This is a genomic window from Xanthobacter wiegelii, assembly GCF_043193855.2.
Taxonomy (GTDB): domain Bacteria; phylum Pseudomonadota; class Alphaproteobacteria; order Rhizobiales; family Xanthobacteraceae; genus Xanthobacter; species Xanthobacter flavus_A.
Map to the genome: position 1 here is coordinate 4,664,260 of NZ_CM195529.1, position 53,273 is coordinate 4,717,532.

General features: G+C 69.2%; 63 protein-coding genes (2 of these 63 only partly in view). 33 read left to right on the plus strand and 30 right to left on the minus strand.

Features of this window, described 5'->3' with window-relative positions; all coding sequences use genetic code 11:
* The 8 genes from gcvT to V5F63_RS21805 all read left to right on the plus strand — a co-directional run.
* Positions 1-134 carry the 3' portion of a glycine cleavage system aminomethyltransferase GcvT gene (gcvT, locus tag V5F63_RS21770; RefSeq protein WP_394101116.1) on the plus strand. The gene continues 1,033 nt to the left of window position 1, outside the view, so only the last 134 of its 1,167 coding nucleotides appear in the window; its start codon lies off the left edge, out of view; the stop codon is at positions 132-134.
* Positions 135-136: 2 nt separating this feature from the next.
* A complete protein-coding gene (gene gcvH, locus V5F63_RS21775; RefSeq protein ID WP_209485621.1) occupies positions 137-508 on the plus strand; it encodes a glycine cleavage system protein GcvH in 372 nt (123 codons plus the stop codon).
* 21 nt (positions 509-529) lie between these two features.
* On the plus strand, positions 530-1,006 hold the full coding sequence (locus tag V5F63_RS21780) for an OsmC family protein (protein ID WP_209485623.1): 477 nt from the start codon (positions 530-532) through the stop codon (positions 1,004-1,006).
* A gap of 18 nt (positions 1,007-1,024) precedes the next feature.
* Positions 1,025-2,365, plus strand: coding sequence for an aminomethyl-transferring glycine dehydrogenase subunit GcvPA (gcvPA, locus tag V5F63_RS21785; protein ID WP_394101115.1), 1,341 nt, complete (start codon positions 1,025-1,027; stop codon positions 2,363-2,365).
* Positions 2,365-3,939 carry an aminomethyl-transferring glycine dehydrogenase subunit GcvPB gene (gene gcvPB / locus V5F63_RS21790; RefSeq protein ID WP_394101114.1) on the plus strand — a complete coding sequence of 525 codons (1,575 nt, stop codon included), beginning with the start codon at positions 2,365-2,367 and terminating at the stop codon, positions 3,937-3,939. Before gcvPA ends, gcvPB begins: the two co-directional genes overlap by 1 nt.
* Positions 3,940-4,012: 73 nt before the next feature.
* On the plus strand, positions 4,013-4,453 hold the full coding sequence (locus V5F63_RS21795) for an NUDIX domain-containing protein (RefSeq protein ID WP_209485628.1): 441 nt from the start codon (positions 4,013-4,015) through the stop codon (positions 4,451-4,453).
* 95 nt (positions 4,454-4,548) lie between these two features.
* Positions 4,549-4,767, plus strand: coding sequence for a hypothetical protein (locus V5F63_RS21800; protein WP_394028822.1), 219 nt, complete (start codon positions 4,549-4,551; stop codon positions 4,765-4,767).
* 33 nt (positions 4,768-4,800) lie between these two features.
* Positions 4,801-5,397 (plus strand): SCO family protein, encoded by a 597-nt coding sequence (locus tag V5F63_RS21805; protein ID WP_394101113.1) that lies wholly within the window; start codon positions 4,801-4,803, stop codon positions 5,395-5,397.
* On the opposite strand, the gene V5F63_RS21810 is transcribed toward V5F63_RS21805, so the two are convergent.
* Complete coding sequence (locus V5F63_RS21810; RefSeq protein WP_394101112.1) at positions 5,342-7,318, minus strand: glycosyltransferase; 1,977 nt, start codon at positions 7,316-7,318, stop codon at positions 5,342-5,344. The genes V5F63_RS21805 and V5F63_RS21810 overlap by 56 nt on opposite strands.
* Before the next feature lie 127 nt (positions 7,319-7,445).
* Here V5F63_RS21810 and V5F63_RS21815 point away from each other — a divergent pair, with 127 nt between their 5' ends.
* The gene (locus V5F63_RS21815) at positions 7,446-8,330 is read left to right on the plus strand and encodes a transporter substrate-binding domain-containing protein (protein WP_394101111.1); all 885 of its coding nucleotides are present in this window, start codon (positions 7,446-7,448) and stop codon (positions 8,328-8,330) included.
* Between the two features lie 102 nt (positions 8,331-8,432).
* Here V5F63_RS21815 and V5F63_RS21820 read toward each other — a convergent pair whose 3' ends face one another.
* The 6 genes from V5F63_RS21820 to rph form a co-directional block, all read right to left on the minus strand.
* On the minus strand, positions 8,433-8,753 hold the full coding sequence (locus V5F63_RS21820; protein ID WP_394101110.1) for a LapA family protein: 321 nt from the start codon (positions 8,751-8,753) through the stop codon (positions 8,433-8,435).
* A 6-nt stretch (positions 8,754-8,759) separates the two neighbouring features.
* Entirely contained in the window at positions 8,760-9,044 is a 285-nt protein-coding gene (ihfB, locus tag V5F63_RS21825) for an integration host factor subunit beta (RefSeq protein WP_024277130.1), read from the minus strand.
* A 132-nt stretch (positions 9,045-9,176) separates the two neighbouring features.
* Positions 9,177-10,148, minus strand: a complete 972-nt coding sequence (gene sppA, locus V5F63_RS21830; RefSeq protein WP_394101109.1) for a signal peptide peptidase SppA — start codon at positions 10,146-10,148, stop codon at positions 9,177-9,179.
* 108 nt (positions 10,149-10,256) lie between these two features.
* Positions 10,257-11,429, minus strand: a complete 1,173-nt coding sequence (gene hemW, locus V5F63_RS21835; protein WP_394028927.1) for a radical SAM family heme chaperone HemW — start codon at positions 11,427-11,429, stop codon at positions 10,257-10,259.
* Positions 11,430-11,482: 53 nt separating this feature from the next.
* Complete coding sequence (gene rdgB, locus V5F63_RS21840) at positions 11,483-12,115, minus strand: RdgB/HAM1 family non-canonical purine NTP pyrophosphatase (RefSeq protein ID WP_394101108.1); 633 nt, start codon at positions 12,113-12,115, stop codon at positions 11,483-11,485.
* Positions 12,115-12,828, minus strand: coding sequence for a ribonuclease PH (rph, locus tag V5F63_RS21845; RefSeq protein ID WP_209489976.1), 714 nt, complete (start codon positions 12,826-12,828; stop codon positions 12,115-12,117). The genes rdgB and rph overlap by 1 nt, the downstream gene beginning before the upstream one ends.
* 157 nt (positions 12,829-12,985) lie before the next feature.
* Between rph and hrcA the strand changes: the two genes are divergently transcribed.
* Together hrcA and grpE are read left to right on the plus strand one after the other, a co-directional pair.
* The gene (gene hrcA, locus V5F63_RS21850) at positions 12,986-14,086 is read left to right on the plus strand and encodes a heat-inducible transcriptional repressor HrcA (RefSeq protein ID WP_209489978.1); all 1,101 of its coding nucleotides are present in this window, start codon (positions 12,986-12,988) and stop codon (positions 14,084-14,086) included.
* Between the two features lie 119 nt (positions 14,087-14,205).
* Positions 14,206-14,853 (plus strand): nucleotide exchange factor GrpE, encoded by a 648-nt coding sequence (gene grpE / locus V5F63_RS21855; protein ID WP_394101107.1) that lies wholly within the window; start codon positions 14,206-14,208, stop codon positions 14,851-14,853.
* A 30-nt stretch (positions 14,854-14,883) separates the two neighbouring features.
* Here grpE and V5F63_RS21860 read toward each other — a convergent pair whose 3' ends face one another.
* The gene (locus V5F63_RS21860) at positions 14,884-15,306 is read right to left on the minus strand and encodes a response regulator (protein WP_209485644.1); all 423 of its coding nucleotides are present in this window, start codon (positions 15,304-15,306) and stop codon (positions 14,884-14,886) included.
* 144 nt (positions 15,307-15,450) lie between these two features.
* Complete coding sequence (gene efp, locus V5F63_RS21865) at positions 15,451-16,020, minus strand: elongation factor P (protein ID WP_209485646.1); 570 nt, start codon at positions 16,018-16,020, stop codon at positions 15,451-15,453.
* Positions 16,021-16,208: 188 nt separating this feature from the next.
* On the opposite strand from efp, the gene epmA reads away from it, so the two are divergent.
* Together epmA and V5F63_RS21875 are read left to right on the plus strand one after the other, a co-directional pair.
* Complete coding sequence (epmA, locus tag V5F63_RS21870; RefSeq protein ID WP_394101106.1) at positions 16,209-17,282, plus strand: EF-P lysine aminoacylase EpmA; 1,074 nt, start codon at positions 16,209-16,211, stop codon at positions 17,280-17,282.
* A gap of 39 nt (positions 17,283-17,321) precedes the next feature.
* The gene (locus tag V5F63_RS21875) at positions 17,322-17,495 is read left to right on the plus strand and encodes a hypothetical protein (protein ID WP_394101105.1); all 174 of its coding nucleotides are present in this window, start codon (positions 17,322-17,324) and stop codon (positions 17,493-17,495) included.
* Here V5F63_RS21875 and V5F63_RS21880 read toward each other — a convergent pair.
* The 8 genes from V5F63_RS21880 to V5F63_RS21915 all read right to left on the minus strand — a co-directional run bounded on the left by V5F63_RS21880 (position 17,488) and on the right by V5F63_RS21915 (position 24,848).
* Entirely contained in the window at positions 17,488-17,790 is a 303-nt protein-coding gene (locus tag V5F63_RS21880) for an STAS domain-containing protein (RefSeq protein WP_024277119.1), read from the minus strand. The two genes, V5F63_RS21875 and V5F63_RS21880, sit on opposite strands and share 8 nt — an antisense overlap.
* Complete coding sequence (locus V5F63_RS21885; protein WP_394101104.1) at positions 17,774-19,423, minus strand: Na/Pi symporter; 1,650 nt, start codon at positions 19,421-19,423, stop codon at positions 17,774-17,776. The genes V5F63_RS21880 and V5F63_RS21885 overlap by 17 nt, the downstream gene beginning before the upstream one ends.
* A 118-nt stretch (positions 19,424-19,541) precedes the next feature.
* On the minus strand, positions 19,542-19,985 hold the full coding sequence (locus tag V5F63_RS21890; protein ID WP_394101103.1) for an ATP-binding protein: 444 nt from the start codon (positions 19,983-19,985) through the stop codon (positions 19,542-19,544).
* An 11-nt stretch (positions 19,986-19,996) separates the two neighbouring features.
* The gene (locus tag V5F63_RS21895; RefSeq protein ID WP_209485656.1) at positions 19,997-20,347 is read right to left on the minus strand and encodes an STAS domain-containing protein; all 351 of its coding nucleotides are present in this window, start codon (positions 20,345-20,347) and stop codon (positions 19,997-19,999) included.
* Positions 20,348-20,450: 103 nt separating this feature from the next.
* The gene (locus V5F63_RS21900) at positions 20,451-21,128 is read right to left on the minus strand and encodes a GNAT family N-acetyltransferase (protein WP_509210811.1); all 678 of its coding nucleotides are present in this window, start codon (positions 21,126-21,128) and stop codon (positions 20,451-20,453) included.
* Positions 21,125-22,198 (minus strand): ABC transporter substrate-binding protein, encoded by a 1,074-nt coding sequence (locus V5F63_RS21905; protein ID WP_209485659.1) that lies wholly within the window; start codon positions 22,196-22,198, stop codon positions 21,125-21,127. The genes V5F63_RS21900 and V5F63_RS21905 overlap by 4 nt, the downstream gene beginning before the upstream one ends.
* Positions 22,198-24,183: an MFS transporter gene (locus tag V5F63_RS21910; protein ID WP_394101102.1), complete on the minus strand. Its 1,986-nt coding sequence runs from the start codon at positions 24,181-24,183 to the stop codon at positions 22,198-22,200. The genes V5F63_RS21905 and V5F63_RS21910 overlap by 1 nt, the downstream gene beginning before the upstream one ends.
* A complete protein-coding gene (locus V5F63_RS21915) occupies positions 24,180-24,848 on the minus strand; it encodes a hypothetical protein (protein ID WP_209485663.1) in 669 nt (222 codons plus the stop codon). Before V5F63_RS21915 ends, V5F63_RS21910 begins: the two co-directional genes overlap by 4 nt.
* A gap of 243 nt (positions 24,849-25,091) precedes the next feature.
* Here V5F63_RS21915 and V5F63_RS21920 point away from each other — a divergent pair, with 243 nt between their 5' ends.
* The 4 genes from V5F63_RS21920 (at position 25,092) to V5F63_RS21935 (ending at position 30,162) form a co-directional block, all read left to right on the plus strand.
* Positions 25,092-25,838, plus strand: coding sequence for a hypothetical protein (locus V5F63_RS21920; protein ID WP_209485665.1), 747 nt, complete (start codon positions 25,092-25,094; stop codon positions 25,836-25,838).
* Positions 25,828-26,661, plus strand: coding sequence for a hypothetical protein (locus V5F63_RS21925; protein WP_394101101.1), 834 nt, complete (start codon positions 25,828-25,830; stop codon positions 26,659-26,661). The genes V5F63_RS21920 and V5F63_RS21925 overlap by 11 nt, the downstream gene beginning before the upstream one ends.
* On the plus strand, positions 26,661-28,712 hold the full coding sequence (locus V5F63_RS21930; RefSeq protein ID WP_394028832.1) for a SpoIIE family protein phosphatase: 2,052 nt from the start codon (positions 26,661-26,663) through the stop codon (positions 28,710-28,712). Before V5F63_RS21925 ends, V5F63_RS21930 begins: the two co-directional genes overlap by 1 nt.
* A 241-nt stretch (positions 28,713-28,953) precedes the next feature.
* A complete protein-coding gene (locus V5F63_RS21935) occupies positions 28,954-30,162 on the plus strand; it encodes an MFS transporter (protein WP_394101100.1) in 1,209 nt (402 codons plus the stop codon).
* Positions 30,163-30,274: 112 nt separating this feature from the next.
* Here the strand turns inward: V5F63_RS21935 and V5F63_RS21940 are convergent, their stop codons facing one another.
* Positions 30,275-31,723 (minus strand): FAD-binding oxidoreductase, encoded by a 1,449-nt coding sequence (locus V5F63_RS21940; protein ID WP_394101099.1) that lies wholly within the window; start codon positions 31,721-31,723, stop codon positions 30,275-30,277.
* A 172-nt stretch (positions 31,724-31,895) separates the two neighbouring features.
* On the opposite strand from V5F63_RS21940, the gene rimM reads away from it, so the two are divergent.
* The 3 genes from rimM to rplS all read left to right on the plus strand — a co-directional run bounded on the left by rimM (position 31,896) and on the right by rplS (position 33,734).
* Positions 31,896-32,450, plus strand: a complete 555-nt coding sequence (rimM, locus tag V5F63_RS21945; protein ID WP_394101098.1) for a ribosome maturation factor RimM — start codon at positions 31,896-31,898, stop codon at positions 32,448-32,450.
* A gap of 46 nt (positions 32,451-32,496) precedes the next feature.
* Positions 32,497-33,210 (plus strand): tRNA (guanosine(37)-N1)-methyltransferase TrmD, encoded by a 714-nt coding sequence (gene trmD / locus V5F63_RS21950; RefSeq protein ID WP_394101097.1) that lies wholly within the window; start codon positions 32,497-32,499, stop codon positions 33,208-33,210.
* 104 nt (positions 33,211-33,314) lie between these two features.
* Complete coding sequence (gene rplS, locus V5F63_RS21955) at positions 33,315-33,734, plus strand: 50S ribosomal protein L19 (RefSeq protein ID WP_209485679.1); 420 nt, start codon at positions 33,315-33,317, stop codon at positions 33,732-33,734.
* Between the two features lie 55 nt (positions 33,735-33,789).
* Here the strand turns inward: rplS and V5F63_RS21960 are convergent, their stop codons facing one another.
* Entirely contained in the window at positions 33,790-34,704 is a 915-nt protein-coding gene (locus V5F63_RS21960; protein WP_394101096.1) for a protein-tyrosine phosphatase family protein, read from the minus strand.
* Positions 34,705-34,952: 248 nt separating this feature from the next.
* On the opposite strand from V5F63_RS21960, the gene V5F63_RS21965 reads away from it, so the two are divergent.
* The gene (locus V5F63_RS21965; RefSeq protein WP_024277102.1) at positions 34,953-35,543 is read left to right on the plus strand and encodes an ANTAR domain-containing response regulator; all 591 of its coding nucleotides are present in this window, start codon (positions 34,953-34,955) and stop codon (positions 35,541-35,543) included.
* Positions 35,540-36,667: a CmpA/NrtA family ABC transporter substrate-binding protein gene (locus V5F63_RS21970; protein WP_209485683.1), complete on the plus strand. Its 1,128-nt coding sequence runs from the start codon at positions 35,540-35,542 to the stop codon at positions 36,665-36,667. The genes V5F63_RS21965 and V5F63_RS21970 overlap by 4 nt, the downstream gene beginning before the upstream one ends.
* Before the next feature lie 82 nt (positions 36,668-36,749).
* On the opposite strand, the gene der is transcribed toward V5F63_RS21970, so the two are convergent.
* From der to V5F63_RS21985, 3 genes are read right to left on the minus strand one after another with little or no spacing between them, the layout of a single operon-like run.
* Positions 36,750-38,138 (minus strand): ribosome biogenesis GTPase Der, encoded by a 1,389-nt coding sequence (gene der, locus V5F63_RS21975; RefSeq protein WP_394101095.1) that lies wholly within the window; start codon positions 38,136-38,138, stop codon positions 36,750-36,752.
* A 41-nt stretch (positions 38,139-38,179) separates the two neighbouring features.
* Complete coding sequence (locus V5F63_RS21980) at positions 38,180-38,440, minus strand: hypothetical protein (protein ID WP_394028839.1); 261 nt, start codon at positions 38,438-38,440, stop codon at positions 38,180-38,182.
* A 50-nt stretch (positions 38,441-38,490) separates the two neighbouring features.
* Positions 38,491-39,180, minus strand: coding sequence for a tetratricopeptide repeat protein (locus V5F63_RS21985; protein ID WP_394101094.1), 690 nt, complete (start codon positions 39,178-39,180; stop codon positions 38,491-38,493).
* Positions 39,181-39,435: 255 nt separating this feature from the next.
* Here V5F63_RS21985 and V5F63_RS21990 point away from each other — a divergent pair, with 255 nt between their 5' ends.
* Together V5F63_RS21990 and cowN are read left to right on the plus strand one after the other, a co-directional pair.
* Positions 39,436-40,197 carry a LytTR family transcriptional regulator gene (locus tag V5F63_RS21990; protein ID WP_394101093.1) on the plus strand — a complete coding sequence of 254 codons (762 nt, stop codon included), beginning with the start codon at positions 39,436-39,438 and terminating at the stop codon, positions 40,195-40,197.
* 143 nt (positions 40,198-40,340) lie between these two features.
* Entirely contained in the window at positions 40,341-40,670 is a 330-nt protein-coding gene (gene cowN / locus V5F63_RS21995; protein WP_394101092.1) for a N(2)-fixation sustaining protein CowN, read from the plus strand.
* Between the two features lie 3 nt (positions 40,671-40,673).
* Here cowN and V5F63_RS22000 read toward each other — a convergent pair whose 3' ends face one another.
* The 6 genes from V5F63_RS22000 to V5F63_RS22025 all read right to left on the minus strand — a co-directional run bounded on the left by V5F63_RS22000 (position 40,674) and on the right by V5F63_RS22025 (position 44,705).
* Positions 40,674-41,174, minus strand: a complete 501-nt coding sequence (locus tag V5F63_RS22000; protein WP_209485696.1) for a YaiI/YqxD family protein — start codon at positions 41,172-41,174, stop codon at positions 40,674-40,676.
* A 50-nt stretch (positions 41,175-41,224) separates the two neighbouring features.
* Positions 41,225-41,890: a TetR/AcrR family transcriptional regulator gene (locus V5F63_RS22005; protein WP_245327254.1), complete on the minus strand. Its 666-nt coding sequence runs from the start codon at positions 41,888-41,890 to the stop codon at positions 41,225-41,227.
* Positions 41,891-41,919: 29 nt separating this feature from the next.
* Complete coding sequence (gene proC, locus V5F63_RS22010) at positions 41,920-42,756, minus strand: pyrroline-5-carboxylate reductase (protein ID WP_209485698.1); 837 nt, start codon at positions 42,754-42,756, stop codon at positions 41,920-41,922.
* 179 nt (positions 42,757-42,935) lie between these two features.
* On the minus strand, positions 42,936-43,436 hold the full coding sequence (locus tag V5F63_RS22015; protein ID WP_209485700.1) for a type III secretion system chaperone family protein: 501 nt from the start codon (positions 43,434-43,436) through the stop codon (positions 42,936-42,938).
* A 342-nt stretch (positions 43,437-43,778) separates the two neighbouring features.
* Complete coding sequence (locus tag V5F63_RS22020) at positions 43,779-44,090, minus strand: accessory factor UbiK family protein (protein WP_209485702.1); 312 nt, start codon at positions 44,088-44,090, stop codon at positions 43,779-43,781.
* Positions 44,091-44,225: 135 nt separating this feature from the next.
* A complete protein-coding gene (locus tag V5F63_RS22025) occupies positions 44,226-44,705 on the minus strand; it encodes a DUF1579 domain-containing protein (protein WP_209485704.1) in 480 nt (159 codons plus the stop codon).
* A 153-nt stretch (positions 44,706-44,858) separates the two neighbouring features.
* On the opposite strand from V5F63_RS22025, the gene lgt reads away from it, so the two are divergent.
* From lgt to V5F63_RS22060, 7 genes are all read left to right on the plus strand, one after another.
* Positions 44,859-45,677, plus strand: coding sequence for a prolipoprotein diacylglyceryl transferase (gene lgt, locus V5F63_RS22030; protein WP_394101091.1), 819 nt, complete (start codon positions 44,859-44,861; stop codon positions 45,675-45,677).
* Positions 45,674-46,792: a class I SAM-dependent methyltransferase gene (locus V5F63_RS22035; RefSeq protein WP_394101090.1), complete on the plus strand. Its 1,119-nt coding sequence runs from the start codon at positions 45,674-45,676 to the stop codon at positions 46,790-46,792. The genes lgt and V5F63_RS22035 overlap by 4 nt, the downstream gene beginning before the upstream one ends.
* Positions 46,789-47,556: a peptidoglycan editing factor PgeF gene (pgeF, locus tag V5F63_RS22040; protein WP_394028846.1), complete on the plus strand. Its 768-nt coding sequence runs from the start codon at positions 46,789-46,791 to the stop codon at positions 47,554-47,556. Before V5F63_RS22035 ends, pgeF begins: the two co-directional genes overlap by 4 nt.
* 16 nt (positions 47,557-47,572) lie before the next feature.
* Complete coding sequence (locus V5F63_RS22045) at positions 47,573-48,124, plus strand: RBBP9/YdeN family alpha/beta hydrolase (RefSeq protein WP_209485710.1); 552 nt, start codon at positions 47,573-47,575, stop codon at positions 48,122-48,124.
* Between the two features lie 159 nt (positions 48,125-48,283).
* Positions 48,284-48,976 carry a hypothetical protein gene (locus V5F63_RS22050; RefSeq protein ID WP_209485712.1) on the plus strand — a complete coding sequence of 231 codons (693 nt, stop codon included), beginning with the start codon at positions 48,284-48,286 and terminating at the stop codon, positions 48,974-48,976.
* Positions 48,977-49,138: 162 nt separating this feature from the next.
* The gene (locus V5F63_RS22055; protein WP_168457536.1) at positions 49,139-50,092 is read left to right on the plus strand and encodes a ribose-phosphate pyrophosphokinase; all 954 of its coding nucleotides are present in this window, start codon (positions 49,139-49,141) and stop codon (positions 50,090-50,092) included.
* A gap of 63 nt (positions 50,093-50,155) precedes the next feature.
* Positions 50,156-50,587 (plus strand): hypothetical protein, encoded by a 432-nt coding sequence (locus V5F63_RS22060; RefSeq protein ID WP_394101089.1) that lies wholly within the window; start codon positions 50,156-50,158, stop codon positions 50,585-50,587.
* A 13-nt stretch (positions 50,588-50,600) separates the two neighbouring features.
* Here V5F63_RS22060 and V5F63_RS22065 read toward each other — a convergent pair whose 3' ends face one another.
* Both V5F63_RS22065 and V5F63_RS22070 read right to left on the minus strand, forming a co-directional pair.
* On the minus strand, positions 50,601-51,383 hold the full coding sequence (locus tag V5F63_RS22065) for a phosphatase PAP2 family protein (protein ID WP_348634264.1): 783 nt from the start codon (positions 51,381-51,383) through the stop codon (positions 50,601-50,603).
* A 106-nt stretch (positions 51,384-51,489) separates the two neighbouring features.
* The gene (locus V5F63_RS22070) at positions 51,490-52,383 is read right to left on the minus strand and encodes a branched-chain amino acid aminotransferase (protein WP_394101088.1); all 894 of its coding nucleotides are present in this window, start codon (positions 52,381-52,383) and stop codon (positions 51,490-51,492) included.
* A gap of 208 nt (positions 52,384-52,591) precedes the next feature.
* On the opposite strand from V5F63_RS22070, the gene V5F63_RS22075 reads away from it, so the two are divergent.
* Entirely contained in the window at positions 52,592-53,152 is a 561-nt protein-coding gene (locus V5F63_RS22075) for a MarR family winged helix-turn-helix transcriptional regulator (protein ID WP_394101087.1), read from the plus strand.
* A 90-nt stretch (positions 53,153-53,242) separates the two neighbouring features.
* A protein-coding gene (locus V5F63_RS22080; protein ID WP_209485719.1) for a response regulator crosses the window boundary here: on the plus strand, positions 53,243-53,273 show its beginning. It continues 683 nt past the right edge of the window; 31 of the gene's 714 nt are visible here — the first part of the coding sequence; it begins with the start codon at positions 53,243-53,245; the stop codon falls past the right edge of the window.

Consider the following 53,273-nt stretch of genomic DNA (forward strand, 5'->3'; position numbering starts at 1 on the left):
ATGTGCCGCCGGCGCTGTCCGCGCCCGGCACAAGCCTCGACATAATGGTGCGCGGCAAGGCCCTGCCGGCCGCCGTCACCGCCCTTCCCTTCGTACCCACGCGCTACGCGCGCAAGCAGAAAACCGGGGGCTGACCATGAGTGTGCGCTACACCAAGGACCACGAATACGTCCGCATCGACGGCGACGTGGCGGTGGTCGGCATCTCCGACTACGCCCAGGGCCAGCTCGGCGACGTGGTGTTCGTGGAACTGCCCGAGATCGGCAAGGCCGTGGAGAAGGGCAAGGAAGCCGCCGTCGTCGAGAGCGTGAAGGCCGCGAGCGAGGTCTATGCCCCCATCTCCGGCGAGGTGGTGGAAGTGAACTCGGAACTCGAAGGCGCGCCCGGCCTCGTCAACGAGGATGCCGAGGGCAAGGGCTGGTTCCTGAAGCTGAAGCTCTCCAACCCCGCCGAGTTCGACGAGCTCATGAACGAGCACGCCTACAAGGACTATCTGGATACCCTGTGAGCGGACCGGGAGGCGGACACCATGAGCGACGACACCCCCATTGCCACCGTCCGCTGGGAACGCGGCGACGCCGTCTTCACGGACGGCCGCTATCCCCGCGCGCATCAATGGATGTTCGACGGGCTGACCGTGCCCGGCTCGTCCTCCCCCGCGGTGGTCCGCCTGCCCTTGTCGAAGGCCGATGCGGTGGACCCGGAGGAGGCGCTCGCCGCCTCCCTCTCCGCCTGCCACATGCTGTTCGTGCTGGATTTCGCCCGCCGGGGCGGCTTCTGCATCGACGTCTATGAGGACAAGGTCATGGCCGCTTTCGGCAAGACCGAGCGGGGCAAGACCTGGATTTCCCGCATCGCGCTCAACCCCGCCATCGTCTTCTCAGGCGAGAAGACGCCGACGGCCGAAGACGTGGCGGCATTGCACGACAAGGCCCACGACGAATGCTTCGTGGCCAATTCCCTGCGCTCGGAGGTGGTCATCACCCCGAGCTTCACCATCGCCTGAAACGGGATCAGCGGCATCATGCGCTATCTTCCCCTCACCCCCGATGACCGCGCCGAGATGCTGGCGCGCATCGGCGTGCCCTCGGTGGACAACCTGTTCGCCGACATTCCCGCCGCCCAACGCGAGCATGAGCTGCCGCGCCTGCCGCTCCACAAGAGCGAGCTGGAGGTGGAGCGCGCGCTCTCCCGCCTCGCCGCGAAGAACGTGCCGGCGGGCGCGGTGCCCTTCTTCGTCGGCGCCGGCGCCTATCGCCACCATGTGCCGGCGAGCGTGGACCACCTGATCCAGCGCTCGGAATTCCTCACCTCCTACACGCCGTACCAGCCGGAGATCGCGCAGGGCACCCTGCAATATCTCTTCGAGTTCCAGACGCAGGTGGCCGAGCTGACCGGCATGGAGGTGGCCAACGCCTCCATGTATGACGGCTCCACCGCCGCCGCCGAGGCGGTGCTGATGGCCCACCGCGTCACCCGGCGCCGCAAGGCGCTGCTGGCCGGCAATCTCCACCCGCACTATCGCGCGACCATCGAGACCGTCTCGCGCTATGCCGCCGACGAGGTGGTGGCGCTGGCCCCCGTGCCCACGGGCGGGGAGGACATCATCGCCGCCATCGATGCCGGCTGCTCGTGCGTCGTCGTGCAGTCGCCGGACGTGTTCGGCAACATCGTGGATCTGAAGCCCATCGCCGAGGCGGCCCACAAGGCCGGCGCGCTGCTGATCGCCGTGTTCACCGAGGCGGTCAGCCTCGGCCTCATCGAGCCGCCGGGGGCGCAGGGCGCCGACATCGTGGCGGGCGAGGGCCAGTCCATCGGCAATGCGCTGAATTTCGGCGGCCCCTATGTGGGCCTGTTCGCCACCCGGCAGAAATTCGTGCGGCAGATGCCCGGCCGCCTTGCCGGCGAGACGGTGGATGCGGAAGGCCGACGCGGCTTCGTGCTCACCCTCTCCACCCGCGAGCAGCACATCCGCCGGGAGAAGGCGACCTCCAACATCTGCACCAATTCGGGCCTGTGCGCGCTGGCCTTCACCATCCATATGAGCCTGCTCGGCCAGACCGGGCTCACACGGCTGGCGCGCGCCAACCACGCGGCCGCCTGCGACCTCGCGGACCGGCTCGCCGCCGTGCCGGGAGCGAGCGTGCTCAACGACACCTTCTTCAACGAATTCACCCTGTGCGTGCCGGGCAAGGCTTCGGACGTGGTGGAGAAGCTGGCGGCCAGGGGCATCCTCGGCGGCGTCCCCTATTCCCGCCTCGCCCCGAAATCCGGCCTCGACGACCTCATCCTCGTCGCCGCCACCGAGACGACCACCGAGGACGACCGCGCCGCCTATGCCGCGGCCCTCAAGGAGGTGCTGTGATGAACCGCGAAGGCCGTGGCGCGACGACGCCGCACATCGTCGGGGGCGTCAGCGCGGGCCCCGTCACCTTCACCGGCAACCGGGGCCTCGACCTTGAGGAAGGCCTGATCTTCGAGATCGGCCGCACCGAGGTGACGGGCGTGGACATTGCCGAGCCCGCCCCCTTCAAGGACCGCCTCGGCAGCCACGTGCGCACCGCGCCGCTGGAGCTGCCCGGCCTCTCCGAGCCCGAGGCCATGCGCCATTACGTGCGCCTCTCGCGCATGAATTATGGCATCGACAGCGGGCTGTTCCCGCTCGGCTCCTGCACCATGAAGCACAACCCGCGCCTCAACGAGAAGATGGCGCGGCTGCCCGGCTTTGCCGACATCCACCCGCTCCAGCCCCTCTCCACCGTGAAGGGCGCGCTGGAGCTGATGGCGGAGCTGTCGCGCTATCTGCTGGAGCTGACCGGCATGCAGGCCGTGGCCCTCACCCCCAAGGCCGGCGCCCATGGCGAACTCTGCGGGATGATGGCCATCAAGGCCGCCCACGAGGCGCAGGGCAATGGCGATCGCCATGTGGTGCTGGTGCCGGAGAGCGCCCACGGCACCAATCCCGCCACCGCCGCCCTCATCGGCTATGAGGTGCGCTCCATCCCCGCCCGCGCCGATGGCACGGTGGACCCGGAGGCGGTGAAGGCCGCACTGGGGCCGGAGGTGGCCGCCCTCATGCTCACCAATCCCAACACCTGCGGCCTGTTCGAGCGGGACGTGGTGGCGATTGCCGAGGCGGTGCACGGGGCCGGCGCCTATTTCTATTCGGACGGCGCCAATTTCAACGCCATCCTCGGCAAGGTGCGCATCGCCGACCTCGGGGTCGATGCCATGCACATCAACCTCCACAAGACCTTCTCCACCCCCCATGGCGGCGGCGGTCCCGGCGCCGGGCCGGTGGTGCTCTCTCAGGCGTTGGCGCCGTTCGCCCCGGTGCCGGCGCTGGTCGCCACCGCGGACGGGCTGGTGCTGGTGGAGGACGAAGGGTCGGCCGGCGCCGAACAGGCGCTCGGCCGCATGAGCGCCTTCCACGGCCAGATGGGCATGTTCGTCCGGGCGCTGTCGTGGATGCTCTCCCATGGGGCCGACGGCATGCGGCAGGCCTCCGAGGACGCCGTCCTCTCCGCCAATTACGTCCGCGCCTGCCTGATGGACGTGATGAGCGCCCCCTTCGCCGAGCGCCCGGCCATGCACGAGGCCCTGTTCGACGACACCTGGCTGGCGGGTACCGGCCTCTCCACCCTCGACGTGGCGAAGGCGCTGATCGACGAGGGCTACCACCCCATGACGGTCTACTTCCCGCTGGTGGTCCACGGGGCGATGCTGATCGAGCCGACGGAGAGCGAATCGAAGGCCTCCCTCGACCTCTTCCTCGGCGCCCTGCGCGACCTCGCCATGGCCGCCAAGGCGGGGGACAAGGAGCGCTTCCTCGGCGCCCCCCATTACGCTCCCCGCCGCCGTCTGGACGAGACCCGCGCCGCCCGCGCGCCGGTATTGCGGTGGGTTCGGCCCGAACCGCTCCCGAACGCCGCCGAATAGGTGGTGTGAACGCACCTGACAGGGGGGTGTGAACCACCCTTTCCCCCCTGTCAGGAGGGGCTATGCTCGGCCCATGTTGTCCGCCCTCTCCCTCCTGCGCCGGGTCCGCCACGGCATGACCTTAGGTGTCCGGATACTGGCCACCGACGAGGCCGGCCGGCTTCTTCTGGTCCGCCACACCTATGTCTCCGGCTGGCATTTCCCCGGCGGCGGCGTGGATCTGGGCGAGACGGCGGAGGAGGCCGCGCGGCGGGAACTGCGCGAGGAGGCCAACGTGGAGGCGGCGGGGCCGCTGACGCTTTCCGGCTTTTATTTCAATCCCTTGGTCGGCGGGCGAGACCATGTGGCGCTCTACCGCGCCACCCGCCTCGTCATCGGCCCAAGGCCGGAGAAGACCCTCGAAATCGTCGCCGCCGACTTCTTCCCGCCCGACGCCCTGCCCGAAGGAACCACCCCCGCCACCCTGCGCCGCATCGCCGAATGGCAGGGCGCGCCGCCCTCCGACCGCTGGTGAGGCGCCCTGTCACGGGCGATTGACCGGCGCGGATTGGATAAATACCGCCGCCCGCGCTATCCTGCGGCTTGCAGCTCCCCTCCAGCCGGCGCGCCATGTCTGTCACCCTGTCCCAGAAAACCGAGGTCCAGCAACGGCTTGCGACGCATGCCGACGGACCGGGCGCGGCCGGGCGGGGCATCGGGCTGGCGGGGGTCTTGGGCCTTGCGGCGGCCCTCGCCGCGCTCTGCGCCGGCGGGCTGGCCCTGTGGGCCCGCTATGGCGCCGACGTGTTCTTCGATCTCCTGAGCGCCGGCTTCTCCGCCTGCCTGTGAGACCTCTCCGATCGCCCCCAAGGCCTTGAAATAATGTCGCAACGCACGAAGATCATTGCCCTTTTTTCGGCCTTCGCCGCGGGCGCCCTCATCCTCGTCACCGCCGTCACCCTGCTCATGCCCGCGCCCCCACAGCAGAAAGTGACGGGACAGGCGGCGGTCGGCGGGCCGTTCAGCCTGACCGACCAGAACGGCCGGACGGTCACGGAAGCCGCCCTCAAGGGCAAGCCGACACTCATCTTTTTCGGCTTCACCCATTGCCCGGACGTGTGCCCGACGGCGCTGTTCGAGATGTCGGAAATCTTCGCCGCGCTGGGTCCGGATGCGGGCAAGGCGCAGGCCTTCTTCGTGTCCGTGGACCCCGAGCGCGACACGCCGGCGGTGCTCAAGTCCTACGTGTCCAGCTTCTCGCCGCAGATCCTCGGCCTGTCCGGAACCCCGGAGGCGACGGAGCAGATCAAGAAGGAATACCGCGTCTATTCCCGCAAAGTCCCGCTCAAGGATGGCGACTACACCATGGATCACACCGCCGTGGTCTATCTCATGGACAAGACTGGGACTTTCGTCGCGCCGTTCAACTCCAAGCGGCCTCCGGCCGAGGCTGCAGCGGAGCTGAAGCGCTACTTCTGAGCCCGCCGCCGGCGCCCCGCCGGGCGACGCCGTGCTCCGTCTTCTGCCAGTGGTACGGCCGCCGGACCAGCTCGATCACCGCCCGCCATGCCGCCACCGACAGCAGCAGCCAGTAGATCGGCGTGCCCGCGATGGTGCGCCAGCCCGGCCGCATCCCGCGCCGGCCGAGCCCCACCACCATGGTCACGGCCGCCCCGCCATAGCCGGCGACGAGAGTTGTGTAGGTAAGCGCGCTGGTGGCCACTTCCAAGATGGTGGTGCATGGCAGCCCGGCGACGCCCCGCACGATGTCGGCGAGGAACAGGCCGAGGCAGAGCGGATGCACCAGCGCCGCCGCATAAGGCCCTGCGGTGAGCAGCGTCAGCGCGAGCGTGCCGCCGGGGCCAATATCCCGCACCAGCGCCCCGGGCCGGCGCCCATGGACCAGAAGGGTCTGCGCCCAGCCCTTCAGCCAGCGGGTGCGCTGGCCGATCCAGGCGCGCCGGGTCACCGGCGCCTCCTCGTAAGTGCTTGAGGAGATGACGCGGGTCTGCCATCCGGCGCGGGCGAGGCGGATGCCGAGGTCGGCATCCTCGGTGACGTTGTAGGGGTCCCATCCCCCCACCTGATCCAGCACGCGGCGGCGGAAGTGGTTGGAGGTGCCGCCGAGTGGAATGGGCAGGCCAAGGGCGCTCAGCACCGGCAGCAGGACATCGAACTGGCCGGCATATTCGGCGGCGAACTGGGCCGAGATCCAGCTGTCCCCGCCATTGTCGATGCACAGCCGCGCCTGCACGCATCCCACCTTCGGCCCGCCCGCGCCAAAGGCCGCGACGGCGCGGCGCAGTTGATCCGGCTCCGGAAGGTCCTCCGCGTCATAGACGGCGACGAAGCTGCCGCGAACGAAGGGCAGCGCCGCTTCCAGCGCCTTGGGCTTGGTCCGTGGCCCCACCGGCGCCACGGCCACTTCCGCCATGTGCGACGGCAACGCGAGAGCTGCGATGGCGGCCCGGGTGGCCTGATCGTCGGCCTCCACCACCAGCTTGATTTCGAGCTTCTCCGGCGGATAGTCGAGCGCCTGCAGCGCCGCCACCAGCCGGGGAACGCTCGCCGCCTCCCGATAGAGCGGCACCAGCAGCGAATAGACCGGCAGCGCCCGGTCATCGAACCGGGGCGCGGGCTCCTCCGGCGGCACATAGAGGCAGCCTGCGAGGCGCAGGGCGATCCAGGCGAGGAAGACGAGCGAGAGAACCGCCTGCACCGCGAGGATGCCCGCCCCCGGCGCCAGCGCCAGCAGCAGCGCGAGCGGCAGGCCCACGGCTGCGGCGCCAAGCCCGACGATACGGCCTGGGCGCAGCGTCGCCGCCGACTTGAGCGGATCGGCGCGCAGAAGCCGCCCGGCCGCGGCAAGGGCGAGACGCGGGCCACAGGCGTCGCCGATGCGCCGGGCCAGCTCCGAAGGCGCGATCAATCCCACCCGCGCCGCCAGATCCGCATCTCGCCGCAGCGCCCGGCGCAGGCGCCGCACGATGCGGCCGCGCGCCGCCATGACGAAGCGCGGGCGCCCGCCCTCATTTGGGATCACCAACGTGCCGGTGCGTAGCACGGCTTCCGCGACGGCCGGATCGTCCGGCAGGTCGCGCAGGCCGTGCGTGGCCGAAGGCAGGCCAAGATCGCGAGCGAGGATCTCCGTTGCGGTTTGGTCGTCCAGCGCGCCCGAGGCGACGAGCACTTCGTCGATGCCGACACCCACCAGCCGGGCACGCGCGTCTGCGGCGAGAAGCGCCGCCATATCGACATGACCGAGGTAACACAAAAGCTCGGGCGCCACCGAGACAGCGGGCGTAGCGGCCGCCCCCTGCGTGCCGCCGCGCTGGTGCCGGTGCCCATCCTCGCTTACATGGCTCCGCCCCTTGCGGGCGGCACCGGCATCCCCCACCATGCCCCGACCCTCATGCAACCCTAGGGTAAGCTTTTCCCCGATGCTCCCACCAGCCTCTTTCGTGAGCAGCCGTGCTTTCAGACGCCTCCTTGTCCGGCGGTCGGGCCTCAGCGCTGTCGTGCTATGCGTGGCTCTGGTGGCGGCGGGCGGTGCGACGGCTCAGCAGCCGCCGGCGGCACAGGGGCGGCCAGCACCGGGCTCGCCCCCGCCACTGGTCGAGCGCGCGGACACCATCGCCGTCACGCCAGTGGTGGTACCCAACTTCTGGAATGTGGAGCGGCGGCTGGAGCGCCCCGACGCCGCGAAGCTCCCGAAGGAACTGCGGTTCGTGACCACGGATGATTATCCGCCGTTCAATTTCATCAACTCCACGGGCGCCCTCTCCGGCTTCAACATCGATCTGGCGCGGGCGATCTGCGCCGAGCTCAGCGTGACGTGCAGCTTCCAGACGGCATCTTTCGCCGACGTGGCCGACGTGGTGGACCAGGGCCGCGCAGAGGCCGCCATCGCCGGCCTTGTCGCGACGCCCGCAGCGCGGGCAACGCTGGATTTCTCGGAACGCTACCTCGGCACGCCCGCGCGGTTTGTCGGCCGCCGGCAGGAGACGCTGGCGAAGGCGACGCCCGAGGAGGTGGCCTCCAAGAAGGTGGCCGTGGTCAGCCGCACGGCGCACGAGGCTTATCTGCGCTCCTTCTTCAACGAGGCCGCCATCCGACCTTATCCGGATCTCAAGGCGGCGCAGGAGGCGGTGAAGGCGGGGCAGGTGGACCTTCTGTTCGGTGACGGCATCACCCTCGCGCTCTGGCTGAACGGCACCGACAGCGGGAATTGCTGCCGTTTCGTCGGCGGCCCCTTCACCGAGAGCCGCTTCTTCGGCGACGGCTTCTCAGTCGCCGTGAAGGAGGGCAACGACACCTTGCGCCACGCGATGGACTTCGCCCTCCAGCGCATCTGGGAGAAAGGCGTGTATACCGATCTCTACCTGCGCTGGTTCCCGGTCGGCTTCTATTGAGGCGCGGCGCGTATCGGCCGGCCGCCGGGCTCGCAAACGAAAGAGCCGCCCCGCTTGCACGGGACGGCTCCGGAAAAACGCGAAGGGGACGGGGCGCGCCCCTCAGTTCCGGGGAGCCGGCAGACCCAGCTGGGAGGACGGAGCCGGCCGCGCGGCCTCGGCCCGCCTCTGCTCCTGGCGCGCCGCACGTGCTTCCTTGCGGTAGCGGCCCTGGCGCGCCCAGGTCACGATCCCGCCGGCGATCACGCCGACGATCACCGCAGCGAAGATGATCGCGAACAGCGGCAGCGTCACCGACACGGCCGGATGGTCCGGCGCGAACGGATCGAGGGACAGCGTGACCGGCTTGCGGTTCGCAACCGCCAGCGCCACCGCGAGGATCGCGAGGGGCAGGCCGACGAGGATGGAGAGGAAGCGGCTCACGGGCGCCTACTTTCCGGTGTTGAGACGCTCGCGCATCTCCTTGCCGGTCTTGAAATAGGGGACGGTCTTCTCGCTCACGTCCACCTGCTTGCCGGTGCGCGGGTTGCGGCCGACGCGGGCGTCGCGCTTCTTCACCGAGAAGGCGCCGAAGCCGCGCAACTCCACGCGATCGCCCCGCTCCAGCGCGGAGGCGATCTGCTCCAGGATGGCGTTGACGATGTTCTCCACGTCCCTCTGGTAGAGGTGCGGGTTGGCCTCGGCGATCTTTTGGACGAGCTCGGACTTGATCATTGTGGCCCCAGTTCCTCGAAATCGTCCGCCGCCAGCGCGCCGTTGCACCGCGAGAGGGACGGTGGACGGCCGGGTGGTCCGGCGGTGTTATCGGTGTTGTCGGATGGCCGCCAAGCGCTTGTGAAAGCTATCCTAACCCTCGGTGCGAGGGTGCCAGAGGGCCAACAGACCGTCAAGCTGACTGCGCTCCAGCGCGCCTTTCGCCGCATCGGTCAGCAGCGCCGCCGCCTGCGGGAAGCCGAGCGCGCTGACGACGCCGCGCGCCGCGCCGAGCAACCAGCCGAACTCGTCGCCAACCTCCTTGGTGCGCCAGGTGCGGACCTTGAGAGCCTCGCTCACGCCCTTCTCGCGGGCGAGCCAGGCGCGGGCGGTGCGCTCGTCGCCGAGTTCGTCCACCAGCTGGAGTTCGAGCCCCTGATGACCGGTGAAGACGCGCCCGTCCGAGACGTTGGCGAGCTTGGCATCCGAGAGCTTGCGGCGATCGCCCACGAGGTCCTTGAACCAGGCGTAGCTGTCCTTCACCAGCGAATCCACGGCGGCGCGCGCCTCCGGCGTCACCGGCGTATACGGATTGGGGGAGGCCTTGAGCGGGGAGGACTTGATGTCCTCCATGGTCACGCCCACGGTCTTCAGCAACTCGGTGAAGTTGGGAAACTGGTAGAGGACGCCAACGGAGCCCACCAGCGCATTGCGGCGGGCCACGATGTGGTCGGCACCCAGCGCCGCTATATAGGCGCCTGAGGCAGCGACGCCTTCCACGACGGCCACCACCGGCTTCTTCTCGGCAAGGCGACGGAGCGCATCGAACAATTGCTCGGAGCCGGTCACCGTGCCGCCGGGGCTGTCGATGGAGAGGATGACGGCGCTGGCACGGGAGCGGCCGATCTCTTCCAGCAGTTCAACCCGCTCGCGATCGTTGCGGATGATGCCGCCGATCATGATCCGGGCCACATGGGGAGACGAGGTGGGAATGTCCCGGCCGACCAGGGCCGACACGCCCACCGCCACGGCGGCGATCACGCCGAGCACCCCGAGCACACGCCAGAATGTGACCTTCCGCCGGAGGCGACGGCGTTCGACGATCTGGTCGGCATCCAGCGACATGGTGCGCGTTCCTCGGCAGGCGGTCTCAAGCCCCACGCGGACTTAAGCAGGCCGCGCGGCGTTGGCAAGCGCTCCCGCGCGTTCAGCGCGGATACGAGCCGGCGACGCCTAGCCCGCCAGCGCGGCGATGACGGCGTTGAGCACCGGGAAGCCGGCGGGGGTGACGCGCAGCCGATCCCCCTCGCGGGCCACCAATCTCTCGGCTTCCAGCATCGCGAGACGACCCCGGTCGATCCGTCCGCCCAGGCGGGCGTGCCGCGCGAGATCGACGCCTTCCCGGAGGCGGAGCCCCATGAGCAGCATCTCGTCGGCCTGCTCGGCCGGCGTCAGCGTCTCGTCGGAGACGATGCCGTGCCCGTCCGCCTCCACGCGCGCCAGCCACGCTTCGGGCGCGCGCTCGGTGAAGGTGGCCCGGCGGGTGCCGCCCACCTGCAGCCGGCCATGGGCCCCGGCGCCGATGCCGGCATAGGTGCCGTAACGCCAGTACACGAGATTGTGCCGTGCCTCGGCGCCGGGCCGGGCGTGGTTCGAGACCTCATAGGCCGGCAGGCCGGCTTGCGCCGTCACCTCCTGCGTCACATCCCATAGCGCGCGGGAGAGATCATCGTCGGGCAGAATGAGCTTGCCCGCGCCGTACAACCGCTCGAACGGCGTGCCGGGCTCGATGGTGAGCTGGTAGAGGGACAGGTGCTCGCAGCCTTCGGCGAGCGCGCGCCGCAGTTCCGCCGACCAGGCTTCGGGCGTCTGGCGCGGTCGGGCGTAGATGAGGTCAAAGGACACGCGATCGAAGGCGCGGCGGGCGATGGCCACGGCGGCCAGCGCCTCCGCCACCGAATGCATCCGCCCGAGGCCCTGAAGGTCTGCGTCGTCCAGCGCCTGAACGCCGAGCGAGACGCGATTGACGCCCGCCGCCCGGTAGCCCTGGAACCGCTCGGCCTCCACGGAGGTCGGGTTCGCCTCCAGCGTCACCTCCGCATCGGCGGTGAGCGGCCAAGCGTCGTCGATCGCCTCCAGAATGGCGGCGACCGTCGACGGCGCCATGAGCGAGGGCGTGCCACCGCCGAAGAAGACCGTCTCTGCCCTTCGCGGCCCCGACAAAGCCCGCATATGGGCGATCTCACGGCGGAAGGCCGCGATGTAGCGGGCCTCGTCCGGCGGCACGAGGCGGACATGGCTGTTGAAGTCGCAATAGGGACACTTGGCCTTACAGAAGGGCCAATGGATATAGACGCCGAAGCCGCCCGCCGTGTCCTCAATGCCGTCGACCCCCTGCCCCGCGATGGGGAGAGGGTGCGCAGGTGCGGGCACGGAGGGGGCCTGATCCAAGATCGCGCTCACCCCTTCAGGCACGCCTGCGAGAGCTTCAGGAAGGCGCGCGCGCGGTGGGAGAGGCCGAAGCCCTTGGGGGGCATGCCGTGCTTCTCGTCCGCCGTCATCTCGGCGAAGGTCTTCACATGGCCCTCGGGGAGGAACATGGGATCATAGCCGAAGCCCTTGGCTCCGCGCGGTGGCCACACGAGGGTGCCGTCCACGGTGCCCTCGAACTCCTCCAGATGCCCGTCCGGCCAGGCGATGCACAGCGCGGAAACGAAGCGAGCGTGGCGCTGCGCCGGCTCGGTGGCGCCGATCTTCTGCAGTTCGGCCTCCACCTTCTCCATCGCCATCTCGAAATCGCGCTCCGGACCGGCCCAGCGGGCGGTATGGATGCCCGGCGCGCCGCCGAGCGCGTCGATGACGAGGCCACTGTCGTCCGCGAAGGCCGGAAGCTGCGCCGCATTGGCCGCCGCAACCGCCTTGAGGCGGGCGTTGCCCTCGAAGGTGGTTTCGGTCTCCTCCGGCTCGGGCAGGCCGAGCTCGCCGGCGGAGACCGCCTCCACCCCGTGGGGCTCGAGCAGCATCTTCATCTCGATGAGCTTGCCGGGATTGTGGGTGGCCACCACCAGCCGGCCGGTGAGCTGGCGCGCCATCACCCGATCGCCAGCTTCTGGAGTGACACCAGCTGATCTACGCCGGATCGGGCCAGCGAGAGCAGCGAGAGCAGTTCCTCCTGGGTGAACGGCGTCTTTTCCGCCGTGCCCTGGATCTCCACGATGCCGCCGGTGCCGGTCATGACGAAATTGGCGTCGGTTTCAGCCACCGAATCCTCGGCATAGTCGAGGTCGAGCACGGGCGTGCCCTCATATATGCCGCAGGAGACCGCCGCCACATGCTGCTTGAGCGGCATTTCCTTGATCATGGAGCGGGATTTCATCCAGCTCAGGCAGTCGTGAAGCGCGATCCAGGCGCCGGTGATGGAGGCGGTGCGGGTGCCGCCATCGGCCTGGAGCACGTCGCAATCGATGGTGATCTGCTTCTCGCCCATCGCCACGAGGTCCGTCACCGAACGGAGCGAACGCCCGATCAGGCGCTGGATCTCCTGGGTGCGGCCGGACTGCTTGCCGGTGGTGGATTCGCGCCGGGTGCGGTCGTGGGTGGCGCGGGGCAGCATGGAATATTCCGCCGTCACCCAGCCGCGTCCCTGGCCTTTGAGCCACGGTGGCAGGCGCTCTTCCAGCGTCGCGGAGACGAGGACGTGGGTGTCGCCGAACTTCACGAGGCAGGAGCCTTCCGCGTGGCGCATCACGCCCCGTTCAAAGGACACCGCGCGCATCTCGTCCGGGGCGCGCTTGCTGGGGCGCATGATGGATACCTCTTTGTGCGTCATGGGCGCTCCTTTTAGAGCGCCGCGCGCCGGGAGGAAAGCAAGGGCCGCCACAGCCCATGCGCGGCGCTTGAACCCGACCCCGGCGAGGGACACATTAGAGCCAGAGAAATCCTTGGCTCCGAAGGCTGAACCCGTGGCGCTCGATCCGTTCCTGCCCCTCTCCACCGGCGGCCTCGCGCAGATCGACCAGCGTTCGCGCGAGATTTTCCGCCAGATCGTCGAGAGTTACCTCGCCACCGGCGAGCCGGTGGGCTCGCGCAACATCGCCCGCCTCATTCCCATGACGCTCTCGCCCGCCTCGGTCCGCAACGTGATGGCGGACCTGGAAGCGGCCGGGCTCATCTATGCCCCCCACACCAGCGCCGGGCGCCTGCCGACTGAACGCGGCCTGCGCTTCTTCGTGGATGCGCTGATGGAGGTGGGCGACGTCAACGAGCGCGACCGGGCCAATATCGAATCGCAGGTGCTGGCGGCCGCCCGCACCACCACGGTGGAAGGCGTGCTGCAGGAAGCGTCCGGATTGCTCTCCGGCCTCGCCCGTGGCGCTGGCGTCGTGACCGCCACGAAGACCGATCCGCGCCTGAAGCATGTGGAGTTCGTGCCGCTGGAGCCGGGGCGCGCCCTCGTGATCCTCGTTTCCGAGGATGGGCAGGTGGAGAACCGGGCGCTGGCGCTGCCGCCGGGCCTGCCCGTCTCCGCCCTCACCGAGGCGACCAATTTTCTCAACGCCCGCATCCGCGGCCGCACCCTTTCCGACGCCCGGCAGGAGATGGACAGCCTCCTGTCCGAGCTGAACCGCGACCTCGACGCCCTCACCGCCCGCGTGGTGGAGGCCGGGCTCGCCTCCTGGTCGGGCGACGAGCCGGGCGGACGCACCCTCATCGTGCGCGGGCAGGCGAAACTGTTGGAAGACCTGCGCGCGCTGGAGGATCTGGAGCGCATCCGCCTGCTGTTCGACGACCTCGAGACCAAGCGCGAAGTCTCAGAGCTGCTCGGCCGGGCGGAGGAGGCGCAGGCGCTGCGCATCTTCATCGGCTCGGAGAACCGGCTGTTCTCCCTCTCCGGCTCCTCCACCATCGTCGCCCCCTATCGCGACGGGCAGGGCCGGGTGGTGGGCGTTCTGGGCGTGATCGGCCCAACGCGGCTCAATTACGGCCGCATCGTTCCCATGGTGGACTTCACCGCCCGCCTCGTCAGCCGCGTATTGGGCGCGCCGGGGGCCGACGCGGCTTAGGGACAAGGATCACTACGACTTGATTTTTCCCCCCATCGCCCCGATATGCGCCGGGACAATTGGCCTTTGCCCGACGGTGTTGTGACCCGGGCAAATCTCAAGGCAGGGGAAGTGACCGGATGAGCGAGCAGAAGCGCACGCCCGAGACCGGCGGCGACGCAAGCGAAAACGGCGCCGCGCGGGGGACTGCACAGGTGAATGAGGCGACCGCCGAGGCGGAAGCGGGCGCCATGGCGGATGCCGCCCTGGGCGATCCGGCGGGCGACAAGGCGCGCCTGGAAGCGGAGATCGCGAGCCTCAAGGACAAGTTCCTGCGCGCCTTCGCCGAGGCGGAGAACGTGCGCCGCCGCGCCGACAAGGAAATCCAGGACGCCAAGACCTACGGCATCGCCTCCTTTGCCCGCGACGTGCTGAACGTGGCGGACGACCTCGCCCGGGCCCTTGGCTCGGTGGAGGCGGAGGCCAAGGCGACCGCCGAAGGCAATTTCAAGGCGCTGCTGGATGGGCTGGAGCTGACCGAACGCGGCCTCGTGAAGGCGCTGGAGAAGCACGGCATCCGCAAGATCGAGCCCAAGGGGGAGAAGTTCGACCCCAACCTGCATCAGGCCATGTTCGAGGTGCCCGACCCGAGCGTCCCGACCGGTACCGTGGTGCAGGTGGTGCAGGCCGGCTACGTCATCGGGGAGCGGGTGCTGCGTCCTGCCATGGTCGGTGTTGCACGCGGCGGACCGAAGGCCGAGCCCACGAAGGCCACAGGTGCGGCCTGAGGCCCTCGCCGGAATTCAGAGAGCTTCAGATCACATGTCGTTGGAGGCGGACACGTTCCGCCTCTCGCGCTGCCCGCCGCCGGGACCGCCGCCCGCCCCGATGAGGTCGGCGAGCGCGTCCGCAATCACGCGGCTGGTGTAGGGCTTGGCCACGCGCGGCGCATCGGCGAATTCCGCCGGCATGCGCACGCTGCCGGTATAGCCCGAGCAGAAAATGAAGGGGATGCCGCGTTCGGCGAGGATCGCCGCAGCCGGATAGACCGGCTCTCCGGCGAGGTTCACGTCGAGAATGGCGGCGTCGATCCGCTCGGACGTCGCGGCCGCAACGGCGGCGGAAAGGCTCGCAATCGGCCCGACCACGTTGTAGCCCAGCGACCGCAGATTGTCTTCGAGCCCCAGTGCCACGAGATACTCGTCCTCGACGACAAGTACCCGCCTTCCCGACAAGATCATTCTTCAACGCCCTGCTGACTGCATGTCCCAACAGGGACATGTTCGGGCTCAACAAACGGCCGGTGGAAAAGTTCCCAACGCTCGCGTTGAAGCTTGCCGAAAGGGAGGCGGGGCCCCCTTCCGGTCGAATTGCGGGTGCGAGGCTCAGTCCTTCGCGCGTTCGACGTAGGAAGCGTCGGCGGTCATGACGACGACGCGAGTTCCGGACGCGATGTGCGGCGGCACCATGGTGCGCACACCGTTGGAAAGCATGGCGGGCTTGTAGGACGAAGAGGCCGTCTGGCCCTTCACGGTCGGCTCGGTGTCCACGATCTCCAGCACCACGCGGGCCGGAAGCTCGATGGCGATCGGCACGCCATTATGGGTGGAGAGCATGCACTCCATGCCTTCCTGCAGATAAACCGCGGAATCGCCCATCACGTCCTTCGTCACCGTCACCTGATCGTAGGTTTCCGGGTTCATGAAGGTGTAGCCGTCGGAATCCTCGTAGAGGAAGGTATGCGGGCGGTCTTCCACGAAGGCGCGCTCCACCTGCTCGGTGGTGCGGTAGCGCTCGGAGATCTTCACGCCGTCGGAGATGCGGCGCATGTCGAGCTGCGTCACCGGCGTGCCCTTGCCGGGATGAATGTTCTCGGCGGTGAGCACCACATACAGCTTGTCGTCGATGTCGACCACGTTGCCCTTGCGCAGGGTGCTGGCAATAACCTTGACCACGTCGGCTCTTCCTTGACCTGATGCGCGGCACCCGCGCCGATTGGAAAATGGGGGACGGCGGCACCGTCTGGCTGGTTCGGCGCGCACCATAGCGATAATGGCGCGCAACGCCAGTCTTCACCCGCCTTTCCGGCCCCAGGGCCGGCGACGGGGCGCGTGCCGCCAGCGGCAGCGAGGATCCAAGCAGCATGACGGTACCCAGCGCCTCGCCCCCTCCGCCCTCGCCCGCCTGGTGGCGGCCCGACATCCACGCCGACCGCCGCCCCTTCCTCCTCGCGCGCGCCCGCGTCGCCTCCGCCGTGCGGGCCTTCTTCGCCGAGGACGGCTTCGTCGAGGTGGAGACACCCGTGCTGCAGGTCTCACCCGGCAACGAGACCCACCTCCACGCCTTTGGCACCGACCTCGTCGGCCCGGACGGAACGACGCGCCGGCTCTACCTGCGCACCTCGCCCGAGTTCGCCGCCAAGAAGCTGCTCGCCGCCGGCGAGCCGAGGATCTTCGAGTTCGCCCGTGTGTTCCGCAATCGCGAGCGGGGCATGGCGCACCATCCCGAATTCACCATGCTGGAGTGGTATCGCGCTGGCGCGCCCTATACGGCGATGATGGCGGATTGCGCGTCCCTCCTCGCCGGCGCCGCGCAGGCGGGCGGATTTGCGACCTTCCAGTATCGCGGCAAGTCCTGTGATCCGTTCGCCGCGCCGGAGCGCCTGACCCTGGTCGCGGCCTTTGATCGCCATGCTTCGATGGATCTTGAAGCCCTTTTGCCCGCCGCGGGCGAAGCGCCAGATGCCGCCCACTTCGCCCGTGCCGCGTCCGAGGCCGGCATCCGAACCGCGCCCGACGACACCTGGGCCGACGTGTTCGCGCGCGTGCTGGTGGAGAAGATCGAGCCGAACCTGGGCGTCGGTCGGCCCACCATCCTTACCGACTATCCGGTGAGCGAGGCGGCGCTGGCCCGGCCGAAGCCGGAGGACCCGCGCTTTGCCGAGCGGTTCGAGCTTTATTGCTGCGGGCTGGAACTGGCCAACGCCTTCGGCGAGCTGACGGACGCGGAGGAACAGCGCCGGCGCTTCGAGGCGGACATGGACGAGAAAGAGCGGCTCTATGGCGAACGCTATCCCCTCGACGAGGACTTCCTCGCGGCGCTGGCCCTGATGCCCCCGGCGAGCGGCTGCGCCCTCGGCTTCGACCGGCTCGCTTTGTTGGCGAGCGGGGCGCGGCGCATCGAGGACGTGCTGTGGGCCCCGGTGGCTCCCGCCTGACGGGAGGCGCTGCCCTGCCGTTCACCTTTCGGAATAAGCGTGCCAAAGCACCAGAACGATGACGGCGAACAGCGCAACCACGAAGATTACGGCAGCGACCAGTTCTCCGAGACTTGCGTGCTGGAGGCCAGCCAGATCAGCGAGGAAGCGCAGGAGGCCCAAAACGCCCTGCACCCCTCCCGCCCCCGCCATCGGGACCGTCCGCTCAGTTGATCTCGAACAGGGTCGAGAAACCGGAGATGTCGAACACCTCGCGGATCTGCGGCTGGAGCGAGGACAGCGCAAGCTTGCGCTTCGCCCCGCGCATGGCCTTGCCGGCGACGAGAAGCGCGCGCAGGCCGGAGGAGGACACGTAGTCCACGCCGGCAAGGTTCACGACGATTCCCCCATCGGTCATGGAGACGACCTCCATGAGGCTCGCCTCGAACGGCTTGGCATTGGGCGTGTCGAGGCGCCCCGCCACCTTCAGCACCACGTCGCTTCCGACCTGCTCACGCTCGATGTGCATCGGCCTCTACTCGCTTGATGTCCGCCCCGGAGGCGGCCGGACGATCCCGATTATCCTCATTCTCGGGCGCACGCAACGCAATCGCGCTGCGGCGCACCAGCCAGATCGCCCGCTCGAACAGGCTGGTCGCCAGCAGCAGCTGCCGCGCGTCCGAGCCGGCGTCGAGTGCCGTTGCGGCAAGCTGCCGGCGGATGCGATTGAGCATCTCCGATCGATCGCCCGCGAGCGCGATGATCAGGTCGAGGTCTTCCCCGGGCCCGTCGGTGGCGTCGGCGAGGGAGAGCGTGATGGCGCGCAGCGATTCGGACAGGGCGAAAGCGAGCGGCGGCACCTCGTCGAAGCCCTCCACCACTTCGGTGAAATCGTGCAGCGTGTCCTGCAGGATGCGCACGTTCTCCACCAGCGACTGATGATGCAGCGCCACCTCCAGGCTGTCCCGGGCGAGGCCGGCCGCGATCAGCTCGGCCACGAACTGGTCCACCGCCAGTCCCACGGAGGCCGCACCGCGCCACAGGGCCAAGCGTTCGCCGGCAGCGTCGGTTTCTGTCTGGTCGAGGTCCGGCAGCAGCGTCGGCAACAGCTTCACCAGGCGCAGGGTCTCGCTGATCGCAAGGTCGAGCGCGGTGATAGGGTCGGCCAGCGCCTCGTCGTGGATGAAGCGTGGCCGCGCTGCGCCATCCTCCACCGTGGGCGGGCTAAGCGCCGCGACGATCCGCTCCGTGAGGCCCCGGGCGAAGGCGACCGGTAGCGCGCCTGCCACCTGCAGGGTCAGAAACAGGAGCGAAAGCGAAAGCGACGCCTCGCCCCGGCCCAATTGGTCGAGAGCCGCAAGCGCGTCGCGGCCGAACAGGGGCGCAAGCAGCACGGCCCCGCCCACGACCGCGCAGCCCACCATCTTCACCAGCACATGCACGTAGCACAGCTGGCGGCCGGTGCCCCTCAATGCTCCGGCGGAGATGACCGCCGCGAAACCGGAGCCGAGATTGGCGCCCAGAACGATGCACAGCGCGTCGTCGAGCCCCAGCAGTCCGGTCTGCATCAGCGCGAGCACAAGGATGGTCGGCGTCGAGGAGGACTGGCTGATGGTGGACGCCACCAGGCCCAGGATGAACCCAACGAGCGGCGTGACCCCTGAATCGAGATTGAGCGCCAGAGCGGCGACGTCGAGCGCCCGCGGCGCCTGCTTGATGAAATCCAGCCCCAGCAGGACGAGGACGAGGCCCAGGGCGACGCCCATCCATTCGCCCATGCCCTGGCGGCGATCGAGGCGGAAATGGAACCCGATACCGACGACGCCGACGAGATAGAGCACCAGCAGGCGGAAATCGATCGCCGCCACGAACACCAAAGCCGACGTGCCGATGTTGCCGCCCGCCACGATGGGGATGGCATCGCGCGTGGTGAAGGCATTGCCCCGCACCAGATTGCCGCTGATGACGGCAACGGCGTTGGACGATTGGGTCGCTGCTCCCGCCAGCGTGCCGCACAGAAGGCCCGTGACAGGCGAGCGCGTGGCCCGGCGTAACAGCCCGCGCACCTTGCGGCCGGTCGCCTGCTGAAGGTGGGTCGACATGGCCTTGAGGCCAACAAAAAGAAGGCCAAGACCGGCCATCAGCTCGGCAATGACGAGCATCGAAGGAAAAATCTCCGCGGTACCTGGGAACGCCGCGGGCACGCTCAAGGTTCCCGGCTCCGGCTCTCTCATCCCAGCCGGCTACCATACTCCCGGACTACGACACTCTCGTGAGGGGTCACACGGCCGCGTTGGCGACCAGCGTCAGCTGGTTTTCCTCGCCCTCGCGGCTGTAGTCGAGGGCTTCCAGGAAATGGCGCATCAGCTGCACCCCGTGGCCGCCGATCTTGGCATCCTCGATGCTGTCGGGCACCTCCGGCTCGGCGATGCGGGTGGGATCGAAGGGCACGCCATTGTCGATCAGACGCACAGCGACCCGCCCTTCGGGCAGCCGCCAGCACTCGATGCGGATGTGCGGCGGCCGTTCGCTGCCCACGAAGCCATAGGACACGACATTGGTGAGCGCCTCCTCGAGGCTTAGCTCCAGCGCGAAGCGCGTCGCGTCCGGCCAGCCGTGTTCCTCGGCCAGCGCGCCGAGCCACCCGGTGGCTTCGGTGATGTCGTCGATGCGCGCGCCCACATCGATGGTCGAGACGAGGGTTCCGGCCGCGGGCGTCGCCATGGGATCCGCCGTCAGGTTGCCGGGGAGACGCCCGCCGCCGCGAGCGCCTCGTCCCGCGTGGCGTGGATGCCGACCAGTTGGTCGACGCCGGTGGCCCGAAGCACCTTCTCCACCTGGGGATCGCAGGCGAACAGCCCCATGGTGCCGCCCTTGCGATGCAGTCCCTTGGCGCCCGCCAGCAGAAGGCGGATGCCGATGGAGGCCATGAACGGCGTGCCGGAGAGGTCGACCACAAGTACGCGGGCGGCCTGGCAGGACGACTTGAATTCCGGCTCAACCGCCGCTGCCCCGGCAATGTCGAGGCGGCCCTCGAGGCGCACGAGGATGATGTCGGGGCCGAGCGGGGTCCTCTCGATCTTCATGGGCCAGTTTCTCTCTGGATCGGGACGCCCGCGCGATGCGGGCACAGATTCAGCAAACCATACGACAGTTTCGTGACGCGGAGCAGAGGCCGAAAGTGCCCTCTCAGGCGCTGCGGGGACGGGCGTAAAGCACGCCGGCAGCGCCGGAATCGGTGCGGCAACGGGCGTAGCCGTGCCAGCCCTCGGCAAACAGCTCCTTCTGACGCGGCGTGTCCAGAGGATCGACCAGCAGCGTCTCCTGCGGATCGAAGGTGGTGAAGTCGCGCACCATCACATAACGCGCATAGCCGCCGAAGAAGAGCTGGATGTCATAGATGGGAAAGCCTTCGGCAAGCAGGCTCGCCCAGCTCGGCGTGTTCACCGGCGCGGCGGTGGAGAACAGCACCATGTCGGACGGCGCGGCCATGACGCGAGCGGCGATCAGCACCCGCTGCAGCCCGCGCCCGCGATAGGCCGGATGCACCGAGGCGCCCGCGAGACGTCCCACCGCCCGGGCGGGATCGAGCCCAAGCAGCCGGTGCGGCCCGTCCTTGGGCGAATGGTCGTGCTGAAGGATGCCGTAGGCGACCAGCAGCGCGTCGTCATACAGCCCGATGATGTGGCCGCGGCCGCCGAGGATGCTTTCGAAATAGGACCGGTTCTCCGGCTTCACCACTTCGGGCCGCACCAGGGGGCCGATGGCAAGATGATGAAGGGTGTCGATCGCGTCGAGATCGTCTGGCCCGAGCATGCGCTGCGTCAGCGTAGAGGTCGGTACGGCCTCGCGCAGGGCGTTCATCACGTGATTACTTCCGCATAATTGAGCATGGCGATGGGCGGATAGACACCGAGCTGCTTGGCCACGTTCATGTTGATGATGAGCGCGAAGCGCTTGAGCGTCTCGATGGGGATGTCTCGTGGCGGCACGTGCTGGACGAGGATCTCAACCGCCTTGGAGGCGGCGAGCTGGCCCACGGAATAATAGCGGCTGACAAGCCCGACAAGCCCCAGCCCCTCGCGCAGGAAGAACTCCGTAGCCCCGAACGTGGGCAGCCCCGCGGCGAGCGCGGCCGGGCCGACCCGATCGAAGATCGTGGCGAGGAAGGTATCTGCGGGCAGGTAGAGCCATTCGGCGCCCTGCGCCTTCAGGTTCCTCACGAATTCCTCCACCCCGTCGCCGGTCGGCTTGTTGCCGACCATGGTGAGGGGCTGCGTCAGCACCTCGGCGCCGATGGTGGCGGAGAAGGCCTTCATCTCGTTGATGATCGCGACGGAGTTGCTCTCGTTCGGCGAATAGATGACGCCGACCTTCCTGAACGCCTTGTAGCTCTGCATGGCGCGCATCTGCACGTCGGTCGGCACCACATGCACCGCGCCGGTCACATTGCGCCCCGAGGAGGCGAGAGAAGGGGCGATCTTCACCTGCACCGGCGCCGCGACCAGCGCGAAGACCACCGGAATGTCCCGCACGAAGCCGGCGGTTGGCGGTGCGTCATACGGACCGGCGACGCCCAGCGTCAGCGGCGTGCCGTAGGTATAGATGAGGTTGGGCCGGAAGCTGGGCAGCACCTCCGCGAGGATGGGCTTCACGCGGCTCGCGTCCCGCTCCACGTCGCGGGTCATGAACTCGACCTTGACGTCATTGGCGGCGAAATAATCCCGGAAGCCGCGCTCCACGTCGGTATCGCCGCGGAAGGTCAGCATCAGCACGCGGAACGGTTCGCCATTGGCCGCGGCAACGGGCGCAGGCGCCCCGGCGGGACGGGGCTGGCCATTGCCGCCATTGGTCTGCGCGAAGGCGCCGGGGACGGTACCCACCAGCCCCGCGGCACCCGCGCCGAGGCCGAGTGCGAGGAGGGAACGGCGATCCATCAGGCGGAACTCCCTTCCGAGGCGGCCGCGGAGGACGCGCGCCGCGAATGATGGACGAAGATTCTGCGTCCGGATAGCGCAAATAGCATAGCCCCGGCTACCGCCACAGCACCGAGAAAACCCGTAGCCGACGCAAAGCCGAGGGTCGAAAGCAGGAAGCCGGCGCTCGCCGGACCGGCGGCGTTTCCGGAGCGCTCCACCAGCCGGAAAAGGCCGAGAACGCCGGCCGCGCGGCCGGCGCCCATGCTGGTCGCGGTATCGGCCACCAGCGCCGACTGGGAGGCGATGGACATGGCTTGCCCCCACCCCAGCGCGACCAGAGCCACCACGATCAGCGCCACGGAGGGGTGGAGCAGCACCGCCATGGCGCCGATGCCCGATACCAGCCCGCCCGCCACCACGAAGCCCGCGCGGGCGCTGAAGCGGTCCGCAAGGGCTGCGAAGAAGGGCACGCCGATCACCATCAGCACCGGATAGATCATCTGGAAGCGGCCGATGGCCGCAGAGGAAAAGCCCTCGCGCTGCAGTTCCAGCGGCACGAGCAGGAAGCACAGGGCGGCGAACAGGAACTTGGCCGGGAAGGCGCAGCCGAGCAGCAGGGACATCAGCCCCGGTGCGCGGGCGGCCGCCTTGAGATCGGCCAGTCCCACGTTGGCGACTGCGCGATGACGCGCCGCGGCGGGGAGCGTCAGGCGGGCCACGAGAAGCGCCACGAGGGCTAGGCCGGCGGAGGTGCCGAAGGCGACGCCCGGCCCCAGCCGGTCGGCGATGACGCCGCCGATCGGCGGGCCGCACAGGCTCGCCACCATGATGGCGCGCACGAACACGGCCAGCGCCGCACTGCGGGCGGCGCCGGAGGAGAGGTCCACCACATGTCCCTGCGCGGACACGAACACCAGCGCATAGCCGACCGCCGTGGTGACGCGGGCGGCGAGGAAAACGTCGTAATGCGGGCTGATCGCCGAGACCACGTAGCCCGCCGCCGCCAGCGCCGCGCCCGCGATGAAGCCGGGGCGGCGGCCGAGCCGCTCGGACAGGGAGGCGAAAGGTACCTGGCACAGCGCGACGACCGCCATGAAGGCGACGATGGGCAGGCTCGCCGCCATGTCGGGACCGTAGCCCGCCGGAACGCCCAGCGCCTGGGCCGCGCGCGGCAGGAAGGGCCGGGTCAGTTCCTCCGCCAGCATGAAGAGGAACAGCGCCGGGCGCACCGCTATGGCGGCTTCGCTCTCGGCCGCCTGGACCCGGCCGAGCCCGGTGCGGACCTCGATTTCATCCAGCCGCGCGATCGCCTCGGCATCGCCTCGGTGCTCCGCCTCGGCGCGCAACGCGAGATGGCGCTCCGCGAGGGTTTCCACGTGGCGGTCGATGGGCAGGATCAGGTCGCCGGCCGCGCCGCCGCCGCCATCTTGCCGGGAGAGCACGCCGCGCTTCAGCGCCTTCAGCCGCCGCTCCACCGCCACCAGCGATTCGAGACCGCGGGTGCCGACGACCAGGGCGACGAGCTCCAGCGCCACCAGCAGCGCGACGATGCCGATAAAGGCCACGTCCACCAGCACGGCGCCGACCTGCTGGGAGACGACGCCGGGATCGACCACGATCATCACGTCGCCGAGGCGGCGGCCCTCGGAATCCTGAACAGGGACCATCACCCGGGGGGCATCGCCGCCGGCCGGCGCGTCGCCCGACCGCGCCAGTTCCTTGCCGCCGGCCGCGTTGAGGCTGATCTGGGTGAACTCGACGTTGGCGGCGCGCAGCTCATCGAAATAGCGGTTCACCCCCACCAGGCGGTCGAACGGCACCCCCACGGAGGCGGCGCGCTGCACCAGGTCGGCGGCGGCGCGACCCACGGAATTGGCTTTGGCGACGATCTCCGGCGCGATGGTGCGCTGGGCCGCCTGCTCGGAGCCCCAGCCGATCACCGCCAGCGCCGAGCACAGGATGATGACGATGGCGATGGAGATGCCGCCGCGCAGGCCGATCATGCGGCGCCCCCATCCGGAAGGCCCGCGCCAGGCGACCGCGTGTTCCGGTGCGCTTCCTCCACGGAGGCGAGCGCGGCGCGGGCGGCCGGCGGCCACAGGCGCGGCTCGGCGGCCCGGCGCACGGCCCGCTGCAGCAGCGCGGCGAGGAGCAGGCCGATGACGAGGGTTGCCGCGCCGGCCCACAGCAGGGTCGGAAGCGCGATGCGCCGGAGGTCCGCCGCGAGCGCCGCCGAACCGTTGGTCAGGATCGCGCTGTCATAGCGCACCACCACGCGGCCGAGGCTCTGGCCGATGTCGTTGCGCACCGGACGTGACAGGCCGCGCTCGTGGTCCCGGGCCGTATCGAGGCCGACGCGCCCGGGCTCGCTGGAGAACAACACGATGCCTTGCTCGTCCGTCAGGTCCATGGAGCGAATCGCATCCTCGACGCGGGATTCGCGCTCCAGCACAGCCGTCAGTGTCTGCTGCGCAGGAAGAGCGATGCCCAGCGAGGCCGCCTTTTCCACCACGTCCACCACCCGCTGCGCGGCGATGCCGCATCGGGCCTCGATGACACTGCGATGGGCGTTGATGAGGGTGACATAGGAGAAATAGGCGCCGAAGGCGACGCACGCGGCCGCGATCAGCGCGAACACGATGATGAGCCCCAGTGTGGTCCGCCTCATGACCCTTCGCGCTCGACCTTTCGCGCCGCCCCTCGCGCCGGCAGCCGCGCCCCCGGCGCACGGTCCGATCCAGCGCTGGAAATCTGCGCCTTAACCTTGGGGCGTGCCCCGACCGCCCGACCTTCATGCCACGAAAACAAAGCTGACAATGCAGGTTTTTTTGGTCGCAGTGGAGTTTTTTGTCTGGTTTGGCCGCGAGCGCGCGGTTAACGTCCGGCCGTCCACGCCACCGAAGTTCCCCGCATGACTTTCGTAAGCCGGCTCATCCTGGTCGCCGTCGTGTCCGTGACCGCTGCGGTGGTGGCGGTCGCGGGGATCGCGTTCTCGGCGAGCGACCGGGTGGGCGAGGAGATCGAGCGCGCGCGCGTCGCCAACCTGCTCGGAACGCTGCGCGCCTCCACCGAGGCGAACCTCTCCATCGGCCTGCAGCTCGACCAGGTTTCCCTGCTGCAACCGCGCATCGAGCGCGAGAAGGCGGGCGACCCCTCCATCCTCGCCATCGACATCTTCAATTCCGCCGGCCGCGCCATCTATTCGACCGACCGCAGCGTGATCGGCGAGGAGGTCAGCCCGGACTGGGTGAAGCGGCTGGGCGACGACAACCAGTGGGCGACGGCAGAGCGCGGCGACACGGTATTCGGCACGCGATTCGAGAACGATCTCGGGGTGGCGGGCGGCATCTCCGTTACCGTGTCGGACGAAGCGCGCAGCGCCCGCGCCGACCGGCTGGGCCTTGATCTCCTGATCCGCACCGGAGTTCTTTCGCTTGCCGCCTCCATCGCCGCGATCATCGCCGCATTTGCGTTCGTCCACATGCTGACCCGCCCATTCGACCGGGTGACGCGGGTGCTGCGCGGCGAGGGCGGGCCTCCCGCCGACGACGGCGGCCTCACCCCCCTCGCCGAGGCTACCGTGAAGAGCTGGCGGGAGGCCGAGGCGCGGGTGGATCGCGGCCTCGGCCAGTTGGGAGCACTCGACGATGCGGCCTGAGATCGCCGAGAGCGGCCGCGCCCGCCTCATGACGGGTCTGTTCGCGCTCATCCTCACCCTCGTCCTCGGCGGCATCGCCGCCGCCGTGCTCATCAACGGGTACCGCGCCCGCGTCGAGGAGAGCGCCCGCCGCGACGCGCTGGTGATCGGCACGTCGGTGGCCCGCACCCTCGCCCAGCAGTTCGAGAAGGCGGCCCGCTTCGGCATTCCCCTGAAGCTCCTGCCGGGCGTGGAGCAGCATCTCTCCGAGACTCTGACGCGCACCCCCGGCCTCACCCAGATCGTGCTGCGTGGATCGGACGGGCGCGAGATCCGCAGCGCCATCGGCGAGCATTCCGGCGCTGATTCGGTGAGCGCGCCGGTGGTGGTGGACAACAACACGGTGGCCTCGGTGGAAGTCACCACCAATCCCGCCGCCCTCGCCGCCTCCTTCGCCGATATCGGCCTCAAGGCGGCGGTGGTGGTCACGGTTTGCGCCGCTCTGGCGGCCCTGGTCGCCGGCCTTCTGGTGGGCAACGCGCTGGAGGGCGCCCGCGCCCGCCTCGCCAAGGGCCTCGCCGAGGCGGTGAACGGCCATTTCGGCGAGCGCGATGCGATGCACCCGCACGGCCGTCGCCAGGGCACCCGCGGCGCGGTGGGCCGGGCCTTCCGGGAGCTTGAGCACGGCAACCGCAGGGTCGCCGAGCGTCGCTCCGTCTTCGAGGCCTATGTGGAGGAACTGCTGGCGGTGGATTTCGACGGCGGGCTCAGACCCGATGTGGAACGCGTCCGGCGCGAGGTGCTGGCGCCGCCCGGCCGCGCCGACAAGGTGCGGGGGTCGTGATGCTGCTGCGCACCCGCATCACCCTCATCGTCGCCACCGGCTTCACCTTGCTCATGCTGGGCATCTGGGGCGCTACGGTGCTGCGCGACCGCGTCGCCCAGGCCCGCGAGGGCGAGCTGGCCATTGAGGGACAGACCGTCCTCTGGCGGGAGATCGTCGCCTTCCAGACCGCCAATCTCGCCCGCATCCTGGAGCGCATCGACAGTTCCTCTCCGTTCCGGATCGCGCTGGGCTTCTCGGATCGGTCGGGCATCGCCGCGGCCATCCGCGAGGTGGGCATCGATATCGACGATCCCGCCACCTATTTCGAGGTTGTGGCGGCCGACCGCGAGGTGGTGTTCAGCGACAGCTCCACCAACGCCCGCTACATCCTGGACGCGGGCAGCCTCGACCGCGCCCTCAAGGGCGAGATTCTCTCCGGACTGCGCCAGATCAGCGGCTCGCAGGTGATCGTCATCACCACCCGCACCGTCGATCTGCCCGGTCTCGGACGGGCGGTGCTCGTGCTCGGCCGCGATGCGGCGCTCGGGATGGACCGCTTCGCGCGCGGCATCAGTGCCGCCACCACCCTCATCACCCTGCGCGGGCGGGTGGTCGCCAGCAGCGATTTCCGCCTGTGGGAACGGGCGAAGGTGTCCATCACACCGCGCCGGCCCACCGCCGAGCAGCTGATGCTGGACGGGCGCAACTACAACGTGACCTCCATCCCCATCGCCGACGTGAGCGGCAGCGCCGTGGGCGCGCTGGTGAGCCTCGAGGACACGACGCAGACGGTGCAGGCCACCGCCCTCATTCGCCAGTCCGCGGTCGCAGGCGCGATCGTCCTCGTCCTGCTCGGCGTCGTCGGCCTCAATGTCTTCCTCTGGTACAGCTTCCGGCCGCTGGAATCGGCTATCGACGTGCTGCAGGCTCTCTCCCGCGGCGACACCTCGGTGACGGTGGGTCATGCCGGCAATGACGAGATCGGCCGCATCGCCGCGGCCGTCGTCGCGCTGCGCGGCAATGTGCAGGCCCTCGCCGAGAGCCGGCGCCAGCGCGAGCGCGTGCGGCGGCGGCAGGAGGTGGTGATCTCCGGCGAGTTGCAGGCGCTGGCCGACGCCATCGATCCGACCGACCGCGAGGAGGTTCTGGCCCTGCTCGCCAAGGGTGAGGAGAGCGAGAACGACGACGAGCTGAAGCGCGTCGCCCGCGTGCTCCACGATCTGTCGCGGCGGATCGTCGAACAGCACACCCGCCTCTCGTCCATGGTGGTGGAGCTGCGCGAGGCCCTCATCACCAAGACCAAGCTCGCCGGTCTCCAGCAGGAACTGGAGATCGCCCGGCAGGTGCAGCTCGCCATCCTGCCCAAGGAATTTCCGCCGGATGCGCGCGTCGCCGTGCACGGCCAGATGACCCCCGCGCGCGAGGTGGGCGGCGACTTCTACGATTACTTCATGATCGACGACACCACGCTCGGCTTCGTGGTGGCGGACGTCTCCGGCAAGGGCGTGCCGGCGGCTCTGTTCATGGCGATTTCCCGCACCCTGCTGCGCTCCACCGCGCTGTTCGAGCGCTCACCGGCGGGCTGCATCCGCCGCCTCAACGACCTGCTCGCGGTGGAAAACGAGCAGATGCTGTTCGTCACCGTGCTCTATGGCGTGGTCGACCTCTCCTCGGGGAAGGTCACCTATGTGAATGCCGGCCACAATCTGCCCTACCGCATCGCCCGCTCCGGCGAGGTGACGACCGTTCCCTCCACCGGCGGCATGGCGGTGGCCGTGCTGGAAGGCTTCGTCTACCAGCAGCACGAATTGCACCTCGCGCCCGGCGACGCGCTCTTCCTCTATACGGACGGCGTGACGGAAGCCTTCGACATCGACGAGCAGCCCTACGGCGAGGAGCGCGTGGAGGAGCTGCTGCGCAGCGGCGCCGCCGACTGGTCGGTGGAGGAGCTGAACGAGCGGGTGCTGGCAGCGGTGCATGTCTTCGAGCGCGGCGCGCCCCAGGCCGACGATATCACCTGCCTGACCCTGCGCTATTTCGGCGGCCACGGCCCCCGCCGGACACGCTGACGGCCGCGTGCGCCCAAGCTGGCGAGAATAAGCGTGCGTCCCTCGCGGGGAAACGGTAAGCGTGCCCTGCACGGTCCTGGACAATCGAGGGAGCCAACCCTCGCCCGAAGCGTGAGCCGGCGCGTGGGGCGCGCGGGCGGGGCGGCATCGAGCCGGCCGAAGAGGGGGAGACGCAGCATCCGGAACGGCGCAGCCGGACCGGCCTGATCCCGGTGCCCCGCCGGGGACGGAGTGGCAAGTCATGTCCATAGACGCACGCGCGGCCGGCTGGCCCGCGGCCGAGGTTTCCTCCATCGGCGCCGTCTGTAGCGCCCACTTTTGCAGCCATTTCCTCCAGCTCGCCCTCGCCCCGCTGTTCATCATGATGCGGGCCGACCTCCAGGTCTCCTTCATCGAGCTGGGGCTGTTGCTCTCCGTCTTCTATCTGTTCTCGGGCGCCGGGCAGGTGGCCGCCGGCGTGCTGGTGGACCGCTTCGGCGCTGACCGCCTGCTGCTCGCCGGCATCCTCACCCAGGGCGCCGCGACGGCGGCCATGGGCATCGCGCCGAGCTATGTGCTGCTGCTGCCCCTCGCCGCGCTCGCGGGCCTCGGCAATTCGGTCTACCACCCGGCCGACCTCTCCATCCTCAGCCACAAGGTGGCGGCGCCCCGGCTCGGGCGGGCCTTCGCCGCCCATGTGATTGCCGGAAGCATCGGCTTCGGCCTGTCGCCGATCGTGTCGGGCGCCATCGGCGCGCATTTCGGCTGGCGCACGGCGCTCATCGCCATGGGGCTGCTGGTGGTGCTGATCGGGCTTCTGCTCGCGGTCTTCCGGGGCCCCTTGCGCGCGCCAGCTGGACGCGCGGCCCATGCGGCGGCGGGGGGCACACCGCACTCCTTCCTCGATGTGCTGGCCATGCCCGTGGTGCTGATGGCCTTTCTCTATTTCACCCTCACCGCGGTCGCCCTCTCGGGCATCCAGAGCTTCTCCATCGTCGCTCTGCAGGAAGGCTTTGGCGCGGCGGTGGCGCTGGCGACGCTGGCGGTGGCGCTGTTCCAGGTGGGCAACACGGCGGGCGTCGCCATCGGCGGGCATGTGGCGGACCGCTCCACCCAGCACCACCAGATCGCCATGAGCGGCCTTGCTGCCGCTGCCGCCTTCGGTTTTCTCGCCGCCTGGCTTCAGGCGGCACCTGAAGTGACGGTTGGTCTCATCGCCTTGGTGGGTTTTTGCATGGGCCTCACCACCCCCTCGCGCGACGTGCTGGTGCGCAGCGCGGCGCCGGCGGGCGCCACCGGCAAGGTCTTCGGCATCGTCTATTCGGGCTACGACATCGGCTCGCTGGTGGGACCGCTGATGTTCGGCCTGATGCTCGACCATCACCACCCGCGCATGGTGTTCGTGGGCGCCGCCGCCGCATTGGCCCTCGCGGTCGGAACCGCCTTCGCGGTGCGCCGCCGGCCAACCTAGCGCCTGCGCCGCGCATAAGTCCGCGCGGCGTTTGAGCGAAGGCCCCCATTAAGCCCGCGCGGCGCCTGAGCGAAGACCGCGCGGCTCCAGAAGCCGCGCGGTTTGGTCTACCTCAGTCCATCAGCACCTTGCCGGGATTGGCGAGGCCGCGCGGATCGATGGCGCGCTTGATGGCGGCCATCACGTCCAGCGCCACCTTGTCCTTGTACATGGGCAGTTCCTCGCGCTTGAGGATGCCGATGCCATGCTCCGCCGAGATGGAACCGCCCAGCGAGGCCACGAGATCGTGGACGATGCGGTTGAACTCCTCCCAGGTGGCAAGGTAGGCGGCCTTGTCCATGCCCTCGGGCTGGCTGAGGTTGTAATGGATGTTGCCGTCGCCCATGTGGCCGAAGGCGCAGATGCGGATGCCCGGCATGTGCGCCTCGCACAGCCGGTTCGCCTCTGCGATGAAATAGGGCACCTTGGACACCGGCACGGACACGTCGTGCTTGATGGAGCCGCCTTCGAACTTCTGCGCGTCGGACATGTCCTCGCGCAGCTTCCACAGGGCGTCGCACTGGGCTTCCGAGGAGCCCACCACCGCATCCTCGATCTCGCCCGCCTCGAACGCTGCCTCGAACGTGTCGAGGGCGAGCTGGGAGAGGTCGTCGTTGGGGCGGGTGGAGGTGAGCTCCGCGAGCACGTACCAGGGATGCCGCTCCGCCAGCGGGCGCACCGAGCCGGGCATGTGCTTGAGCACGATCTCCAGGCCGAAGTCCGGCATGATCTCGAAGCCGGTCAGGCTGTCGCCGGCGGCGTTGCGCAGGCGGCGGAACAGGGAGAGCGCGGTCTCGGGATCGGCAATGCCGAGCAGCGCCGTCGCCCGGGCGCGGGGCGCCGGGAACAGGCGCAACACGGCGGCGGTGATGATGCCGAGCGTGCCCTCCGCGCCGATGAAGAGGTCCTTCAGCGCGTAGCCCGTATTATCCTTGCGCAGGCGCGACAGACCGTTCCAGATTCGGCCGTCCGGCAGCACGACTTCCAGGCCGAAGGCGAGTTCGCGCATGTTGCCATAGCGCAGCACGGCGGTCCCGCCGGCATTGGTGGAGAGATTGCCGCCGATCTGGCAGGAGCCTTCCGAGCCGATGGAGAGCGGGAACAGGCAGCCCGCCGCCTCCGCCGCCTGCTGCACCTGGTGCAGCGTGCAGCCGGCCTCGGCGATGACGGTGAGGTCCACCGGATCGAGGTCGCGGATGCGGTTCAGCCGGCGCAGCGAAAGCAGCAGCGCGCCGAACGGCACCTGACCGCCCACGAGGCCGGTATTGCCGCCCTGCGGCACCACCGGCACGCCGGCCTCGGCGCAGGCGGCGACCACGAAGGCGACTTCCTCCGTGTTGGCGGGCTCGACCAGCGCCGGGGTCGTACCCTGGTAGAGGCCCCGCCCCTCCACCAGATGGGGGGCGAGGTCGTGAGCGTCGGTGCGCACGTAGGACGCACCAATGCGGGCGGCGATGCGGTCCAGAAGCCCGGAGAGGCGGACGGCATCGAGAAGGATGGGTTGGGGGGCATGGCTCGACATGGGGGCGCAAGGTGCATCAGCCGCCGCCGCCGGGCAAGCATCCGATGAGCCGCACGGGAGCGCGAAAGCGCCGCGCGGCGGAGGACGGCGCGGCCTTCCGCTTGGCAAAGGCAGACATAAGGTCTAGAGCCGCCGCCGCGCCCCATTGAAGGCGCCCAGCACCGGAGTTGAGATGACCGACCGCGTCCTCGTCGCCCGTATCGGCGCCCCCCATGGCGTGAAGGGCGAGGTGCGGCTGTTCGTCTTCACCGAGGATCCGGCCGCGATCCTCGACTACGACCCGCTTACCGATGCCTCGGGGCGCACCCGCTACCGCATCACGGCGCTGCGCGCGGCCAAGGACCATTTCGTCGCGCGCCTCGCCAACGTCGCCGACCGCACAGCCGCCGAGGCGCTGACCAACGTGGACCTCTATGTCCCCCGCGAAGCTCTGCCGCCGCCGGAGGACGAAGATACCTTCTATCATGCGGACCTGATCGGCCTTGCCGTGGAGGACGAGGCCGGCGCGCGCATCGGCACCGTCACCGCCCTGCACGATTTCGGCGCCGGCGACATCCTAGAATATGCCCCCGCCCTCCCCGGCATCCGGGCGAAGACGCTCATGGTGCCCTTCACCCGTGTCGCCGTGCCGGTGGTGGAGGTGAAGGCCGGCCGGGTGGTCATCGCCGAGGCCTTCGTCGAGCGCCGTGACCCCGAGCCCGAGGCGGGCGAGGACAAGGAGGGCTGAGGCGCGCGGATTTGACACCGCCCCCGCCCCGCGCCCATCTCTCCCCATGACCTTCCGTGCCAGCGTCCTCACCCTCTACCCGGAGATGTTTCCGGGTCCCCTTGGCCATGCCCTCGCCGGCCGCGCGCTGGCGAACGGGCTGTGGGGGCTGGAGGCCGTGCAGATCCGCGACCACGCCCTCGACCGCCATCGCTCGGTGGACGACACCCCGGCCGGCGGCGGGCCGGGCATGGTGATGCGGGCCGACGTGCTCGCCCGCGCCATCGACGCCGTTTCCCCGGCGGACGATCCCCGCCCCCGCCTGCTGATGACCCCACGCGGCCGCCCGCTGACGCAGGCGCGCGTGCGAGAACTGGCGGCGGGGCCGGGCGCGGTCATCCTCTGCGGGCGGTTCGAGGGCGTGGACGAGCGCATTGTCGCGGCCCGCGGCCTCGAGGAGGTCTGCGTGGGCGACGTGGTACTCTCCGGCGGCGAGGCGGCGGCGTTGCTGCTGCTCGACGCGTGCGTCCGGCTCATTCCCGGCGTCATGGGCAAGGCGGAGAGCGGCACGGACGAGAGCTTCTCCCACGGCCTGCTCGAATACCCGCAATTCACGCGGCCGCAGCTGTTCGAGGGTGAGGGCATCCCCGAGGTGCTGACCTCCGGCGATCACGCCCGCATCGCCCGCTGGCGGCAGGCGGAGGCGGAGGCGGTCACACGCGCGCGGCGGCCGGACCTTCTTTCCCCCGCGCGTGACGGATCCAAGACGGAAAGGGAATGACAGCGCCCCTTTTCTCCTGTATGGAGCCGCGTCTCTTAACTTAAAACGACACGACGTGGCGCCGGGGCGACATGCTCCGAAGCGGCACCAAGAGGTTGGCGACAATGAACATTATCCAGACGCTCGAAGCCGAGCAGGCGACGAAGCTCGCCGAGAAGCGGGCCATTCCCGAGTTCCAGCCCGGCGATACCGTGACTGTGAACGTGAAGGTGGTCGAAGGCGAGCGCACCCGCGTGCAGGCCTACGAGGGCGTGGTGATCGCCCGTTCCGGCGGTGGCCTGAACGAGAGCTTCACCGTCCGCAAGATTTCCTACGGCGAAGGCGTGGAGCGCGTGTTCCCGGTCTATTCGCCGCTGATCGATTCCATCAAGGTGGTTCGTCGCGGCAAGGTGCGTCGCGCCAAGCTCTATTACCTGCGCGACCGCCGCGGCAAGTCCGCCCGTATCGCCGAGCGTCAGGACCGCACGGCCGACGGCAAGGTCAAGAAGGCCAAGGGCGCCAAGGCTCCTGCCGCCGCCGAGTGAGGCGCGACCTTCTTCCTGAGTGACACGCGCCGTCGGCCCAGCCGGCGGCGCTTTTTTATGGGCTGAGCCGCTCCGGGCTTGCCCTGAGGCGCGCGATCAGCCCAACCGGATCTGCCTCATAGGCCCGCCGCACCCGCTCGAGAGCGCCCGCGCCACCGCCGCGATGGCCAGCGCCCCCCACATGCAGCCAGCCGTCCGCCAGCAGGAATGGCTCCATCTCCCCGGTTTCGGGATCGGCGAGATGCACCCGCCGCCGGCTGGACATGCGGAGCGCCGCAAGGTCAAGGTGACGGTAGAGCACGCCCCAGTTCTGCCCGCCGGTGTCGAGGGTGAGCGGCGTGTCGGTGCCGAAATCGAGCGGCAACGCCTTCACCGCCGCGAAATCGAACACGCAATAGCCCGGCCACAGGTACCAGGCGCCGTTGCCCTCGCCATGCCGCACCATGCCGTAGCAGGGCTGTCCCGCGAGCCGCGCAGCGAGGTCGATCGGCTCCAGCGGGATCAGATCGTGGTCCAGCAACGCAAAGGCGCGCGGCGCGGCAGGGCGGATGAGGTTGGCGTAGATCCAGTTCAGCGCCACGCCATGGGAGCGCGAGCCGTTGCGCGCGCCCCGATAGGGCGTCGGCGGCAGAGGGCAATAGGTGAGACCGCGCAGCACGCACAGCGCCGCGATGGCCGTGCGGGCGGCGGGATCCGTGGAATTGTCGCACACCACCAGCGGCGTCCCCGGCAGGAATCGCGCCATGGCATCGGCCAAGAAATCCACCGCCTGCGGCAGGTTGAAGGCCACCGTGAAGGCGACGACCGGCGCCCTCTCGGCGGCGATCCGCGCCACAACCTCGGCCTGCTCCCGCGTCCGGCGGCGGGCGTAGATGCGATCCACCACCACATTGCGGGCGCGCCGCAGCCGCTGGGCGAGCGGGGTCAGCGCGAGCCATTCGGCGGGAGCGTAATCGGCAAGGTCGCGCATGGACGCCTTCGATGAACCCGGCAGAGTGCCGGGCCGGGACAGAAACGAACTGGCGCGGATCGCCGCAGGCCGGCCTGGCGCCGCGCTCCGCCGCGGGCGTTCTAGAAGGACTTGGCGGGAAGGTCCATGCCGCCGGCCTGCTTCACGCCAAGGCGTGGCGCGCCGGGAGACTTGACCGCACCGGCTCCGGAAGGTGAGGTATCATCCGAGTCCGCCAGCCCCAGCGGACAGCCCCACCCCGGACCCCCATGGCGAACGACCTTACCCTCAGGATCGTGATCGTCGACGAGAGCGACGTGCGCGCCGCCATCCTGGAGGAGGGCCTCAAGGAGGCGGGCTTCGAAACGGTGCTGCGCATCACCGGCCGCAACAACCTGCTGGAGCGCATTTACGCCATCGACCCCGATGTGATCCTCATCGACCTCGAAGATCCCTCGCGCGACACCATCGAGCAGATGTTCCAGGTGAGCCGCGAGGTCAAGCGGCCGGTGGCCATGTTCGTGGACCAGACCGATTCGAAGACCATCGAGGACGCCATCGAAGCCGGCGTCGCCTCCTATGTGGTGGACGGGCTTCGGAAGGAGCGGGTGAAGCCGATCCTCGAGACCACCATCTCCCGCTTCCGCGCCTTCGCGCGCCTCAAGGCGGAGCTGGAGGAGGCAAAAACCCAGCTCGAAGAGCGCAAAGCCATCGACCGGGCCAAGATGCTGCTCATGAAGATGAAGGGCATCGACGAGGAGGCCGCCTACCACCTCCTGCGCCGCACCGCCATGAACGAGAAGAAGCGCATCGTCGACATCGCCCAGTCCATCATCACCGCCGCGGAGCTTCTGCGATGAGACGCCTCGCCATCGGCTTCATTCCCCTGACGGACGCCGCCGTGCTGATCGCCGCGGCGGAGCGCGGCTTCGCCATGGCCGAGGGCATCGAGATCGACCTGCACAAGGAGGTCTCGTGGGCCAACATCCGTGACAAGGTGAACATCGGGCTTCTGGATGGCGCCCACATGCTGGGGCCGCTCGCCATCGCCTCCTCCCTCGGCCTCGGCCATGTGCGGGTGCCGCTGGTGGTGCCGTTCGCGCTCAATCTCAACGGCAGCGCGATCACCATCGACAAGCATGTCTACGCGGCCATGGGCGAGGTGGGGGAGGATCTCTCCACCGCGCCCGGCGCGGCGCTGGCACTGGGCAAGGTGGTGCGGCAGCGGAAGGCCGAGGGGCGTGACCCGCTGGTGTTCGCCGCGGTCTATTCCTTCTCCACCCACACCTATCTGATCCGCCATTTCCTGAAGGCGGGCGGCGTGGACCCGGACCGCGACGTGCGGCTCGTGGTGGTGCCGCCGCCCTTCATGGCGGAGAGCCTGCGGGGCGGGCTGATCCACGGCTTCTCGGTGGGCTCGCCCTGGAATTCGGTGGCGGTGGATGCGGACGTGGGGCGCATCGCGGTGCTCGGGGCTGAGCTGTTCGGCTGGGTGCCGGAGAAGGTGCTGGGCGTCCATGCCCGCTTCGCCAATGCCGAGCCGGAGGTGCTGCACCGCCTCGTTCGTGCGCTCTATGCCGCCGCCCGCTGGTGCGAGGACCCAGCCAATCACGAAGACCTCGCCAAGCTGCTGGGCGAGCCGCGCCACCTCAATCTGCCCGCCGACATCCTGCGCCGCACGCTGGACGGGCGGCTGCACACCGCGCCGGGCGGGGCGCTGAGATCGCATCCCGACTATCTGATCCTGAACCGCGACGGCGCCAACCGGCCATCACCCGACCATGCGCTCTGGATGTACGCCCAGATCGTCGCCGCCGGCCAGGGCGAATTCGCCCCCGACGCCGCGCGCGAGGCCATGGGGGTCTACCGGCCAGACATCTTCGATGCGGCGGTCGGACCGGTGCCGGTGATGCATCCCGAGCCGGATTGCGTCGGCACCCAGTTCGGCGAGATCTTCGATCAGGCCGCCTTTCTGAGGGGCTGAGGGCTCGGCACGATATCTAGCCGGCCTAACAACGTCCTGGCCATAAATTTAGCCGCCTTCAACACCTTTGGACCGCGGCCACTTAGTCCGCGTAGGGGTTGTCCTTCTCGCGCAGCGTCAGCCGGATCGGCACGCCGGGCAGGTCGAACGTCTCGCGGATGCCGTTCACCAGATAGCGGATGTAGCTCTCCGGCACCGCATCGGTGCGCGAGCAGAACAGCACGAAGGACGGCGGGCGCGCCTTGGGCTGCGTCATGTAGCGCAGCTTGATGCGCCGCCCCGACACCGCCGGCGGCGGGTGGTTTTCCGTCACCTGCTGGAGGAAGCGGTTGAGCGGGTTGGTGGCGACACGCTTGTTCCACACCTTGTGGGCGCTCACGATGGCCGCGACCAGCTTGTCGAGCCCGTGGCCCATGAGGCCCGAGACGGGGACGATGGGCACACCCTTCACCTGCGGCAGGAGATGGTCGATCTCCTCGCGCAGCCGGGTGGCGAGGCCACCGCGCGCCACGAGGTCCGCCTTGTTGTAGCCGATGACCAGCGCCCGGCCCTCGCGCGCCACGAGGTCCGCGATGCGCAGGTCCTGTTCCTCGAACGGGCGGGTGGCGTCGATGAGGATCACCACCACCTCGGCGAACTTCATGGCGCGCAGCCCATCTGCGGCGGAGAGCTTCTCCAGCTTGTCGTCGATGCGCGAGCGCTTGCGCAGCCCGGCGGTGTCGAACACCTCCAGCGGGATGCCGGCATAGGTGACGTTCACGGAGATCGAATCGCGTGTGATGCCGGCTTCAGGGCCGGTCAGCAGGCGATCCTCGCCCAGCAGCTTGTTGATGAGGGTGGACTTGCCGGCATTGGGCCGTCCGAGCACCGCCACCTTGATGGGCCGGCGTGGCTTCTCGGGCGCGGCCTCGCCCTCGACGGGAGCTTCGTCCTCGGCGTCCTCGTCGTCCTCGTCTTCCTCTTCGAGCCGCGTCTGCTCCGGCAGGGCATCGCAGATGGCGTCGTAGAGCTCGGAGAGGCCCTCGCCATGCTCGGCGGAGAGCGGCACGGGATCGCCGAGGCCGAGGCCGAAGGCTTCCAGCGTCCCGGCCTCGCCGCCCCGCCCCTCGCTCTTGTTGGCAACGAGGATGACAGGCTTGCCGGCCTTGCGCACGAGATCAGCAAATGCGCGGTCGGTCGGGGTAAGCCCGATGCGCGCGTCGATCATGAACAGGATGGCGTCGCAATCGCCGATGGCCGCCTCGGTCTGGGCGCGCATGCGCCCCTCCAGGCTCGCAGGGGTCGCCTCCTCGAGGCCGGCGGTGTCGACGATGCGGAAAGTGAGGTCGCCGAGGCGTCCCTCCCCTTCGCGCCGGTCGCGGGTGACGCCGGGGCGGTCGTCCACCAGCGCGAGCTTCTTGCCCACGAGGCGGTTGAACAAAGTGGACTTGCCGACGTTCGGGCGCCCGACGATGGCCAGGGAAAAGGTCATGAAATGGGCTCGCAGCCGGCGGTCGGCTTCAGTCTGAGGAATTATTGCTGCGGCTGGCCGCGCGGGGGCGTGGCCGGCAGGTTGTCGATGGGGGCGTTGGCGTTGCTCGGCTGGCCGAGGCCGGTCGAATAGTCGACCCCCGGCACGCCGTTCGGGAACACGGGGGTGCGGGTGCCCGGCACCGGCGGCTTCTTCTGGTCGAACGGGTTCAGATTCTCCAACGTCTCGCAGCCGGCCGCCGTCAAGGCGAGACCGAGCACGAGCGCGAGGCGCAGGCTGCGGGTGACAGGGCGTGCCATCATCAAGCTTGTCCTCCTCATGCGCGTCGCGGTCATGCGGATCCTCTCGCGGTTCACTGGGTCGGCGCGGTACCGGCGGGCACCTCGCCCGCCGGGGCGGTGGCCGAGGCGGTGAGCCGGCGGATGAGCTCGGCCCGCGAGCGCACGCCGGGCGGGGTTTCGCTGTCGTTGGTGATGTCGGTGGCGGTCTTGTTGGCGGCCGCGAGATCGCCGGCCTTCAGCTCGGCCAGCGCGAGCGTCTCCCGCGCGGAGTGGCGCAGGGGGCCGGTGCCGTTGGCGATGCCGCCGATGCGCTGCTTCACTTCCGGCAGGCCCGCCGTATCCACCACGAGCAAGGCCGCGCGCACAAGGGCGAGGTCGCGGGCGAGCGGCGGCACGGAATTGTTGGCGGCGATGGCATCGAAGGCGGCGATGCCTGCCGCCTTGTCGCGCGCCGTGGTAGCGGCGGCCGCGCGGAAGAGGGCGAGGGTCCGGTAGCCGGACGGGCCGCTCTTGGCGATGGCGTCGAAGGCGGCCTCGGCCTCCTGCATCTTGCCGGCATCGAACAAAGCGACGGCGCTCTCATAGGCCTCGCTGGCCTTCACCGCCTGCTGGTGACGCCAATACTGGTATCCGCTCCATCCCGCGGCGGCCAGGATCACCAGCACGCAGGCGGCGATGATCACGCCGCCGAAACGGTCCCAGATCTTGCGCAGGCGATCGCGCCGGAGGTCTTCCTCGATCTCGTGGAAAATGTCGGTCATGAGTTGAGAGCTTCGGGATCCAGGACTTGGGGATGGCCCGCCGAGGCAGGGCCGTGCCGACGCCGCCGCGCCGGGATGAGGGCGCGTAAAGTATCCATGCGGCCTCTTCGTGGCAAACGGGCGTTTTTGAGGCGGCTCAGCCTTGGCTTCGCGCCCGTCCGGCGTAGGATACCGGCGCCCCACGGGGCATCGGGCACGGAAGCCAGATCGGGAGTTATGGCCGTCACATCCCCTGAAAGGACGGCTTTCGCCGCCATGCAATCATTTGAATACCGCCTTCAGCGCACGCCGGTGGGGGTAGTGCTGCTCGATGCGGAGCTGCGCATCCGCTCCGTCAATCCCGTGGCCATGCGGCTGCTGGCGCCGCCGGGCCAGCGCCTCGCGGGTGTGGATATCCTCTCGCTCCATCCGGGAGAGGCGCGGGACAAGGTGGCTTTCCTCATCGAGCGCGCCCGCGCGTCCGAAGATGGCACCGCCTCGCTGGTGGTCACCACCGCCATGGGCACGCTGATCGCCAAGGTCAGCCGGCTCGAAACGACACCAGAACGCCCGCCCGATGGTTTCGTGATGATGATCCACGCCTTGGTGGAGGCGCCGGTGATGGGCCGCACCGGCGGGGCGGATGTGGAGGTGGACGGGCTGGCGGTTGCGGGCACCAAGGCCGTGGCCGCGCTGTGTCCCCTCATGAAACTGCCGCTGGTGCGGGGCAAGGGAGACCTCATCAGCCTCATCGACGTCACCGAGGTCGCCTTTCTGGTGGCGCAGGGCCATTACGCGGAGGCCCGCACCGCCACCTTCTCCGCCTTCTGCCCGCGGCCGCTGGCCGATCTGGAGCGCCGGCTCGATCCGGTGCAGTTCGTGCGCGTGCACCGGCGCTACCTCGTCAACATGCGCCACGTCCGCGCCGCCGCCCGCGAGGACGGCGGCTGGCACCTCGTGATGGCCGATGCCGGCGAGACGCGGGTGCCGGTGAGCCGGAGCAAGGTGGAGGATATTCGCCGGCGCCTCGCCGTCTGAGGCACCGCGCCCGACTACCGTTCGTGCAGCCCTGATGCCATTGGTGCAGGACGCGCGTGGATCGCGCCTTCTGCTTTGAAGCCGGCTCCCTGCCCGGCCCATGGTCCGTCCGACACGCCACACGCGCCGTTGGAGACCCCGAGATGACGCAAGCTGCCGCCGGCTTCCCCCCTCTGCCCTTCGCGCTCGAAACGCCGGACCGCTACCTGACCTTTCAGGGCATCGATTTCGAGGGAAACATGAAGACGGTGCTTCAGCACCTGTCCCGCTATATCGACGACCCCGCCCACGACAATGCCTTCTGGGACCGTTTCAAGGCTCGGCTCGCCGCTTCCGAGGCGGACAGCGCCACCATCTGCGACAAGCTGCTGCTGCTCCATTCCCATGTCTATTACATGGTCGAACTGTTCGAGGAGCATGACGACGAGGCTGCGCTGGCCGACCTGAAGCGGCTGGAAGAAGAGTGCTTCTGACGCCTATCTGGCTTCCGGAGGCACAGCGTGAAACCCGGCGCGCTTCAACCGCACGATCGCGAGATCGAGGGCGGAGAGGAATTCCGAGCGGGCGCGCGGCGAGAACGGCTTCGGCCCGCCGGTGACGGCGCCGGCCGAGCGCAGCTCTTCCATCAAATTGCGGGTGGCGAGTTGCATGCCGATGGAATTGGCGGTGAAGGGTCGCCCGTCCGGCGCGATCACGGCAGCACCGGCAGCCACGCAGCGGGAGGCGAGCGGCACATCGGCGGTCACCACCACGTCGCCGCGCGAGACACGGGCGGCGATGAAATCATCTGCCACATCCGGGCCGGCGGGCACGATCACCCGCTCCACCAGCGGATGGCGCGGCACCATGAGCGGCGCGTTGGCGACGACCAGCACGCGGATGGCGTGGCGGAAGGCGACCTTGTAGGCCTCCTCCTTCACCGGGCAGGCATCGGCGTCGATATAAAGGGCGATGGGCTCTTCGCGGGGGGCGGTCATGGCGGACCCATGGCAGGCCGGCGGCCCGGGAGCAAGCCGATGCGCCGGCCTCAGGCGGCGGGCACCGTCTCTTCCGCCGGCACTTCAGCGCTTTGGGCCGAGGCGCGGCGCTTGCGCCAGGGCATGGCGATGTAGGCGAGATCATCCAGCATCCCGAGCAGCTTGCCGCCCTGCTCCAGCTCGCGATCCAGCGCGGCCATGGTGGGCGCGAGGCCGGGATCCTCGTCCTTCAGCCACGTGTCGAGCACGCGGGCGAACAGGACCGCCAGCCCCTTGGCCCTGACGCTGCCAGACAGCCCGGCGCAATCGAGGCCCGCCGCCGCCAGCATCCACCGCTGGGAGCCTTCCGAGAGACGCAGCAGCGTGAGCGCGAGCGCCGGGTCGCGGCGGGCGGAGCGGGTGAGGCCGCGCACTGCCTCCCGGTGGGGCTCCAGCGCATCGAGGCGCCGCATCAGCACCTCGAACAGGCGCTCGCGCGGCCCCTCCCCCGCCAGATCGTCACTGTCCGGGCCGCCTTCGGCCAGCACCTGCCGGTCGGTGGCGCGGAAAAAGGCGGCGAGGAGGTCGTCGGTGGAGGCGAAGGAGGCGCGCATCTGCGCCAGCGGCACGCCGCAATGCTCCGCCACCTCGGACAGGGAGATGGCCCGAAACGGCTTTTCGGCCAGGAGGGCGAGGAAGCTGCGCAGGCAGGCCTCGCGCGTGGTCTCCGCAGTCATCGCCCGTCTCCTCGTTAAAGCCTGGATCCTCAGCCGGCGAGTTCCTTGCCGCGCCGCGTGGCGGCGGCGACCGCCTCCACCATCAATAGCGGAAAGCCGCGGCCCTCATCCATGAGAACGGCCAGCGCCGCCGCCGTGGTGCCGCCCGGCGAGGTCACGTTCTGGCGAAGGGTGGCGGCGGGAAGGTCGGATTGATCCATCAATGCCCCCGCCCCAGCTACAGTGGCGCGGGCGATGCGGGCGGAGAGGTCCGCCGGGAGGCCGGCGGCCGCGCCAGCCTGCGCCATCACCTCAGCCAGGAGAAAGGCATAGGCGGGACCGGAGCCGGAAACGGCGGTCGCCGCGTCCATCAGCGCCTCGTCCTCGATCCATTCGACGATGCCGATGGCCCCGAGCAGCGCGGCGGTCAGATCCCGCTGCGCCGTCGTCACGGCCGGCGAGGCCACGGCGACGCTCACGCCGCGGCCGATGGCGGCCGGAGTATTGGGAATGGAGCGCACGATCGCGGCATCCGGGCCGAAGATGTCGCCCATGAACGCGATGGTCCGCCCAGCCATCACGGAGACAACAAGCGTGCCCGCCTTCACCAGCGGGGCGACCGCAGGCAGCGCCTCCGGAGCCACCTGAGGCTTCACGGCGAGCAGCAGGACGGAGGGCGCGGCGATGGCGTCCTTTGCGGGATTGACCGAGACGCCCTTGGCCGCGAACGCTGCTGCCGCTTCGGCGGGCAGGTTGGGATCGAGCACGACGGCCTTGTCCGCCGGCAGGCCAAGCTTGAGCCAGCCTTCCAGCATGGCCGAACCCATTTTGCCGCAACCGAGCAGCACCACCGGACCAGACAGGGAATTCAGAACGCTCTCGCTCATGACCGCCTCTTGAACCGCACCGCCCCGCGCGCACGCCCGCGCCCGCAGGTCCGCATACGCAGGTCTTCTCGCAGAGGACTCACATAGAGGAGGCGCACGCCCCGCGCCACATCGGCATCGGGGATCTCGTCATCGGCACGAAGACGACGGACCGTCCGGGACCGGCCCGATGGCGAGGCTCAGGCCTCGCCGACCGTCTCGAACATGGCGGTGTCCATGGCCTCGCGGGCGGTCTTGCCGGCCCACACCACGAACTGGAAGGCGGGATAGTAGCGCTCGACCGCATCGAGGGCGGCATCGAGGATGGCCTCGCACTGCCGGTCCGAGGCGGTGGCGCCGCCCGCCAGCACCAGCGCATGGCGGAACATGATCACCCCTTCCTGCGACCACATGTCGAAATGGCCCAGCCACATCTGCTCGTTCACGAGGGCGAGGAGCTTCAGCACCTCAGGACGGCGCGCCTCCGGCACCTTGAAGTCGAAGGCGCAGGCCACGTGAAGCGCTTCCAGCTCGTCCATCCACTGGAACGAGACATGGCAGTCCGTCCAGCGGCTGGCGAGCGAGAGGGTGATCTCGTCCTCGTCGGAGCGCTCGAACGACCAGTCGCGCAGGGCAGCGAGCTGCTCCACGAGATCAACGGGGTTCGCCGGCGCATCGGCTTCGATGTCGATGAGGGACATGGCCTCGACCTCGCGGTTTGAGGAACGCGGAGAGGGTCGAAAGCGGCACTCCGTGCGACAGGCCACGGGCAGACAGGAGCCAGGGCATGCGTATGCGGCGTGCCGTTCGGAGGCTCGCCGTCAGGACATGTCCCGAAAGAGCGTGTCCTTCAAGAGAGCATCCTGGCGAGGCTGCGCCCCGTCGTATTCGAGCGCTACGACGAACCGGCTCCGAATCGCCACGAAAATCAGTATATCGCGGGTAAAGTTTACCCCGCTACGACAGATTGTGGGTATGCCATCCGCTCAGTGCCCTTTTGTCGCAGGGGCGGGATGCCACCCTGTATTCAGCTACAGAATACCTCAGGCCGGACCCGGCACTTCGGTTTCAGGGCCGGTGGGGCCGGAAGCCGTCGGATGGGTGTGGATGCGCATGTTCGCCTCCAGCACGGCGATGCGGGCAGCGAGCCGCTCGTTCTCCATGCGGGCCTCGGCCGCCATGTCCTTGACCGCCTCGAACTCCTCGCGCTTCACGAGGTCCATGTCGCGCAGGAAGCGCTCCATCTGCGCGCGCATGACCGTCTCCGCCTCGCGGCGCACACCCTGGGCCACGCCAGCGGCATCGTTCACGAGACGCGCCATCTCGTCGAAAAGGCGGCCGGTGGTCTGGGTCATGAAAGCCTCCTGAGGCCATGCAGCCGCGTCGTGCGCGGGAATAATCGGTCGGGCGAGCCCGTTTCGCGAACATGGCGAGAGAGCGGGCGCGACGCAAGGGTGCAGCGCAACACCGCACAGCCGCGTCGCCGCCGGTCAGCCCTCGCGGCTATAGCGCACGCAGAACAGATCGCGCCATGTCCCGTCCGGCTGGCGCTGGCGCGAGGTGAGGAGGCGCGTGTCCTCGCCCTCGAATGTGATGATGTCCTCATAGTCGGCGGTACCGCCGCTGCCATCCATCACGGGGCCATGGGTCGCGAGGGTCAGGGTGTCCCCCGCCGCATCGAGCCCGCCCTCATAGACCCACAGATGGCTCATCATGGAGCCGACCCAGCTTCCCACCACCTTGCCGCGGGCCGGATCATAGCCCAGCGTCATGAGGCTCGAATGGACGCTGGCATCGGGCATCTGGGACGCGCCTTCCAGCACCACCCAATTGCCGAACAGGCGGCCCGTCTCGCGGCCCTTGATGGTGCCCTCGCCGTCCGGCGCCGGGGACTCCACGCTCCATTCACCCGCGAGTCGCCTGAGCCAGACGTCTTCCCGGACCGGTTCCCGCTCCGTCTGTGCTTCCATGGCGTCGTCCTCCGTTTCCGCCTCAAATACCATCTGACCCAAGGGGAATTGTGGCACCTGGGACCTGGCCGGCGGGGCCGGCTTGACGCGCCGCGGCGGGTCGCGGCAGATGACCCCGCATCGGCGGCACCGGTGCTGTTATACGGGGAAACGATGCCCACACTCGCTTTGCCCTTCCCCGCCATCGATCCGGTTCTGATCCAGGTCGGCCCGCTGGCCATCCGCTGGTACGCGCTCGCCTATATCGCCGGTCTCGTCATCGGCTGGCTGCTGGCGCGGCGGCTGGTGTCGCGCCCTGCGCTGTGGGGCGGTACATCGCCCATGACGCCGCAGGACCTCGACGACGCTCTGTTCTGGGCGACGCTGGGCGTGATCCTCGGCGGCCGGCTGGGCTATGTGCTGTTCTACAATCCCGCTTACTTCGCCCAGAACCCGGCGGATATCTTCGCCGTGTGGAAGGGCGGCATGTCGTTCCACGGCGGGCTCGCGGGAACGCTCCTCGCCCTCGTTCTGTTCGCTCGCTCCCGTCGCATCCCCGTGTTTTCGATGCTGGACGTCGCCGCCGTGGTGGCGCCCATCGGGTTGTTCTTCGGGCGCCTCGCCAACTTCATCAATGGCGAATTGTGGGGGCGGCCGGCGGATGTGCCCTGGGCCATCGTGTTCCCCCATGGCGGGCCGCTTCCGCGCCATCCGAGCCAGCTCTACGAGGCGGGGCTCGAAGGCATCATCCTCTTTCTCATCATGCTGCTCGTGGTGCGCCGCGGCGAGCTGAAGCGCCCCGGCGTCGCCGCTGGCATCTTCGGCATGGGCTACGGCATCGGCCGCATCATCGGCGAATTCTTCCGCGAGCCGGACGTGCAGCTCGGCTATCTCGCCTTCGGCACCACCATGGGCATGTGGCTGTCCGTGCCCTTGGTGCTGGCCGGGCTCGGGCTCCTTATCTACGCGCTCAAGCGCAAGCCGGTGCCGTGACGACGCCGCTCGCCGAGGAGATACGGCTGCTGATCGCGGCCGAAGGCCCCATGCCGGTCAGCCGCTACATGGCGCTGTGCCTCGGCCACCCGCGCCACGGCTACTACATCACGCGCGACCCGCTCGGCGCGCGGGGCGACTTCACCACCGCGCCCGAGATCAGCCAGATGTTCGGCGAGTTGATCGGCCTGTGGGCGGTCGCCGCCTGGCAGCAGATGGGCATGCCCGACCCGGTTCGGGTGGTGGAGCTTGGACCCGGGCGCGGCACCCTCATGGCCGACGCTCTGCGCGCGGCGCGGCTGGTGCCGGCATTCGGCGCGGCGGCGCGCGTCCATCTGGTGGAGACGAGCCCGGTGCTGCGGCAGGCGCAGGCGCGGACCTTGGCGGTGCATGAGGATCGCGTCTCGGATCGCGTTTCCTGGCACGTCCGCATCGAGGACGTGCCAGCCGGCCCGGCCATCGTGCTCGCCAACGAGTTTTTCGATGCCCTACCGGTCGACCAATATGTGTGGACGGTGACCGGCTGGCACGAGCGCAGGGTGGGGCTCGGTCCCGACGGACGGCTCACCTTCGGGCTCGATCCCGCCCCCTCCCGCGCGGCCCCTGCCCTTGCCGCCCACCTGCCGCCTCCGGCCCCCGGTGCCGTGCTGGAAGTGATGGAGAGCGGGCCCGCCCGCGCCCTGTCCGCCCGGCTCGCGGCGGAGGGAGGCATCGCGCTCGCCATCGATTACGGCCATGCCGGCGGCCATGGCGACACATTGCAGGCGCTGAAGGCACACCGCTTCGCCGATCCCCTCGCCGATCCCGGCGCGGCCGACCTCACCGCCCATGTGGATTTCGCCCGCCTCGCCTTGCTGGGGCGGGAAGCCGGGCTGACGGCGTTCGGACCGCTGGAGCAGGGCGATTTCCTCGCGCGCCTCGGCCTCGCCGCCCGCGCCGATCGGCTGATGCGCGACGCCGCGCCGGAGGCCGCCGACGCCATCGCCACGGCGGCGCGCCGCCTTGCCGGAACCGGGGATGGCGAGATGGGGCGGCTGTTCAAGGTGCTCGCGCTCGCCCATCCTCAGCTTGGACCGCCGCCAGCGTTCGACCCCTCCGAGGAGTTCACGAGATGAAGATCGAGGCGCCCCTGCTCAGCGCCCTGCCCGGCATCCGCCATGCCTTCTTCACCCGGCGGGGTGGGGTCTCGCAGGGCATCTATGCCAGCCTCAACGGCGGCACCGGTTCCAATGACGCTCCCGCCGCCGTGGCGGAGAACCGGGCGCGCATGGCGGACACGCTGGGCGTCGCGCCCTCCCATTTCCTCGCCTGCTGGCAGGTGCATTCCGCCGATGCCGTGGTGGCGACCGCGCCGTGGACCCGCGAGACGGCGCCCAAGGCCGATGCGGTGGTGACCGCGACGCCCAGCATCGCCGCTGCCGTCTCCATCGCCGATTGCGGGCCGATCCTGTTCGCCGATCCCGGCGCCCGGGTGGTGGCCGCCGCCCATTCCGGCTGGAAAGGAGCCGTGGGCGGCATCGTGGCCGCGACCGTCGCCCGCATGGAGGAACTCGGTGCCCGCCGCGCCGACATCCGCGCCGTCATCGGGCCGCTGATCCGCCAGCCGAGCTACGAGGTGGGCGAGGATTTCGTGGCCCGCTTCCTGTCCGAGGACAAGGGCTTCGCGCGGTTCTTCGCCCCCGCCGACCGGGCCCACCATTCGCTGTTCGACCTGCCGGGCTTCATCCGCCTCAGGCTGGAGCAGGCGGGCGTGGGGCAAGTGGAAGACCTCGGTCTCGACACCTATACCGATGAGGAGCGATTCTTCTCCTATCGCCGCACGACCCACCGCAAGGAACCGGACTACGGCCGGCTGATGGCCGCGATCACCCTCGCCTGACGTTTCGGACATGCCGATGAAATCCTCCGACGCCGTTCTGCTCATCGTCCCCGGCTGGCAGGGCTCCGGTCCCGACCATTGGCAGAGCCGGTGGGAGCGCAGCCTCTCCGCCGCCCGGCGCGTGATGCAGGCCGACTGGGACCGGCCCGATCCCGTCGAGTGGCCGCGGCGGCTCGCAGATGCGGTGGCGGCGGCGGAGAAGCCGGTGGTGGTCATCGCCCATTCCCTCGGCGTGCCGACGCTGGTCCACGCGGTGCCACTGCTGCCCGCCGGCAAGGTGCGGGCGGCCTTCCTCGTCGCTCCGCCCGACCTCGATCGGGCGGATATCGCCCCCGTCATCGCCGGCTTCGCCCCGGTGCCGACCGCGCCACTTCCCTTCCCGTCCGTGTTGATCGCGAGCCGCACGGACCCATACTGCGACTACCGCCGGGCCGAAGGCTTCGCGCTCGACTGGGGCGCGGCCATCGTCGATGCGGGGGACGCCGGGCACCTCAATGCCGAGGCGGGCTATGGGCCGTGGCCGGAGGGCTCGGTGCGCCTGCTCGGCCTTCTCCAGTCGCTGGATTGAGGTGGACGCGCGTTTAACGAGGCATCAACCACGCCGTGCGCCCGGCCCTGGCCTCGCGCAAATTCCTGCAACCGTTAACCGCACCTTAACCGTTTTTCTGGACCCGACCGCCATTTCCCGCTACCCCATTGGGCAACAAGCTCAACGCCGGGAACCGTCATGCGGGTATCAGAGGCAGGGGTCGCGGACGCAGCAGCCGAACGCGCGGAGGTTTCCCGCGCCGAACGCCGCTTCATCTCACCGCTGCGCCTTGCCGGGCTCGCTTTGTGCCTCGCCCTCGGCGCCTGCCAGACCGATGGCTCGGGCATGGCCAGCGCGGGCGGTGGCGGCGCGGTCGCCTTCGACAGCATCGACGGCCCGCCCCAGGCCACCTTCGAGAAGCTGGTGGGCCAGCTCAATTCCGAGGCGGAGACCCGGCGGGTGGCGGTTGCCTCCCGGTCCAGCGGCGCTGCCTACCGGGTGAAGGGCTATCTCGCCATGCACGTCCAGAAGGGCACCGCCACGGTGGCCTATGCCTGGGATGTCTACGACCGCAACCAGAACCGCGTTGCCAGGCTTTCCGGCGAGGAGCCGGCCGGACGGGTGAAAGGCAAGGTCTCGGACGGCTGGGCCGCGTGCGACGACAAGGTGCTCGCCCGCATCGCCGACAAGTCCATGGCCAGCCTCGCCGAAACCCTCGGCGTCGGCGGAACGGCGCCCGCGCCCGCCCCTGCAGTGGCAGCTGCCGCCGCGCCCGTCGCGCAGGAGGAGAAGCCGGCCCCGGCCGAGCCCGCCGTCCGGCCCGATCCCGCCGGCGTTCCGGTTGCCGCGCTTCAAGCGCCGGGCCAGGCCCTCAGCTACGCCGCGAACTGACCGGCGGCGCGACTTCCCGGCAACAGCCCCGCGGGACGCACCGTGGCCCCGACTTCCTCCGCGCCGTGGCCCTTTACAACATTGTGACGGCCCGCCTATCAGAGCCGGAACAAGTCTTGTTCCAGACCCTTCGATCAGGCCCGGTGCCGGGCGGAGCGTCCAATGTCAGCGGAGAACGGTCCCATGAAGCTCGTCGCGGGCAATTCCAACCGCGCGCTCGCGGAAGCCATCGCCGCGTATCTGGCGACGCCGCTGACCAAGGCCGTGGTGCGCCGCTTCGCGGATATGGAGATTTTCGTCGAGATCCAGGAGAACGTGCGCGGGCAGGACGTGTTCGTGCTGCAGTCCACCTCGTTCCCGACCAACGACCACCTGATGGAGCTGCTGATCATCATCGACGCGCTGCGCCGGGCCTCGGCCAAGCGCATCACGGCGGTGCTCCCCTATTTCGGCTACGCCCGGCAGGATCGCAAACCCGGCCCGCGCACGCCCATCTCGGCGAAGCTGGTGGCCAACCTCATCACCCACGCCGGCGCCGACCGCGTGATGACGCTGGACCTGCACGCCGGGCAGATCCAGGGCTTCTTCGATATCCCCACCGACAACCTCTATTCCGCCCCGGTGATGGTGCGGGACATCAAGGAACGGTTCGACACCTCCAACGTCATGGTTGTGTCGCCGGACGTGGGCGGCGTGGTGCGCGCCCGCGCGCTCGCCAAGCGCATCGACGCTCAGCTCGCCATCGTCGACAAGCGCCGCGAGCGCCCCGGCGAGAGCGAGGTGATGAACGTCATCGGCAATGTGGAAGGCCGCTCCTGCATCCTCGTCGACGACATCGTCGATTCGGGCGGAACCCTGGTGAACGCCGCCGATGCGCTACTCGCCCGCGGCGCCAAGGAAGTCACCGCCTACATCACCCATGGCGTGCTCTCCGGCGGCGCCGTGGCGCGCGTTACCGCCTCCAAGCTCAAGGAACTGGTGATCACCGATTCCATCCTGCCGACCGAGGCCGTGCGGGTGGCGCGCAATATCCGCGTCGTCTCCATCGCCACCCTGATCGGCGAGGCCATCGCCCGCACGGCGCACGAGGAATCGGTCTCCAGCCTGTTCGACTGAGGCGAATCCTTTTCAGTTGATCGCAAAAGTTGTATTTTGCCCCTCCGAACCGTTGGGGGCAAAATGGATCGTCTTTTCAAGATTCTGGATCTGCCGGCGACGATCATAGGCTTCGCAACGGTCGTCTATATCGCCTTGTTGTATCTCGCGCCCGGCGTGGTCGCGGCGGGGCTTGCCCGCTGGGCGGCCTACACGCAGCAAGCGGTCTATGCCTATTACGAGGTGGGGACGGACGACAGCGTGACCAATCAGGATGGCCGGCTCTATCTCACGCGGACCGGGCCGCGCGGCTATGTCGACCTGCATCCGGGCGACCGCCTCCTGGCGGCAGATCAGGTGAATCTGCGCCTCGAGCCCACAGCCTCCAGCGCCGTTTTCCGCCTTCTCAACGGCGGCGAATGCGTCATGGTGATCGGGGAGCCGGTCAATTCCGTCCCTGTCACCAATGCAAAATCGGGCGGCTATCTCAAAGTCGCACCGGTACGCTGTAACTGACGATTGGCGAGGGTCAGGCGCCTCCACCGCTGCTCGTCTCGCCCTCAACCTCGCCCTTGCGCTGTAACCAGAGCATCGTGAGCCAGCAGGTGGAGGCCCAGGCGGCCCCGAGCGCCCAGCCGCCGACCACGTCGGTGGGCCAGTGCACGCCAAGATAGATGCGGCTGATGCCGACGATGACGGTGACGAAGGTCGCCCCGCCCAGCAGGAACAGCTTCACCCGCGTGCGCTTCTGCGTGCGGGCAAGGAGGGCGGCGAGGGTGAGGTAGACCACCGCTGCCAGCATGGCGTGGCCGGAGGGAAAGCTCTGGGAATAGACAGACATGCCGTGGGGCACGAGGTCCGGCCGGGGCCGGTCGAAGCCCCATTTCAAGCCTTGCGACAGCAGGGTGCCGCCCGCAACCGACACCGCGACGAGTAGCGCCGCATGGCGCTTGCGGGTGAGGATGAGAAAAAAGATCACCGCCAGCGTCAGCAAAGTGAGCACGCTGGTGCCGCCCATCGCGGTGATGTCCCGCATCATCTCCTCCACCCACGGCGGACCGAGGGGATCGGACGGATCGGCAGGATTGCGCAGCGCAATGAGGATGCCCCGGTCGAGACTGCCGGGCGGGCCTTCCGTCACCTCGTCCGCGACGACGAGAAACAGATAGAAGGCAAAGGCGATGAAGCCGACCACGACCAGGGTCGCCCGCTCCATGGTGCTCACCGAGGCGAGCAGCGGACCGACGACGGGAAGGGCTTCGAGACGCCGAAGGCCGCGCTTCAGCAAAGAGGGTGGGGCTATGTCGCTCACCTGGCAAGGTTTGGCCGGAGCGGGCGCGGGCGTCAACTCCCCTAAAGGAAAGGGCGGCGCCGATGCCAGCGCCGCCCCCTTTTTCACATTCAAGCTCTCAGGCCGCTCAGGCCGCCTGCTGCTTTGGGCGCACCTCGGCGGAATAGGAATCCATCAGCTGATGCGTGATGCCCGAGGGGGCGAAGGTCCAGTCGGCGATGGCGCCGACCGGGGTCACCTCGGCCGCCGTGCCAGTGATGAAGCATTCCGAGAAATCGGCCAGCTCTTCCGGCTTGATGTGGCGCTCGACCACCTCGATGCCGTGGCGGCGGGCGATGTCGATCACCGTGCGGCGGGTGATGCCGTCGAGGAAGCAGTCCGGGGTCGGGGTGTGGATCACGCCGTCCTTGACGAAGAACACGTTGGCGCCGGTGCACTCGGCCACGAAGCCGCGATAGTCCAGCATCAGCGCATCGGCGTAGCCGCGACGCTCGGCCCGGTGCTTGGAGATGGTGCAGATCATGTACAGGCCGGCAGCCTTGGCCCGGCAGGGGATCGTCGCCGGGTCGGGGCGACGCCACTCGGACAGGTCGAGGCGCAGGCCCTTGATGCGCTGCTCGGGATCGAAATAGCTCGGCCACTCCCACACGCCGATGGCGAGATGGATGGTGTTCTTCTGGGCGGCGACGCCCATCATCTCGCTGCCACGCCAGGCGACGGGACGGACGTAGGCGTCGATGAGGCCGTTCTTCTCGAGCGTCGCCTTCTTGGCGGCGTCGATTTCGCCGATGGTGTAGGGGATGGTGAAGTCCAGCATCTCGGCCGACAGGCGCAGCCGCTCGGAATGCTCGGAGGTCTTGAAGATTTCGCCGCCATAGGCGCGCTCACCCTCGAACACCGTGCTGCCGTAGTGCAGGCCGTGCGAGAGCACGTGCAGCTTGGCATCGGCCCACGGCACGAAGACGCCGTCGTACCAGATCCAGCCGTCGCGTTGGTCGAAGGGGACACCCTGAGCGCTCATCTTCTCAACTCCTGTTCAGACCGCGTCGTGCGCGCGGCTTCCCCCCTGCATGACCGCAGCTTTCCAGCGGTCCCGCATGGGGATATCTTTACGCCTGCTTGGAAAGCCGGCAAAGCCGCGAAACGATCGATCGGGCGGGGTAACACTCGCGACCGATCCTTTCGTGGAACACGCTCTTTGGGTAACGATCAAAACGAAAAAAGTCAACATGACTGACATAAATTCCGCACTCGCCCTGACGGACGCCCCCAAGACCACCGCCGACGCCCCCTCTCCCGCCGTGGCCGAGGCCGCGCCGCTGGTGGATTTCGTCGAGCTCCTGTTCTTCGCCTATCGCGACTTCGTGGCCGACCCGGACGAGATCCTCGCGCCCATCGGCTTCGGGCGCGCGCACCATCGCGTGGTGCATTTCGTGAACCGGCATCCCGGGATGAGGGTCACTGACCTGCTCGACATCCTGCGCATAACCAAGCAGAGCCTCGGCCGGGTGTTGCGGGAACTGGTGGACGAAGGCTTCGTGGAGAGCCGGGCGGGCGCCTCCGATCGCCGCCAGCGGCTGCTCTTTCCCACCCCCAAGGGCGAGGCGCTGGCGCGCCAGTTCGTGGCGCTGCAGAGCCGGCGCATCGAGGCCGCGCTGGAGGCCGGCGGACCGGAGGGGCGTGATACGGTGCGGCGCTTTCTTCTCGCCATGATCGACCCGGAGGATCGCGTGCCCGTGGAGCGACTGATCGAGCGGGCGGACCGCGCGGCGCGGGCGCGGCGCGGGTGAGCGCATTCGGCTCCGCTCCCTCAATGCCCGCACGGCCGCCGGAGAACGAGACCCAGATGACCCTTCGCGCTTTCCGGGAGGCCCCCGGCCATGGCTGAGGCCGCGCCCGTATCCGTCGCCG

What these genes read in the sequence shown, in the direction of transcription:
- gcvH (WP_209485621.1), top strand. Translation starts at nt 137, where the DNA reads ATGAGTGTGCGCTACACCAAGGACCACGAATACGTCCGCATCGACGGC.
- V5F63_RS21780 (WP_209485623.1), top strand. Translation starts at nt 530, where the DNA reads ATGAGCGACGACACCCCCATTGCCACCGTCCGCTGGGAACGCGGCGAC.
- gcvPA (WP_394101115.1), top strand. Translation starts at nt 1,025, where the DNA reads ATGCGCTATCTTCCCCTCACCCCCGATGACCGCGCCGAGATGCTGGCG.
- gcvPB (WP_394101114.1), top strand. Translation starts at nt 2,365, where the DNA reads ATGAACCGCGAAGGCCGTGGCGCGACGACGCCGCACATCGTCGGGGGC.
- V5F63_RS21795 (WP_209485628.1), top strand. Translation starts at nt 4,013, where the DNA reads ATGTTGTCCGCCCTCTCCCTCCTGCGCCGGGTCCGCCACGGCATGACC.
- V5F63_RS21800 (WP_394028822.1), top strand. Translation starts at nt 4,549, where the DNA reads ATGTCTGTCACCCTGTCCCAGAAAACCGAGGTCCAGCAACGGCTTGCG.
- V5F63_RS21805 (WP_394101113.1), top strand. Translation starts at nt 4,801, where the DNA reads ATGTCGCAACGCACGAAGATCATTGCCCTTTTTTCGGCCTTCGCCGCG.
- V5F63_RS21810 (WP_394101112.1), bottom strand. Translation starts at nt 7,318, where the DNA reads ATGGTGGGGGATGCCGGTGCCGCCCGCAAGGGGCGGAGCCATGTAAGC.
- ihfB (WP_024277130.1), bottom strand. Translation starts at nt 9,044, where the DNA reads ATGATCAAGTCCGAGCTCGTCCAAAAGATCGCCGAGGCCAACCCGCAC.
- sppA (WP_394101109.1), bottom strand. Translation starts at nt 10,148, where the DNA reads ATGTCGCTGGATGCCGACCAGATCGTCGAACGCCGTCGCCTCCGGCGG.
- rdgB (WP_394101108.1), bottom strand. Translation starts at nt 12,115, where the DNA reads ATGGCGCGCCAGCTCACCGGCCGGCTGGTGGTGGCCACCCACAATCCC.
- rph (WP_209489976.1), bottom strand. Translation starts at nt 12,828, where the DNA reads ATGCGCCCCAGCAAGCGCGCCCCGGACGAGATGCGCGCGGTGTCCTTT.
- grpE (WP_394101107.1), top strand. Translation starts at nt 14,206, where the DNA reads ATGAGCGAGCAGAAGCGCACGCCCGAGACCGGCGGCGACGCAAGCGAA.
- V5F63_RS21860 (WP_209485644.1), bottom strand. Translation starts at nt 15,306, where the DNA reads ATGATCTTGTCGGGAAGGCGGGTACTTGTCGTCGAGGACGAGTATCTC.
- epmA (WP_394101106.1), top strand. Translation starts at nt 16,209, where the DNA reads ATGACGGTACCCAGCGCCTCGCCCCCTCCGCCCTCGCCCGCCTGGTGG.
- V5F63_RS21880 (WP_024277119.1), bottom strand. Translation starts at nt 17,790, where the DNA reads ATGCACATCGAGCGTGAGCAGGTCGGAAGCGACGTGGTGCTGAAGGTG.
- V5F63_RS21885 (WP_394101104.1), bottom strand. Translation starts at nt 19,423, where the DNA reads ATGCTCGTCATTGCCGAGCTGATGGCCGGTCTTGGCCTTCTTTTTGTT.
- V5F63_RS21890 (WP_394101103.1), bottom strand. Translation starts at nt 19,985, where the DNA reads ATGGCGACGCCCGCGGCCGGAACCCTCGTCTCGACCATCGATGTGGGC.
- V5F63_RS21895 (WP_209485656.1), bottom strand. Translation starts at nt 20,347, where the DNA reads ATGAAGATCGAGAGGACCCCGCTCGGCCCCGACATCATCCTCGTGCGC.
- V5F63_RS21905 (WP_209485659.1), bottom strand. Translation starts at nt 22,198, where the DNA reads ATGGATCGCCGTTCCCTCCTCGCACTCGGCCTCGGCGCGGGTGCCGCG.
- V5F63_RS21910 (WP_394101102.1), bottom strand. Translation starts at nt 24,183, where the DNA reads ATGATCGGCCTGCGCGGCGGCATCTCCATCGCCATCGTCATCATCCTG.
- V5F63_RS21915 (WP_209485663.1), bottom strand. Translation starts at nt 24,848, where the DNA reads ATGAGGCGGACCACACTGGGGCTCATCATCGTGTTCGCGCTGATCGCG.
- V5F63_RS21920 (WP_209485665.1), top strand. Translation starts at nt 25,092, where the DNA reads ATGACTTTCGTAAGCCGGCTCATCCTGGTCGCCGTCGTGTCCGTGACC.
- V5F63_RS21925 (WP_394101101.1), top strand. Translation starts at nt 25,828, where the DNA reads ATGCGGCCTGAGATCGCCGAGAGCGGCCGCGCCCGCCTCATGACGGGT.
- V5F63_RS21930 (WP_394028832.1), top strand. Translation starts at nt 26,661, where the DNA reads ATGCTGCTGCGCACCCGCATCACCCTCATCGTCGCCACCGGCTTCACC.
- V5F63_RS21935 (WP_394101100.1), top strand. Translation starts at nt 28,954, where the DNA reads ATGTCCATAGACGCACGCGCGGCCGGCTGGCCCGCGGCCGAGGTTTCC.
- V5F63_RS21940 (WP_394101099.1), bottom strand. Translation starts at nt 31,723, where the DNA reads ATGTCGAGCCATGCCCCCCAACCCATCCTTCTCGATGCCGTCCGCCTC.
- rimM (WP_394101098.1), top strand. Translation starts at nt 31,896, where the DNA reads ATGACCGACCGCGTCCTCGTCGCCCGTATCGGCGCCCCCCATGGCGTG.
- trmD (WP_394101097.1), top strand. Translation starts at nt 32,497, where the DNA reads ATGACCTTCCGTGCCAGCGTCCTCACCCTCTACCCGGAGATGTTTCCG.
- rplS (WP_209485679.1), top strand. Translation starts at nt 33,315, where the DNA reads ATGAACATTATCCAGACGCTCGAAGCCGAGCAGGCGACGAAGCTCGCC.
- V5F63_RS21960 (WP_394101096.1), bottom strand. Translation starts at nt 34,704, where the DNA reads ATGCGCGACCTTGCCGATTACGCTCCCGCCGAATGGCTCGCGCTGACC.
- V5F63_RS21965 (WP_024277102.1), top strand. Translation starts at nt 34,953, where the DNA reads ATGGCGAACGACCTTACCCTCAGGATCGTGATCGTCGACGAGAGCGAC.
- V5F63_RS21970 (WP_209485683.1), top strand. Translation starts at nt 35,540, where the DNA reads ATGAGACGCCTCGCCATCGGCTTCATTCCCCTGACGGACGCCGCCGTG.
- der (WP_394101095.1), bottom strand. Translation starts at nt 38,138, where the DNA reads ATGACCTTTTCCCTGGCCATCGTCGGGCGCCCGAACGTCGGCAAGTCC.
- V5F63_RS21980 (WP_394028839.1), bottom strand. Translation starts at nt 38,440, where the DNA reads ATGATGGCACGCCCTGTCACCCGCAGCCTGCGCCTCGCGCTCGTGCTC.
- V5F63_RS21985 (WP_394101094.1), bottom strand. Translation starts at nt 39,180, where the DNA reads ATGACCGACATTTTCCACGAGATCGAGGAAGACCTCCGGCGCGATCGC.
- V5F63_RS21990 (WP_394101093.1), top strand. Translation starts at nt 39,436, where the DNA reads ATGCAATCATTTGAATACCGCCTTCAGCGCACGCCGGTGGGGGTAGTG.
- cowN (WP_394101092.1), top strand. Translation starts at nt 40,341, where the DNA reads ATGACGCAAGCTGCCGCCGGCTTCCCCCCTCTGCCCTTCGCGCTCGAA.
- V5F63_RS22000 (WP_209485696.1), bottom strand. Translation starts at nt 41,174, where the DNA reads ATGACCGCCCCCCGCGAAGAGCCCATCGCCCTTTATATCGACGCCGAT.
- V5F63_RS22005 (WP_245327254.1), bottom strand. Translation starts at nt 41,890, where the DNA reads ATGACTGCGGAGACCACGCGCGAGGCCTGCCTGCGCAGCTTCCTCGCC.
- proC (WP_209485698.1), bottom strand. Translation starts at nt 42,756, where the DNA reads ATGAGCGAGAGCGTTCTGAATTCCCTGTCTGGTCCGGTGGTGCTGCTC.
- V5F63_RS22015 (WP_209485700.1), bottom strand. Translation starts at nt 43,436, where the DNA reads ATGTCCCTCATCGACATCGAAGCCGATGCGCCGGCGAACCCCGTTGAT.
- V5F63_RS22020 (WP_209485702.1), bottom strand. Translation starts at nt 44,090, where the DNA reads ATGACCCAGACCACCGGCCGCCTTTTCGACGAGATGGCGCGTCTCGTG.
- V5F63_RS22025 (WP_209485704.1), bottom strand. Translation starts at nt 44,705, where the DNA reads ATGGAAGCACAGACGGAGCGGGAACCGGTCCGGGAAGACGTCTGGCTC.
- lgt (WP_394101091.1), top strand. Translation starts at nt 44,859, where the DNA reads ATGCCCACACTCGCTTTGCCCTTCCCCGCCATCGATCCGGTTCTGATC.
- pgeF (WP_394028846.1), top strand. Translation starts at nt 46,789, where the DNA reads ATGAAGATCGAGGCGCCCCTGCTCAGCGCCCTGCCCGGCATCCGCCAT.
- V5F63_RS22045 (WP_209485710.1), top strand. Translation starts at nt 47,573, where the DNA reads ATGAAATCCTCCGACGCCGTTCTGCTCATCGTCCCCGGCTGGCAGGGC.
- V5F63_RS22050 (WP_209485712.1), top strand. Translation starts at nt 48,284, where the DNA reads ATGCGGGTATCAGAGGCAGGGGTCGCGGACGCAGCAGCCGAACGCGCG.
- V5F63_RS22055 (WP_168457536.1), top strand. Translation starts at nt 49,139, where the DNA reads ATGTCAGCGGAGAACGGTCCCATGAAGCTCGTCGCGGGCAATTCCAAC.
- V5F63_RS22060 (WP_394101089.1), top strand. Translation starts at nt 50,156, where the DNA reads ATGGATCGTCTTTTCAAGATTCTGGATCTGCCGGCGACGATCATAGGC.
- V5F63_RS22070 (WP_394101088.1), bottom strand. Translation starts at nt 52,383, where the DNA reads ATGAGCGCTCAGGGTGTCCCCTTCGACCAACGCGACGGCTGGATCTGG.
- V5F63_RS22075 (WP_394101087.1), top strand. Translation starts at nt 52,592, where the DNA reads ATGACTGACATAAATTCCGCACTCGCCCTGACGGACGCCCCCAAGACC.